30 protein-coding genes (1 of these 30 cut by a window edge) are annotated in these 42,825 nt (G+C 71.4%); 13 read left to right on the forward strand and 17 right to left on the reverse strand.

Annotated features, from left to right (window positions below; genetic code table 11):
• Positions 1-1,959: the 3' portion of a hypothetical protein gene (locus ACFYS8_RS17685; RefSeq protein WP_387642051.1), read on the forward strand. The gene continues 252 nt to the left of window position 1, outside the view; the window shows 1,959 of its 2,211 coding nt (coding positions 253-2,211); its start codon lies off the left edge, out of view; the stop codon is at positions 1,957-1,959.
• On the forward strand, positions 1,956-2,663 hold the full coding sequence (locus tag ACFYS8_RS17690; RefSeq protein ID WP_387642053.1) for a helix-turn-helix domain-containing protein: 708 nt from the start codon (positions 1,956-1,958) through the stop codon (positions 2,661-2,663). Before ACFYS8_RS17685 ends, ACFYS8_RS17690 begins: the two co-directional genes overlap by 4 nt.
• A 176-nt stretch (positions 2,664-2,839) precedes the next feature.
• Here the strand turns inward: ACFYS8_RS17690 and ACFYS8_RS17695 are convergent, their stop codons facing one another.
• Genes ACFYS8_RS17695 through ACFYS8_RS17715 form a run of 5 tightly spaced genes read right to left on the reverse strand, consistent with a single transcriptional unit; the run spans position 2,840 to position 8,490 of the window.
• Entirely contained in the window at positions 2,840-4,729 is a 1,890-nt protein-coding gene (locus ACFYS8_RS17695) for a TniQ family protein (protein WP_387642055.1), read from the reverse strand.
• Positions 4,726-5,295: a hypothetical protein gene (locus ACFYS8_RS17700; protein WP_387642057.1), complete on the reverse strand. Its 570-nt coding sequence runs from the start codon at positions 5,293-5,295 to the stop codon at positions 4,726-4,728. The genes ACFYS8_RS17695 and ACFYS8_RS17700 overlap by 4 nt, the downstream gene beginning before the upstream one ends.
• Positions 5,292-5,966: a TniB family NTP-binding protein gene (locus ACFYS8_RS17705; protein WP_387642059.1), complete on the reverse strand. Its 675-nt coding sequence runs from the start codon at positions 5,964-5,966 to the stop codon at positions 5,292-5,294. The genes ACFYS8_RS17700 and ACFYS8_RS17705 overlap by 4 nt, the downstream gene beginning before the upstream one ends.
• Positions 5,963-8,005, reverse strand: a complete 2,043-nt coding sequence (locus ACFYS8_RS17710; RefSeq protein ID WP_387642062.1) for a transposase — start codon at positions 8,003-8,005, stop codon at positions 5,963-5,965. The genes ACFYS8_RS17705 and ACFYS8_RS17710 overlap by 4 nt, the downstream gene beginning before the upstream one ends.
• Entirely contained in the window at positions 8,005-8,490 is a 486-nt protein-coding gene (locus ACFYS8_RS17715) for a hypothetical protein (RefSeq protein WP_387642065.1), read from the reverse strand. Before ACFYS8_RS17715 ends, ACFYS8_RS17710 begins: the two co-directional genes overlap by 1 nt.
• 548 nt (positions 8,491-9,038) lie before the next feature.
• On the opposite strand from ACFYS8_RS17715, the gene ACFYS8_RS17720 reads away from it, so the two are divergent.
• The 4 genes from ACFYS8_RS17720 to ACFYS8_RS17735 all read left to right on the forward strand — a co-directional run bounded on the left by ACFYS8_RS17720 (position 9,039) and on the right by ACFYS8_RS17735 (position 13,335).
• Complete coding sequence (locus ACFYS8_RS17720) at positions 9,039-9,296, forward strand: hypothetical protein (protein WP_387642068.1); 258 nt, start codon at positions 9,039-9,041, stop codon at positions 9,294-9,296.
• A gap of 125 nt (positions 9,297-9,421) precedes the next feature.
• The gene (locus tag ACFYS8_RS17725) at positions 9,422-11,773 is read left to right on the forward strand and encodes a Helicase associated domain protein (protein WP_387642070.1); all 2,352 of its coding nucleotides are present in this window, start codon (positions 9,422-9,424) and stop codon (positions 11,771-11,773) included.
• A gap of 153 nt (positions 11,774-11,926) precedes the next feature.
• Positions 11,927-12,367, forward strand: a complete 441-nt coding sequence (locus ACFYS8_RS17730; RefSeq protein ID WP_387642072.1) for a hypothetical protein — start codon at positions 11,927-11,929, stop codon at positions 12,365-12,367.
• Positions 12,368-12,384: 17 nt separating this feature from the next.
• Positions 12,385-13,335 carry a hypothetical protein gene (locus ACFYS8_RS17735; RefSeq protein WP_387642075.1) on the forward strand — a complete coding sequence of 317 codons (951 nt, stop codon included), beginning with the start codon at positions 12,385-12,387 and terminating at the stop codon, positions 13,333-13,335.
• A gap of 1,239 nt (positions 13,336-14,574) precedes the next feature.
• On the opposite strand, the gene ACFYS8_RS17740 is transcribed toward ACFYS8_RS17735, so the two are convergent.
• Together ACFYS8_RS17740 and ACFYS8_RS17745 are read right to left on the reverse strand one after the other, a co-directional pair.
• Complete coding sequence (locus ACFYS8_RS17740; RefSeq protein WP_387642077.1) at positions 14,575-15,009, reverse strand: hypothetical protein; 435 nt, start codon at positions 15,007-15,009, stop codon at positions 14,575-14,577.
• Positions 15,010-16,155: 1,146 nt separating this feature from the next.
• On the reverse strand, positions 16,156-16,401 hold the full coding sequence (locus tag ACFYS8_RS17745) for a hypothetical protein (RefSeq protein ID WP_387642079.1): 246 nt from the start codon (positions 16,399-16,401) through the stop codon (positions 16,156-16,158).
• A 752-nt stretch (positions 16,402-17,153) separates the two neighbouring features.
• Here ACFYS8_RS17745 and ACFYS8_RS17750 point away from each other — a divergent pair.
• Together ACFYS8_RS17750 and ACFYS8_RS17755 are read left to right on the forward strand one after the other, a co-directional pair.
• Entirely contained in the window at positions 17,154-18,086 is a 933-nt protein-coding gene (locus ACFYS8_RS17750; protein WP_387642082.1) for a helix-turn-helix domain-containing protein, read from the forward strand.
• A 255-nt stretch (positions 18,087-18,341) separates the two neighbouring features.
• Positions 18,342-18,794, forward strand: coding sequence for a spore-associated protein A (locus ACFYS8_RS17755; protein WP_387642084.1), 453 nt, complete (start codon positions 18,342-18,344; stop codon positions 18,792-18,794).
• 1,188 nt (positions 18,795-19,982) lie between these two features.
• Here ACFYS8_RS17755 and ACFYS8_RS17760 read toward each other — a convergent pair.
• Positions 19,983-20,138 carry a hypothetical protein gene (locus ACFYS8_RS17760; RefSeq protein WP_363483589.1) on the reverse strand — a complete coding sequence of 52 codons (156 nt, stop codon included), beginning with the start codon at positions 20,136-20,138 and terminating at the stop codon, positions 19,983-19,985.
• Positions 20,139-21,564: 1,426 nt separating this feature from the next.
• On the opposite strand from ACFYS8_RS17760, the gene ACFYS8_RS17765 reads away from it, so the two are divergent.
• Positions 21,565-22,746, forward strand: coding sequence for a hypothetical protein (locus tag ACFYS8_RS17765; protein ID WP_387642192.1), 1,182 nt, complete (start codon positions 21,565-21,567; stop codon positions 22,744-22,746).
• 198 nt (positions 22,747-22,944) lie between these two features.
• On the opposite strand, the gene ACFYS8_RS17770 is transcribed toward ACFYS8_RS17765, so the two are convergent.
• Entirely contained in the window at positions 22,945-23,517 is a 573-nt protein-coding gene (locus tag ACFYS8_RS17770; protein WP_387642087.1) for a hypothetical protein, read from the reverse strand.
• Positions 23,518-23,683: 166 nt separating this feature from the next.
• Between ACFYS8_RS17770 and ACFYS8_RS17775 the strand changes: the two genes are divergently transcribed.
• From ACFYS8_RS17775 to istB, 4 genes are all read left to right on the forward strand, one after another.
• Entirely contained in the window at positions 23,684-24,391 is a 708-nt protein-coding gene (locus tag ACFYS8_RS17775; RefSeq protein ID WP_387642090.1) for a DUF402 domain-containing protein, read from the forward strand.
• Between the two features lie 355 nt (positions 24,392-24,746).
• Positions 24,747-25,067 carry a hypothetical protein gene (locus ACFYS8_RS17780; RefSeq protein ID WP_387642093.1) on the forward strand — a complete coding sequence of 107 codons (321 nt, stop codon included), beginning with the start codon at positions 24,747-24,749 and terminating at the stop codon, positions 25,065-25,067.
• A gap of 288 nt (positions 25,068-25,355) precedes the next feature.
• Positions 25,356-26,192: a hypothetical protein gene (locus ACFYS8_RS17785; RefSeq protein ID WP_387642095.1), complete on the forward strand. Its 837-nt coding sequence runs from the start codon at positions 25,356-25,358 to the stop codon at positions 26,190-26,192.
• A gap of 5 nt (positions 26,193-26,197) precedes the next feature.
• Positions 26,198-26,995 carry an IS21-like element helper ATPase IstB gene (istB, locus tag ACFYS8_RS17790; protein ID WP_387642195.1) on the forward strand — a complete coding sequence of 266 codons (798 nt, stop codon included), beginning with the start codon at positions 26,198-26,200 and terminating at the stop codon, positions 26,993-26,995.
• Positions 26,996-27,007: 12 nt separating this feature from the next.
• On the opposite strand, the gene ACFYS8_RS17795 is transcribed toward istB, so the two are convergent.
• The 8 genes from ACFYS8_RS17795 to ACFYS8_RS17830 all read right to left on the reverse strand — a co-directional run bounded on the left by ACFYS8_RS17795 (position 27,008) and on the right by ACFYS8_RS17830 (position 40,419).
• Positions 27,008-27,577, reverse strand: a complete 570-nt coding sequence (locus tag ACFYS8_RS17795; protein WP_387642097.1) for a hypothetical protein — start codon at positions 27,575-27,577, stop codon at positions 27,008-27,010.
• Between the two features lie 174 nt (positions 27,578-27,751).
• Entirely contained in the window at positions 27,752-28,003 is a 252-nt protein-coding gene (locus ACFYS8_RS17800; RefSeq protein ID WP_387642099.1) for a hypothetical protein, read from the reverse strand.
• 793 nt (positions 28,004-28,796) lie between these two features.
• Positions 28,797-29,048, reverse strand: coding sequence for a hypothetical protein (locus ACFYS8_RS17805; RefSeq protein ID WP_387642102.1), 252 nt, complete (start codon positions 29,046-29,048; stop codon positions 28,797-28,799).
• A gap of 89 nt (positions 29,049-29,137) precedes the next feature.
• On the reverse strand, positions 29,138-34,957 hold the full coding sequence (locus ACFYS8_RS17810; RefSeq protein ID WP_387642104.1) for a ricin-type beta-trefoil lectin domain protein: 5,820 nt from the start codon (positions 34,955-34,957) through the stop codon (positions 29,138-29,140).
• 431 nt (positions 34,958-35,388) lie between these two features.
• Positions 35,389-36,330, reverse strand: a complete 942-nt coding sequence (locus tag ACFYS8_RS17815; RefSeq protein WP_387642107.1) for a TniQ family protein — start codon at positions 36,328-36,330, stop codon at positions 35,389-35,391.
• Positions 36,327-37,361 (reverse strand): AAA family ATPase, encoded by a 1,035-nt coding sequence (locus ACFYS8_RS17820; protein WP_387642109.1) that lies wholly within the window; start codon positions 37,359-37,361, stop codon positions 36,327-36,329. Before ACFYS8_RS17820 ends, ACFYS8_RS17815 begins: the two co-directional genes overlap by 4 nt.
• Positions 37,355-39,691: a Mu transposase C-terminal domain-containing protein gene (locus tag ACFYS8_RS17825; protein WP_387642111.1), complete on the reverse strand. Its 2,337-nt coding sequence runs from the start codon at positions 39,689-39,691 to the stop codon at positions 37,355-37,357. The genes ACFYS8_RS17820 and ACFYS8_RS17825 overlap by 7 nt, the downstream gene beginning before the upstream one ends.
• The gene (locus ACFYS8_RS17830) at positions 39,688-40,419 is read right to left on the reverse strand and encodes a TnsA-like heteromeric transposase endonuclease subunit (protein ID WP_387642114.1); all 732 of its coding nucleotides are present in this window, start codon (positions 40,417-40,419) and stop codon (positions 39,688-39,690) included. Before ACFYS8_RS17830 ends, ACFYS8_RS17825 begins: the two co-directional genes overlap by 4 nt.
• Positions 40,420-42,825: the final 2,406 nt, after the last annotated feature.

Genomic DNA, 42,825 nt, shown 5'->3' on the forward strand with positions numbered 1-42,825 from the left:
CGCGCCGCCAAGGCCGACGACCAGGCCCCCGCCGCTGTGCCCGCCCCGGCGCCCGTGGCCGCGCCGGTCGCCGAGCCCGCCGTCGCGGTCGCCCCGGCGCTGACCCGCCCGGACCCCGTCGTCGAGCAGCCGGCCCCGGCCGCCCCGGTGACCGAGGCGCCGACCGAGGTCGAGGACCAGGCCGTCGTCGAACAGCCCGGCCCGGCCGCGCCCGCCGCCGCTCCGGTCGTTCCGACGGCTCCGGTCGCTCCGGTCGCTTCCGGGCCGCGCGAGCTGCCCACCCTCCCGGAGGGCCCGGCCAGTGCCCGGTTCGAGGCCGTCACCACGGGCCTGGTCTCCAAGCGCCCCAACTTCACGCAGCAGGCCCGCGCCACGGTGTTCCTGGACGCAGCGGCCGGGATGCTCGCGGTCCGCGACCAGATCGTCCGAGTCGACCTCGGTGCCCGCACCCCGGGCGAGATCCTGGACGCCGTCCTGGCGACCGCGCCGGGTACGGAGCGGATCTACATCACGGCCGGTGCTCCGTGGCACGACGGCGCCGAGCGGTACTCCACGCTCAAGGACGCGGTCGCGGCCTGGCTCAACACCCCGTCCGAGCGGTGGACCACCGCCGTGGGTTCGGGCCGGGACAAGCTGGCGGGGCACTTCGTCCACCAGCGCCAGCCGGTGGGCCGCTACGCCCCCGCTAGCGCGCCGGACAGCGGCAGCACGGAGATCCGGAGCATGGGGGAGTGGTTCGATGCGGACGGCGCCGATGTCGTGACCTGCCGTCAGGCGTTCACGCTGCTGTGGCAGGCACTGCGCCGGCACTGGGACGACGCGGTGCTGATGGGCTCCCCCAGCCAGACGGGCCGGGACCTGTGGTCGCGCACCATCCCCACCACCGGGAAGTGGGCGGGCGGCTACCCGGTGCTGTCCGAGGAGCTGCGAGGTCTGCTGCACGCGACCGGCGGGCAGGGCCGCACCGAGCTGTTCCTGCCGCCGCGGGTGCCGGAGCAGCTGCCCGCGCTGGTGGAGTACGACCGCACCTTCGCCTACGCCAAGCACCTGTGGAAGAGCCCGGTCGGTGTGCCGCGCCGGATCACCGCCGCCGCGTTCGCCGCGATGACCGAGGCCGAGCAGGTCAAGGCCCTGATGTCCTGCTCGCACTGGAACGTGCGCGTGACCGTCCCGCAGGGGTGGAACCACGTCGGCCTGCTGCCCGCCCCGGTCACCGGTGACCGCGCCTGGGTCTACCCGGCCACACCCGGCACCACGTTCACCACCTGGGCGGGCGGCGCCGAGGTCCACCTGGCGCTGTCCAACCACCTGATGCCCTGGAAGGTCGAGATCCTCGGCGGCCTGCTGTGGGAGGACGGAAAGCCGCTCGACGAGTGGGGCAAGCGCCTCAAGGCGGCCTGGGCGGACCTGACCAACCTCTCGAAGCTGCACGGCGACGAGCGCCAGCGCACCGCCGCGTACCTCGCCTCCCGTGCGGTCCGCTCGGTGCTGCTGTTCGGCCTCGGCGGCTTCGCGCAGCGCCCGCGCCTGGTCTCCGGCACCACCCCGATCGGCGAGGCGCTCCCGGCCGGTGTGGAGATCCTCGGCCAGGACGACCAGGTCATCACGTGGCAGCGGCAGGCCGGCTTCTCCCGCGACCCCTACGCCCACCCCGAGTGGGCCGCCTACGTGTGGTCGGGGGCCCGGGCGGCGCTGCTGGACATGAAGTACCGCCAGGGCAAGGAGGTCATCGGCTACGCCGGTGCCCTGCACGCCAAGCCCGGCACGGTCGTGTACTTCGGCACGGACGGCATCGCCCTGACCGAGCGCCAGCCCTGGCCCTACCGGGGCGAGCCCGGCGACTACCTCCTCAAGGGCCACCTGACCGGCCCGGTCGAGCACCCGACCAGCCAAGAGCAGTACCTCAAGCTGCGCGGCCTGGGCCGCGCCGAACTCGCGCAGAAGGGGACTGACCAGTGAGCCCGGCCGACCCGAACAACCCGAACGAGGCCGCCCGCCTGACCCAAGAACTGCTGGACGCGGGCTACAGCAAGCGGAAGGTCGCCAGGATGCTCGGTCGCGACACCTCGCTGGTGTCGCAGTTCTTCACCAAGGGCAAGGGCGCGAGCATGGTCGGCGCGCTGCGCCAGCTGGTCCGCGCGGTCCGGGGCGGCGAGCGCGACGAGGAGGCGCTGTCCGGGATCGCCGAGGCGAACACCAAGCGGCGCACCACCAAGACGGGGCAGAAGGCCCGTACGCGGCAGAAGGACACAGTCGGTGAGGCGGGCGGGTCGATGGCCGGCCGGGCCGGGAAGCAGGCCATCAAGTCCGGTGCCTCCCACCTCGCGCCCGTGGTGCACGAGACCGGCCAGGCCGGAGGCCGCCTCGCCTTCACGGTCCGGATGAAGGCCAACCAGTACGTCTACAGCGCGGGCTCGGAGAAGGACTCCGGCGGTGTCCGGCGCGGCTTCATCCCCCGCGCGGACGGCACCGAGGAGCGCACCTACGGCTCCGCCAGCACCGGCGGCTTCGATGCCGCCGAGTGGTCCCAGCGGGTCGCGGACCACCACGGCGACGTGACCGAGGCGATGCGGGAGTGGCTGGTGGAGACCGGCCGAGCGGTCGAGGACGCCGACATCGCCTACCTCGAGGTACGAGGTTGGATCCCCGAGGACCAGCAGTAGTCCGGTCGGCTGTGACTGAGCGCTTCAGTTGGCGGATGAGCGGTTGAGCTGGCGGGTTGAGTGTTGGCGTTGTGCCTGGTCAGCGGGCCGTGATGCTCGAATGTCCGTTCTGCGGGAAAACGGCTCTGGGTATCGCCGCTGGTCAGTGGCTTTGCTCAACCCGCCAACTGAAGCGCTCAGTCGCTGGCGCCCGGTGAGTGGTTGAGCGGAGAGATTCCGGTGTCGATGTCTCTGGTGAGCTGGGCGGCGTAGTCGTCAAGGAGTGGCTTGAGCCGGCGGTAGTGGGGGTGTTGGTCGGTGTGTTGGAGTTTGCGCATGGTGGCGCGGCGGTCTCGCGTCCACTTCTCGTGGGCTTCGGGGGCGGCGGCGATGTGTGGTGGGCAGGGCGAGAAGTAGTACTCGCCTTGGGTGGCCTGGGCCCAGATGTAGGCGGAGACGGCGAGGCGTTTGCGGTCGTCGGTGATGGCCCGGCTTCCGGGTTGTTTCTGTAGTTGGCTCATCATGCGGTGCCAGTCTGAAGGCGGGAGGGTCCACTGGGCGAGGTGTCGGCGGCGGCGCTCGTAGTCGATCTTCGGTGCGGTTTCGAGTTCGGCGGCGATGGCGTCGATGGCGAACTCGAAGGCGTGCAGGTTGTCCTGGGACCGGATCCATCTGCCGATGACCCCGCCGAAGCCGATGGCTCCTTGTGGGCCGATCCTGATGCCGAGGTACCGGGCCGCTTCGACGAGGGAGCCGCCGCGGGCGCGTCGGACGAGGTAGGTGGCCGCGGTGCGCCGCAGGAGGCGTTGGCTGGCGCCGGTGAAGTGGCCCAGGTGCCGGTCGGCCCATTCGTGGGGGATGAACGCCGGGACGTGCTTGGGACGGTAGGCGACCTGGCTGAGAGGAATCCGGTGACCGCTCGGACTGCGGCGGAAGGTGTGGACCAGGGTTTCTGCTGCGAGTTGGAACCGTTCGGAGCATCCGTCGCGGTAGATCTTGAACGCGCGGTCCCAGGTGTGGTGGCGCACAGGGGCGATGCCCGTGCGGGTCTGGTTTTCCTTCGGAGCGAGTCGGGACAGGGCGGCCCGCAGGGAGTCGGAGGTCACGATGGCGTCGGCGGCGTGGAGGAAGGCCGCGCAGGCCCGGGCGTCGGCGGGCGGGGCGTTGGAGCGCTGGGGGGGGGAGTCGGGGGAGTGATGCCGGGTGACGTGCTGGTCGGCCGCGGCCGTCGCCGGGCCGGGCAGGTGGGGCCGGGACCGGGGCCAGGTGATGATGACCAGCGCGGTGACCAACTGGAGTTCGGTGAAGTAGTAGCCTGCCTGTTCGGCGGGATGCTCGGGAGTGAGCATCCCGGCGATCCTTGTTTGAAGGGCGAGGAGTTCGGGGCCGGGGTGGTCTGCGGGGTGGAGGCGGGCGTGGTCGAGGCGGCCTTGGCAGAGGCCGTCGCGTGTGCGTGACGGCTTGTCCAGCTCGGGGTGTCGCTGCCGGCACTGGGCGGGATGCAGGCCAAGGATGCTTGGCCGGGTGATCAGGTTGCCGTGGGCCGAGGCGGCGACGGGCTGTTTGCATGTGGGGCAGAGGTGTTCGAGGAAGCGCTGGTGCCGTAGGCAGGCGAAGAACACCGGCAGTCGCCAGGCGCGCTGCCAGGGGCCGCCGTGCTGGTCCTGGGCGGGGGAGCCGTCGCCGGCCAGGCAGTCCGGGCAGTAGCGGGCGGTGGTGGAGAACAGCCAGTCCATTTGGGGTGTGTGGCGCCCGGGGCTCAGGCCGTTGAGGACGAGGCCGATGGGCGGGTAGCGGCAGGCCCAGTTGGCCAGGGTGAGTTGGGCGGTCTCGGCTGTGGTGAGCCGGGTGGCGGTGGCGAAGTCGGCGGCCATCGTCGGGGGCAGCACGGTTGACCGGACGGCCATGGCCAGGGTCTGGCCGTTATCCTTGAGTTCTCCCAGTCCGGTGCGGCGTGCGATGTGGTCGGGCGAGACGCCCAATCGGTGGGCCAGCCGGAGGACGTAGCCGTTGAGGCACTCGTCCGGCAGGGGGTCCAGACTGCGGGGGAGCGGAGTCCGTCGAATGTCCGGGTCGTCCCGGGTCATGAGGCGCTTTCTGCCGCTGGGCCGTGGTCGTCGAAGACGGTGTTGCGGCCGCGGCGAGTGCCGCGGGCTGTGCGGTTGGTGGGGACGTCCGGGATCTCGCCGGCTGCCGGGTCGCGGTGCGGTGCGTGGCTCAGGTCGATGGACAGGTCTTCGAGGAGGCCTTCGGTCAGCCGCTCCTGGCCGGTGTCGATGGCCTCGCGGCAGCCGTCCTCGATCAGTCGCTCCAGCAGGCCGACGACGCCGTTGGTGCGCTGGAACAGGTACTTGGGCATGGTGCCTGCGGTGAGCATGTCCTCGGGTGCGTCGAGCAGCCGCAGGCCGGCCTGGACGCCGCGCAGGTGCTGGAGCCACGCTGCGATCTGCGGCGCGGTGTCGTAGCGGAAGCGGTCGAGCTCGACGAGGTCGAAGCGCCGTTCGGTCTGGGTGGCCTCCAAGGCGTGGATCTTGGCGTGCCGGGAGGCGGGCAGGTGCCACTGGCCGGTGGCGGGGTCGTGGCGGCCCTCGCGCAGCAGTCCGGAGCCGGGGATGTCGACGCCGATCAGGACCAGGGTGACGTGCATGCTCATGAAGGCCCGGATAGGTCGAGGGTGTCCTGGTCGTCGGCGCGGTGCATGCGCAGTCGGGTGATGTCGTCCAGGATCAGGACCTTCGTGCCGTGGTCGCGCAGGGACGCGGCGACCTGGTGGATCAGTTCGGGCAGGTCCATGCGTGCGCTGACGGGGGTGTTGTAGAAGTTCAGGATGGCCTTGCAGGTGCTCTTGGGTTTCGCGGTCACCGGGGTCTGGACGTAGGCGACCGGGGCGTGCAGGTCCCGGCAGCCGGGGGCGGCGTCGGGGTTGAGGTGTTGGTGCAGGGCGAGCCAGCGGTCCTCGAACGCGGCGGCGACTTCGCAGACGCTTTCGGTCTTTCCCTGGTAGCCGCCGCCGGAGACCATCACGCCGGCGCGGGTGGCGGGCTTGAGCTTGAGGGCGTTGCTCTCGATGCGGCCGTTGAGGAGACGCTCGACCGAGCGGCTCATCGGGGTGGTCAGCAGGGGAAGGTTCGCGTGGGTCGCGGCGCGGTGCAGGTCGTGGAGTGTCTTCTTCTTCGGGCTCAGCAGCCGCCAGGCGGCCAGGTCCATGGCGGGTGCCGGGACGAAGGACCGGCGGGTCAGGCGCCAGTGCTGCCAGCCGGCGAGGGTTTCGCGGGCCGGAGAGGGGCCGGGCAGTACGAACGGTGCCGTGTCGCCGGAGGTCATCGCGGCGCTTCCTCTGCCGACTCGTGGTCGTCCGTGTCGTCGGCGGGAGGCAGTGCGAACAGGCTGTGCCGGCGGAGATTTTCGCCGAGCAGGCCCGGCGGAGCGGGGAGCTCGGGGACCGCGGCTTCCCGACGGCGGCGGCGCTCGCCGTCGATCGCCCGCCGGTTCTGTTGGACGAGTTCGACAGGGCTGGGCGCGATCGGTGTGGACCGGAAGGTGGCCGGGCCCGCGCGATCGCGGTCGGCGGCCCGGGCCCGGAACGCCTCCCGGGCCCGCTTGGTCCGTTCGGCCTTCGTCAGTCGGCTCGGCCACGCGCTCACCGGGGTGTGGGCGGAGATCAGGTCGAGCAGCACCGGGAGGAGTTCGCTGTCCTCGCGCGGTTTGAGGCCGGCGCGGGCCGCCTCGCGCAGGACCTGCTGGACCCGCGCGTCGCCGAAGGCGGGGACGTCCCCGCCGCAGGGCAGTCCGTTCCATGGCAGGGCGTGCCAGTGCCCGGCGCGTTCGAGATACACCTGGCGGCAGTCGCGCGGGTCCCGGTTGACCGCCCACTTGCCGCGGTGGCGGCCGCTTCGCGGGGACGGTGAGGTGCCGAGATCGGCGAGAGCCGGGTGGCCTGCGCCATACCAAAGTCCGCCGACCTTGACCCCGCGTCGGACGTGGACCTTCATGTAGTGGGCCGGGAGGAGGTGGTGGTAGAGGTCCGGGTCGGGGATCTGCAGGGCGATGCCGTCCCGGGCGGCCGCGGTGGCGAACAGCGTGTTCGGGCTGTGCCGCCCGCCCGGATCCCAGGCGGGCGCGTACTGGTCGAGGCGCCGGTTCTGCCAGACCTTCACGATCCAGGTAGCCAACAGGTGCTCCATCTCGTCCACGGTCCAGACGGCGTCGCCTTCCGGGTCGGCGCCACGGTCCGCGACATCGCGCCCGCGGTAGCCCAGCAGCAGTTCCAGCAGCAGCGACTGGATCCCGCAGAAGGCCCGCTCGCAGGAGGCCTTGTCCTGCGGCCGCATTGTGCGGGCGGGCAGGACCACCACTCCGAGGGTGCGGGCGACCTGGACCAGGTGGTGGTTCTTGTAGACGCTTCCGTGGTCGCTGGTCACCGTCTCCGGCGCGAAGAACGGGCGCCCGGCGACCGGGTGGCCGGCGAACTCGGCGACCAGGGCTGCGGGAACCCCCGGGTAGTGCCAGGCCATGTCGGGTGTCCAGTCCGGGCGCATCGGCAGCGGGAGCATCACGTCCCGCAGCAGCATCGCCACCTCGATCGAGGAGTCCGAGCCCGGGGTGAGCCGGAACGCGACCAGGGAGTGCGTGAAGGCGTCCAGCCCGGGGGTGAGGTCCGCGGTGATCGGCTCACCGAAGACGCCGTCGAGCAGCTTCACCGGGAACGGGGTGGTGTCCAGCACCACCACCTGTCCGGGCCGCGTGATCGTCACCGTGGACGCGCCGGTCTCCACCGCGGCCGCCGACCGCAGATAGCGCTGGCGGCCCCCCTCGGGGCCGAACCACTCTTTCCAGACCTTCGCCAGCGTCGTGTAGTGCGGGATCGACTTTTCCGCCGCCTCGCCGTGCTGCTCCCGGACGAACTGGTGGATCATCCGCTCCTTGGTCTTCATCCCGACCCGGGATCGGTGCAGGCACTCCGCGTGGACCGCGTGGATCGCCTCCGCGATCTGCGGGCTGATCGACCGGTGCCCGCGCAGCACCGGAGTTAGACGCCCGTCCGCCAAGCCCATGATCCCGTGCTCGCGCCAGCCAGCTGACCAACGCTCCATCGTCCGCTCACTGACATGGCCGAGTCCCAACTGGCCTGCGTCATCAGGATGCAGAGCCACCAGCTCGGCCACCTTCGCCGACCGGCGCTGAGTCAGCGTCGTTAGCTCCGGATCGAACTCCGGCCGAGGCTCTCCTTCCTGTGCCCAGTGCTGGCTGCCACTGCGAAAGCCAGTCTCGGTCTCCAGCAGGTGGGCCACCCGCAAGAGCAGCCGCTGCTGGTCCTCGTGGGTCAGGTCCTCGAACCGTCTCTGCTGTGGTGGGCTGCCCATCACACCGTCCCAGCCGGATAGATCCAGGTCCTGTCCCCGAGTGGCTGGGCCAGGTCGACCGCCAGCCGCCGCTGCCAGAGCAGCCGAACCGCGTGCGTTCGCGCGACCGCCGGAACCTTCGTCTGGTCCACGAGCTCACCAAACTGCCAGGGTCGCCGATGCACGGCGGAGAGCAACTGCTGTTCCAGCCCGAGCGGATCGGTCATCGGCCGTCGTCGTACCGAGAGAGCGTCGAGCCCGGCGAGGACCCCACGCCGCCAGCCGGTCACCACGGCATAGCGCCAGCCCGCCGCGGCCGCCGCCTGGTGGGCCGCGGCGAAGCGAACCTCGTCCTCCTCCCCGATCAGCCCCGCCGGACGCACATCCAGCAGCCACCATGACCCTGCGGCCAGCACGAGGAAGTCCGGGATGTGCGCGCCCTTTCCTTCGGACCAGGCGAACCGCAATCGGAACGGCTGGGCCAGTACCTCGTCGAACCCGCCCACGAAGTCCAGGGCAAGCAGCCAGCCACCGTTCGGCCAGGCTCTCGAAGCCGTGCTGCCGGCCGGTGGAGACCAGGAACTCCAACCCTGGGCGGTGTCGCTGGCCGGTCCGCCACGTGAAGCGTCGTACCGGCACCGAGGCCATCGCCGGGACCTCAGCCAGGGATTTCACCGGGCTGACGACCTCACCGGCCCCCACCTTCCACGTCGTGGTCCACGCTCTCGACCACCCGGGTCCGAGGGTCAGGCGCTCGATCGCGCGTGCGGGGATCTCGTACGGAACCAGAAGATCATCCAGCGAGCAGCTGTGCGACCAGACCGGCCCTGTCTCAGCGCTCCCGCTATGTACGCCGTCCACGGCACTCAGGACACAACACGTCATGGAGTGCGGGGGAGAAATTACTCAAACCAGGTTCATCGGTCCAACTCCGGCGATACCCTGCCCAGCCGATCAACTCGCCGAGTGAAGCGCTCAGCTGCAACTTTCATGAAATCCTGCATATCTCACCAAATGTGCCTACCCTGAGGAAAGTCAATCGAAAGGGGCCATCATGACGGAGCCCACCGGCACACCCCGTGCCCTTCGAATCAGCTTCGAGTTCGAGGTGCCGCAGGGTCTGAAGAAGAACATCCACGGCGCCAAGATTCAGAAGGCACTCGACACCATCTCGGACCGAGTCATCGGACTCGCCGAAGGCCTGTTCCCGTGGGCCAGCACCGTCACGGTCCGCAAGCAGTGGGTCTACAACTGGACAGACGAGACCGAGACCCACGAACTGCCGGCCAGCGACGCCAACACGCCTGAGTAGCCGCGCGGGTGGGCACCCCTCAGCGGGGCGCCCACTTCGTACTGATTCCCGATCAGGCCTAGCCGCGGAGCCGCCCACCTGGGCGACTGCCCCGCGCCACCGGTAGAAACAGGAGACGTACCGCTGTGGAGACCACCACCGCCGCCGAGCAGGACGTGCCGGCCGCTCTGCGCGCCCGGGCCGTGCCGCCGCTTCCGGCGCAGCCGTCAGGCACCACAGTGAATCCGTTGCCGTTGCACTGGTTCCAGAAGGACGCGGTGGCGGCCGCGGTGCGCGAGGTGAAGGACGGCGGCCGCGCCACCGTCGTGGCCGCGACCGGCTCCGGCAAGACCCTCATCGCGGCCGGCTGCGCCCGGCGCCTGGCGGCGCGCGGCACCGTTCTGGTTCTGGTGCCGACGATCGAGCTGCTGGAGCAGACGGCCGAGGCATGGTCGCTGCGGGGCGGGCGCCGCGGGCTGGCCGTGGCGGCGTGCTCGCGTGACGAGGCGCTGGAGAGCGCGGAAGCTGGCGGCCGGATCCACGCCGAGGTGACCACCCAGGCGGCCCGGCTCACCGACCTGGTCAACGGCGCCCCCGACAACCAGCCGGTCACCGTCTATGCCACGTACGCGAGCCTGGAGCGGATCGTCCAGGCTCACCAGCTGTACGGCCTGCCGGCCTGGGACCTGGTGGTCATCGACGAGGCGCACCGCACCGCTGGTGCGGAGGGGAAGGCGTGGGCGGCGGTCCACGACGACGCACAGGTTCAGGCGAAGCGCCGGTTGTACTTCACCGCGACGCCGAGGATTGCCGACGACCGGCGCGCGAAGGACGGCCTGGCCGACCTCACCGACACCGACGGCCAGGCGCTGCCCGCGTTGTGCTCGATGGACGACGAGACGATCTACGGCAAGACCTGCTTCACCTGGACCCTCGGACAGGGCATCGAACACGGCTACCTCGCCGACTACCGCGTCCTCGTGCCCGTCGTCACCGACGAAGACCTGCGCGAGCTCCTCAACCTCCCCGCCGTCGCCGACCTGCGCTCCCAGCGCAGCAACGAGGAGCTCCTGCGCCTCGCGTTGCAGATCGCGGTGCTGCGCGCGGTCGCCGACCTCGAACTCAGGAGGGTCATCACGTTCCACTCCCGGGTGTCGGCGGCCCGGGAGTTCGCGAACTCCCTGCTGGAGGCCTCGGAGCTGCTGGAGGACGCGGAGCGCCCGGAGCGGATCTGGGCGAAGGCCGTGGCCGGTACCGACCGGCTCAAGGACCGCCGGGCCGCGTTCGCCGAGTTCAAGGCCCACACCGGCGAGGACGGCGAGGAGTGCGGCATCCTCTGCAACAGCCGGCTCCTGACAGAAGGAATCGACGTCGCCGCCGTGGACGCGATCGTCTTCGCCGACCCCAAGAGCTCAGTCATCGACATCGTCCAGGCCGTCGGCCGCGCGCTGCGCCAGTCCTACCGGCAGGGCAAGGTCAGCTGGGTCGTCATCCCGGTCTACCTCCCGACGCCGGAGGTCGGCGACGACACCGCCACCGCGGACCCGGCCGAGGTCCACGACGCCGGCGAGGCGGTGAAGGCGGAGGCCGACGCCGAGATCGAGGCCAGCTCGTTCCGCACCATCTGGCGGGTCCTGCGCGCCCTCGCCGCGCACGACGCCCGGGTAGTCGGCCGCATCACCGAACTGCGCGCCCACCGCTCCCAGGGCACCGCGCACACCTCCACCACCACGGCCGCCGAGGCCGGGGCCACCGAGGCCGGGGCGGCCGAGCAGCAGCCGGCGGTGCCGGTGGAGTCGCCGATTGAGTGGCTGCGGATCAACGCGAAGCAGCACGCCGCCCGGATCCTGCAGACGGTGAAGCTGCGGGCGTTCAACCCGCGCGCGGTCGAGTGGCAGCGGATGCACGCCGTCGCCACCGCGTTCCACATCGAGCACGGCCACCTCGACCCCACCGACCGCGAGAAGCACACCGAGCTGGTCTCCTGGCTCGCCCGCCAGCGCCACCTGGGCGGCCAGCAGCTCCTGGACCCGGCCCGCGTCAGCGAGTTGGACGCGCTCGGCATGATCTGGTCGAAGAACGCCAACGCCTGGGAACGCGGCGCCGCGTACGCCGCCGCCTTCCACCGCCGGCACGGCCACCTCGCCATCCCCGCCACCACGAAGCTGGACGACTACGCGGTGGGCGCGTGGATGCGCCGCCAGCGCAAGGCCGAGAACCTCACCGCCGACCAGCTGGCGAAGCTCGACGGCCTGGACGAGCTGTGGCGGCTGGAGCCGGACTGGAACCGCTCCTACCGCCGCCTGCTCGCCTACCTCGCCGCCGGCGGCAGCTTGGCCGGCCCCGCCAACCGCACCGGCCTCGGCGACGACCCCGCCTTCCGCCCCGGCACCTGGCTGCGCAAGCAGGACAAGGCCCGCACCGACGGCAAGCTGACCGACCAGCAGACCGCGCTCCTGGACGCGCTCACCCGGCACGCCGAGATCGTCACCGGCTGACCCGCGCCCCGCAAGACTTCAGTAGCACCACCGCCCCGGGCCGCCCCGCGCTCGCCCTGGAGTCCGCGCTGCACGGCAATGGCCGCACCCTGCTGACCAGCTCGCCACGGCCGCCGGCCACACCCCGAGCAGGCGTCAGCCGCCATCTCCCGGTTGGAGTACGACGTCCTCGACTGGGCCTTGGCCGTCGCCGAAAGCACGACCTGGCGCTGTCCCGACGAGCACAGCGACGACCTCGACAGCGGACGGATGGCCGGCTGCGACGTCGCGCAGGCCCGCCTTGCCGAGCGGGCCGAGCGGGCCCGTACCGAGGCCCGCGACGCCGGTCTCGCCGCTCCGCCGGAACCGCCGCCGCGGTCGACCACCTGTTTCTCGCACCCGACACCGGAAGGCACCGCGCGATGGCCGACACCACCAAGCCCGCCGCGCCCGAGACGAATTTCTTCGATTGCCCTACAGCTCCGTCCACCGCTGGATGAGGTCCTCGATCGGGGCGGTGCCGGCCGGCAGCTCCGATTCATCCATGTGGTTGCCCGCCGTGCGGGTGACGCGACGTCAGTGTCGTCACTTACCGTCATGGCGATAAAGCATTGAGTGATGGAGGTGTCGAGATGAAGGACGACGTTGTTCTCGTCGAGCTGCGCGATCGTTTGCCCGTCTTGGCGGGTGAGTACGGCCTGCACGTGATTCCAGCTCTACCGGAGGACCACCCAGGTCGTGCGGATGTGGACGGCGAAGCGGTGACAGCAGACGAATTCTGCGGCCTCGCACGTGCGGCCGGTGCCCGGGTTCTGTTCCATCGCACGACCACCTTCGACGCCGACGACTTCCTGGCCGATGTCTTCGAGGAGTACGACGACCCCGATTCCCCACTGGGGCGCGAGACCGGTGGGGAGGTGATCGAACGCTTGCGGCGCCGAGCCAGGCGTCGCGATGGACAGGTGGAGGAAGTGCAGCTCTGCGCCGTCCTGGACGGCATCGCCGTGTTCTGGTCCCGCCAGGCCTCCTGGGCCAAAGACCTGGCGGCCGACGCCGAAAAGGCGCAGGAGGAGCAGGACAACGCCGTCGAGCGGATTCGTACAGACCACGCGAAGGGCGAACAGGCAGAGGTTGCGCGGCTTTCGCGCCTGCTGCAGGACGAGCCGTCCTTCCGCGAGGCCAAGGACTCCCAGGCCCGACGCAGGGCAGCCGAGCGGCTGCTGCCACGCTCGGACGAACGCGACTACGAGGCGCACCGGATTCGGATGCGTGCGGTGCACGAGGCCATCAGCGCAATCGACGAGGCCGCGGAGGCCGTCTTCAGCGAGTACATGACCCAGCTGCCGGCACTTGCCGAGGAACTTGTCGCCAGTGGCGTCCTCGACGGAGCCCGCACGATCCCGGCCCGAAAGATCCACCTCAGGGAATTCCTCCGGAAGCGGTCCGGAGGCCACAACCCGCCGGTCGACCTGATGACCCTGATGATGGAGCTGCCGCAGCTGCGCAACGCCTCGGGTGCCGTGGTTCCCCATCCTGCCGCACAACAGCGTGACGAAACGCTCTTCGGCATGGAACAGGGCTGAGCCGGTCCTCTTCCCGCAGGCGGTTCGGGCAGCAGCCCGATCGGCTTGCGCCGGCCCGGCTGCCTTTGTTGAACCTGCCCGGGAAGGCCGGCCCCGGCGCCCGGTCGGGTGTTCGGCCGGCTCGGCGTGCGGTTGGTCCACTGTCCATGGGCGCCGACTACTTCTCCGGGTACTTCCTGGCACCGGGCGAAGTACCCGAACGGCAGGGCAGGGTCGCGGCACCAGGTGGAGCGGAAAGGATGACCACCTGGTGCCTCGTGCGGGCCGGGGGAGCGGCTCCCCGCCGCCGCGGGCCACCCGGCGGCCGGGCCGTCGCACTCCGCGTACTGCATGTACTTCCCGCACCTGCCCCACCCGGACTCGCCGCCGGCCGCGGTCGGCCGCCCCTGCGCCGCTTCTTGCCCGACGATTCCCGCAAGAACCTGCCCCAGGACAGCTTTGGGGAGCCGAAGTCCGCCGTCGTGCCGTCCCGGGAAGCGGTCGTCGCACAGGAGGAGGCCGATCGGGACGCTCCCGCGCGGCGCGCACAGATCGACGAATGGGCGAGGCAAGGCGTGCTGCGCCGGGGCCTGGTACTTGGTTGCGGCCGCTGTCCGATCTTCGAGTTCCATCCGCTCGCCGAAATCAGGTGGGCTGCGGCTGCCGGCCACTCAGCACCCGCGAACCCGGCCTCGGGCCCGGTCCGCACCGGTCGGGGAGGAGCTCGAACTCCTCCGAGACGGCAACCCCTTCGTCGAGATCGACTTCGCACTCGCGACCAACGCCGGACCGTGGCCCGGCGAGGCCGAGAAGGAAGACAAGCTCGACGGCACTCGCAAGGAGCGGAAGCGGGAGATCTGCGGGCTCCTCGAAGGCTGTTCGGCAGTCGGGGCCACTGGACTCGTCCCGCCAACCGCTCGACCGGCCCGGAATGCCGAACCGACCGGGATCGTCCGGGACGGACTGCGCGGACGTCGGCAGGCACACAAGGGCGTTCCCGAGATCCGGCTTCCGGCGGGTCTTCGGAATGACCCGCGACTGACACCGCCGGCGCAGGACGGTCGGGATCCGGTGGGTCGGGGCGCTGTTGCGGTGGCCGGCTCCCGTGCTCGGGCTGTGCGGCACCGGCCGGTTCGCCCTGGCGGGATGCGGGTGCCGGTGGACCTGCGCCGGTGGATCTGCTGCCGCTGGAAGGCCCTTGCGGAGGGTGGTGGCGGGGTGTGCCCCGGGGGGCCGGGGCACACCCGCGGGAGTCCGGCGTCAGCAGGCCACCACGGTGGAGACGGTGGCGGTCGAGGTGGGCCAGCCGGGCTGGGCCACCGAGAAGGTGGTGCTGACGGTGGCGCCGCACGGGGCGCTGGAGAAGACGCTGCCGACCTGGTTCGCGCCGGCCTGGACGATGAGGCCCGGGTGGACGGGGGCGAGGGGGGCGCTGCCGACGACCGTGCCGGAGACGGTGAAGCCGAGGAGCCGGGGCTGCCAGGACGGGTCGCCGGGCGTGGCCACCCCGTAGAAGCGGACCTGGTTGCCGGTCACCTCGACGCAGGCCTGGGTCAGCAGCGGGCCGGGTGCGCCAGGGGTGCCGCAGGTCACGACCGGGCCGACCGGGCCGCTCGGCGCGGCGGCGGCCCCCTGGGCGGTGGCCAGGGTGGTCAGGGCCGCCGCGGCGGCGACGGCGATGACGGTGGTCTTCATGGGTGTCTCTCCTCGGGGGCGGGGATGGGACGATGGGCGGAATGTGAAATGTCACATTCCTCTGATGAGCATGGCAGCCCCCCGCACCCCGGGGTGCGGCATCCGGGAAAGAAGGCGATCCTCCGCGGATATCGGCCACCGAATGACCGAAACGGCCTGTCGGCGATCGCACAAACCCCCGGCCCGGCTTCGCCGCGACCTACGGCTTCGACCCCGACCGCCCGGCGCAGTGGGCGGTCGAGGCCGTCGGTCCGGCCGAGCTGCGCCGGTTGCTGGAGGCCGTCGTCGACCGGCGGGTCCCGGCCGCAGTGCTCGCCGAAGAACGCGCCGGTGCGAGTGGCTCGCCCGGTTCGTCGCCGACCTGCTCACGGCCCTCGCACCGGCCGATTCCGCCACGCGCTCCGCTCCGGTGCGCCCGCCCCGGCACCGCGCACCGAATCCCCCTGGGGAGAAACCGCGCGCCCCGGGACCGGTCCGGGCGGTCCCAGGGAGCCCCGGCCGCACACCGTTCCGCCCCGGGGAGAAACTGCGACATTGTCGGCGGACCGCGCTCTTCCGCCTCCAGCACCCCGGGGAGAAACACCGGCCACGTCTGCCGCGCCCGCGTCGTCGGCACCCGGGGCCGAGCGCCGGCTGCGCGGGGACGGTGGCGGTGCCGAGGGGCCCGATGCTGCGCGGCCTGCCCCGAGGGATGGACGTCCACGTTCCGCTCGACGAGCGCGTCTTCGGCTGCAACTGGGCGCTTGTGGGGTGGACGGTGCAGCCGGACGTCCAGGTCGTTCTCGGCGAGGGCCGCCAGGTCGGCTGGGTCGAACGCGGCCTGGACGGCGGCGACGGATGGGTCGCCGTCCACGACGGCTACTTCCTCGCCGACCCCACGACCGTGCAGAACGGCCTGCTGGTGTTCCTGGTGGCGCATCGGCCTCGAACCCCTGAGCCGAGGTTCGGCCATTGCGTGATCATTCGGTTTAGTGAAATTCGATGGTCAACAGCCCGCCCTGTAATGCGAGGCATGGACCCGCCGGCTACATGTCCTCTGACAGGTGACATTGACCGATTGACACGTGATCTGACCGGTGGGTGGGGAGGCAGTGCTGGCCGGCTTGTGCCCGCCTGCTGTTGCGGCCGGTCCGTCGGGCCCGGGGGTCAGGGAGTGGTGCTGGGGGTGCTGTCGGCACCGAAGGTGATGGTCTCCGGCTGGGAATCGCCGTAGCAGCCCGCGTCGAAGCCGGCCCGGTCCAGACTCGCCTGCTTCGACGGCGACAGTTCGTTCCACTGTGCGGCGCAGGTCTCCGCCGACGGCCGGCCGCCGCGGTGGGTGATGTTCACGAAAGCGGCGGCGCCGGCGTTGACGGACTGGAACCGGTCCGCCACCACCGGCGCGGCTGACACGGAGGGTGACGACGAAGCCAGCGCGGGCATCGACGGAGCAGGCCGGGTGACCTCAGGCTGGGCGGATGAACACCCTGTCACCAGGCCAGACAGGCCGATGATGAATATGGATGCCGCGAGCTGTGCGATCTTCTGAATGATGGCAGACAGTAGCCGACACGAGCCACCCGGTGCGGAGCGGGGCCAGGCCTCGGCCGGGACCCACACCCCGCCCGCTGGTCGGTGCGACACGGCCGTTGCGAGTTGGTGGCCGAACTGCGCGGCCTGGCATCCAATTGCTGGCGGCGCGGCCTCCGGTGCTGGTGCGCGGAGTCGTAGTGGTGGCCGCCACCCGAGTGGGTGGCGGCCGGGGGTCCGGTGGGCGTGGGTGTACCAGCGGCTGGTGCGGGGCTGAAGGCGGTGGCGTACAGCACCGTCGCGTTGGCGGCGGCCAAGAGCAGCAGGACGGTCAGCGGGGCGCCGGCATCCACTGGCTGGGGCGTGAAGAGGCCTCCGCGCTGCGGGTGGGCGAAGGCCCGGAGCGTCGAAGCCGTCATCGCGTCCGCCCCGGCGGCAACCGCCCCACCCTGCCCCCTGCCCCGACGCCAACCCGCATGATCACACCCACAGATCCGGCCGAAGAGCCGGCTTTCAGCCAGAGGGGACTCCTTGGCGCACGTCATCGGACGACCTTGCTGTCTTTCCCCCGTGCTTTTGCGCGCCTGGTCATCATGGACATTCCAATAGCTCGTCTTTTCGCACAGGAGGACGGCATGCGAATGGATCAGGGATTCTCGGAGACCGACGGGGAGTGGCAGACGGTCCACGCACTCCCGGAAACCCGCCTGCGGGGGCAGGTGCTCGGGTACCGCGGCTACCGGCTGAACCTGCGCCGACTCAGGCGCCGCCTGGAAGTGCCAACGGACGTGCTCACGGTGACCTTCGGTTTCGAGGGCTCCCTGCGGCTCACGGACGCCGTCCTGGGAGGGCCCGTTGTCCCGCTCTCCTCGATGGTGGCAGGCCTGCGCCGGACGGCGACGGTCGCCGAGCACAGCGGCTCACTGTCCGGTGTGGCGGTCTCGCTGACTCCACAGGCCGCGTACGGTGTCTTCGGTCCCGCTGTCGCGGAGTTGGGAGACCAGTGGGTCGACATCAGGCAGCTGCTCCGCCGTCAGGAACGCCACCTGGCCGAGCAGTTGGCGGACGCCGACGGCTGGGACGCGCGCCACGCCCTGCTCGACGCGTTCTTCGTCGCACGGCTGTCGGCCGGTCACCAATGGGCGCCCTCGGTGACCACGGCGTGGCACGAGATCCGCCGGACCGCCGGGGCAGTGCCCGTCCAGCAACTGGCCGAGCTGACGGGGTGGAGCCGACGGCGGCTGGAACTGCGCTTCCGGGAACAGCTCGGCATGCCGCCGAAGCAGGTCGCGCAGATCCTGCGGCTCCAGCGGACCCTGGCGGCGTTCGATGCCTCGCCCGGAAGCAGCGGGGCCCAGGTCGCGGCGGAGTGCGGTTTCTACGACCAGGCGCACCTCGACCGGGCCTTCCGGGCCATGGTCGGCCATACCCCCGGCGACTTCTTCCGCCACCGCGGCCGCCCGACGCGGGCCGAACCGACCGACCGGCTCACGGGCCAGGTCACCAGCGCGGTACTGGCGGCCGGATCGGCCCGAAACACACACGGGGCCGGTACACCCCAGCGGTAAGGGCGGCCACTTCATGCTGTCCACGCAGATCGCTTCCACCCCCCTTCGGCACCAACCGCCGCTCGGCGGCCCACAGCGCTCGCCGCTGCCGCGCCGAACCAGCTCAACGGGCCTGCCCGCCAAGGACGTTCGCATTTGTACAAGACGCCGCCCCCTCAGGCGAACGAGGCTGAGACGGCCCTACCACAGCAGCCGGCGAGGGCTTCCCGCCGATGCGACCAGGCACAGCGATGCCACGGACAAGGGAGAAACGGCATGACCACACGCACTGCTCGGCCGAAGAGCAAGACCCGTTCCGGCAAGACCCTGGCGACGAAGGCCGCTCTCGGAGCGGCGGCGCTGTCCGTCCTGGGGACCATTCCGGCCGCCGCAGCTCCGCGGCAGATCCTCGCGGCGCCCTACAACGGGGCCTGCGGCTCCGGCTACTCGGTGGTCAACTCGGCCCCCGTCGGCAACGGCACGCTCTACCTGACCTACAACTCCTCCAACGGCATGAACTGCGCGGTGACCACGCGCTACAACGACGGCACCAAGCCGTGGATGGTCGTCAAGATCTCACAGGCGGGCGATCCCGGCTGGGCGGACGTCGACGCGGGGTACTACGGCGGATACGCCGGCCCGGTGTACGTCTACGGGAAGGGCCACTGCATCGACTGGTACGGCGCGATAGACAGCGCCTCCATGATCGTCCTGGGAACCAACTGCTGACGACCGCCCTGATCGAAGCCCCCGCCACCGCCCTGCCCCTCCGGATCAGCGCCGGCCCCCGGCAGCGCTGCCAGTAGGCGAGCCGCCTGCCGATCCCGCCCGTTCCGTGCGACCTGGATACGGGCCGGGCGACAGACCGGTGCGCGCCGCCCGGCCTGCCACCCGGCCCCGACCAGGCCGTCCGGCGTTCGCGCCCGCGGCGGGCTGTTCATCGCCGCCGCCGGCCGTCCGACGGCCAGGCCGTCGAGTACGGCGGGCCCGCTCCTGACGATGGGCGGTGGCAGGGCGGGCACGGCCGGCTCGGGGCGGGCCGCTCACCGACGCCCGGCCTCTCCTCGCATCCGCCTGTCGGCGACCGCGGTGGTTCCGTTTCCAGCTGCGCTGTCCCGCTCTCCGGCCGGGCGGCGGGCGACGACGACCAGGCCGCCGAGCCCAAGGTCCGCGGCGCCCTGAAGTCCACCACAACGGCGGGAAGCGGACCCGCCAGGTGTTCGACCGCCAGGCCCGTAGACAGCCCGGGCACAAGCGCAGCCAGCGAGAAGAGGCCGGCGGCGGCGAGCCGACCTGTCGACTGCCCGTTGAGGGGTGGGGCCACTTTTCACCGTTCGCCCGGGGCCGACGGAAGCCGCTCAAGACACCCGGTGCGGCCGGGGCGACAGGCCGGCCCTCGGCGTGTCCAAAGGCTGTCTCGTAACTCCGTGGGCCGGGCAGCGTCGGTCTGGATGCGCAGGTACTGTCGGCGGAGCGTCGTGAGCTCATCGAGGTGTTCACCGGGCTGCGCCCGGCTCAGTTCCGGCGCCTGGCCGTCCTGGTCGACACCACCGGGCAGGAACGGCGGCTGTGCGGGTGGACGAAGCTTGTAGAGAGCCTGCCCGGGACACGAGAGGGCGGGGCCGATCCGGCCCCGCCCCACGTCAGCCTCGCTTCTCCGGCGGGCGGCCCGGCCGGAGAACCTCGTACGCGTCGCGTTCGGCCGCGGCCCCGAGCGCGTGTCGGACGACGTCAGAACGTCAGTGGGTCGCGACGTGAGATGTCAGTGATCGGCGACATGAGGCACGAGAAGTGACGGTCACAAGGACCAGCCGTGCGGCAACACGCTCCTCAGGTCTACCTGGCGCTCGCCCATGCGGGGACAGTCCCCCAGGGGGTGCTCAAAAGGGCCATCGCCGAGGGTCGAGAGGCGCAGGCTCAGTGCCAGTCGCAGGAGGCCGTGCAGCCGGACCGGCCGGGCGGGGCGTCGTTCGCGGTCGCCCCCCAGAGCATCAGGGCGAGCACGATCACCGCCAGCACCACGGCCATCACCGTCCCCGGTACGTCGCGTCCGCCGTTCGGTCCGTCGGCCACCGTGACCACCTCCCCGCCGTCCTTCCATGAGAGGGGCTGTGGGGTCTGCGGTCAAGGGGCGGTCAGGCGGAGACGGCGCTCGGCCTCCCCTTCGCGTCCGCCTTGCCGGACGACACCCGGTTCAGCGAAACGACATGAAGTATCAGCGGCGCGGGTCACCGGTGCGTCACCAGGCCTGCCGCCGAGCGCGGTTGAGTCGCAGGCCGTGCCGCAGCCGAGCGCGCGGTGCGGCCCGTCGCCAGCCACTGACAGTTCGCTGCCGTCCGACACCCGCGGCCGGGCGGCGACGGCCAGGCCGCCGAGCACCGGGGCCCGGCGGCGGTGCGGCCGACCCCGCCCCGCATCTTGTGGAGCGCCTTGTGGGGCACCTCTCCGGCTCCCTCGCGGGGTGTCTTGTGGGCACCCAGCCCTGCGGCCTGACCTGGTATCACCGCAGCTCAAGGCACCTGACCGGGGCTCGGAAAACTCCGGCAACCCCTTCTCCTCTGTCTTTTGGTCTTGGCCGGTTGGTCGGTTCGGGGTTCGCGCCCGCGGCGGGCTGTTGTCCGCCGCCGCTGGCCGCCCCGACGGCCAGGCCGTCGAGCACCCGAGCCCGGTCGGGCGGGGCTGCCACCGGCGCGTGCCGCCCCCTGCCGCCCCGGCCGGGACGGAACCCGGTCCCGACGGCCGGAGGACCGCGCAGCCGGGCGCTGACGGGCCCGCTGTGGCTGTCTGACGGCCCACCTGACGTCTCGCCTGCCAGGCGGCCTGACGCCCTGTCGGGCCCGGCTGTTTCGTGATCGCAGGTTCGCGGCGCGGGGGTGCCCGGTCCCGTCCTGCCGACCGTCGGGTCATTCCTGCGGGCCAACGGGGCCGCCGGGTATGAAATGGGGCGATAGCTGTTGGTTCGCGGCGCTCAGGCCCGGCTCTCTGCCCGCCCGGGGCGTACCCGCGCTGCGGCCCTTGCGCTGCGCGGCGCCGGGCAGGCCTCGGCCGTCCGTCCAGGGTCGGGCCGCGGCCGGCTCTGATCGGCCGCCCGTGTTCCCAGGGCCCCGCCCCGTCCGGTGGCCGTCCCGGGACGCGCCCCGTTCCCGGGCTGTCGCACTCCTCGCACTGCTCGCATCGCTCGTACTGCTCGCACCTGTCCGTCCGGGTCGCGTGCCGGCCGTGCCGTGTTCCGGGGTGGAGTCGGTGACAGCTCTTTGCATCTTTGGGCGCCCGTCGTGGTTCCGGGCGGCGGCGTGGTCGGCCGGTCCGGCCGGGCGGGTGAAGACCTTCCCTGCCGGGCGACACGGCTGCTCCGTTCGTCCTACAACCTGTCAGGGGGCGTTCCTAGCGTCCTCGGCATGACGAACCACCTGTGCATCACCACGCCGACCGTGCCCATCTCCACGCCGCTCTCCGTCGGCCGGGCCCGCAGCAGAGTCACCGTGGGGCGGTGGACGGCATGAGCCTGGCCTCCGGCCTCGGCTGCCCCCGCACACCGCTGCGCCGTTTCCTGGACCGGGAGATGTCGGCGGGCCCGAAGCCGCTGCGGGAGGACTTCCGCGCCCGGTACGCGGCCCGGCCCGTCCTGATGCCGCCCGAAGGGGTGGGGACCGAAGCCGGCACGGTCGGGACCGCGATCGACCAGCGCCTGCGCCTGGCGCTCACCGCCGCCGCCCCCGTCGACCTGGCCACCCGCCTGGGCATCGACACCGGCCGGGAGATGGGCGGCCCCCTGGCCGGCGAGCGCATGGGCGCCGTCGGCGAGCAGCTCCTGCAGCGCCTGGCCGCCACCGTCCGCGCCCTGGACCTGGACAACCGGGACCTGCCGATGAACCGCTCCTGGGAAGAGGAACAGGACCTCGCACGGCTCCTGCTCGCCGCGGCCTGGTACCAGGTCGCCGCCCGCAACCCCTTCGGCTTCACCTGCACCCCGCTGTTCCTCGCCGCCGTCGAAACCCCCGAGACCTTCACCCTCGACCGCCTCCTGGACCTGCCCCACCGCGACCTGGTCGACGACGTCACCGCCCAGCTCCACCTCGCCGCCACCGGCCCCTTCCGGACGCTGCGCGCCACCACCGACCCCGCCCACTGCAAGGGCGGCGTGATGTTCGCCGGCATCGACATCACCGCCGACGCCGACCTCCTGGCCAAGGGCACGCTGATCGAGATCAAGAGCACCCGCCACCCCCGCCGCTTCGAGAAGGCCACAGCCTGGCAGATCCTCGGCTACCTCCTCCTCGACACCCCCGACCACCACCGCATCGACACCGTCGGCCTCTACCTCACCCGCACCGCCACCCTCGCCACCTGGCCCGTCGAGGACTACCTCGACCTCCTCGGCGCCCGCTGCCGCGACCTCCCCCAACTACGTACTGCCTTCGCCAAGTTGCTCACCAACTGCACCGCCGACCAGGAGCCCTTCGAACTCGACGAGCAACATCGCATCCAGCGCCTGCTGGAACGCCCGGCCACCCCCGTCCCGGCGGGCCACTGCCCGGTCTGCGCACAGACGGTGCCGCCGCCCGCAGCCCCGGGCCGCCCCCGCCGCTACTGCACCGACTGGTGCGGCCGCCGCGCCCCGGGACTGCGGCAGCGCGGATGGCTCCCGAGCAGCCTGCCGGACCTGGCCGTCGCCGCGTGAGTCCTCACCACAGGCCGAAGAACAGCTGAAGGCTGCCCGCGCGGCGAACGCCGTGCTGCGCCCGCGCTGGGCGTGCCGGGGCGTGCCCGGGGTCCGCCGGGCGGAGCGCCATGCCTGTCGGTCTCTGCCGCCGTTCGGCTGGGCTCGGGGAGCAGGCGGAACAGGTTTCGACGGTATGGACCATCGGGGTGGGCTCGGTCAGGTGTCGGCGCCGAGGGCGGTCCGGGCAGCTTGCTGGAATGCCTTGCCCGGCTGCCGCTTGGCGGCCACGGCCTCCATGTAGCGCTCATCGAAGTCCGGAAGATCGCCCCGGCCCGTGGCCTGAGCCGCTTCGTGCCATGCGACCGCCGCACGGTCCAACGCGAGCATGGAGCGGCGGAGTTCCTCGGCAGCCTGCGCCACCGGGGCCGGCCCCACCACTGTGACAGTGGCCACCGCTGCGCTGAACGGTGCCCATGCCGCGTGCGCCTCGGCGGCCTCCGCTTTCCATTGCTGCGCCGTCGAGGTGCCCGCCCGCAGCGCCGCCGCCACACGCCACCAGCGGGCCGACACCTGCTTCGACGCACTGATGCACGAGCTGTACGCCTCCCGCCGCGCCTCCTCCATCCGGCGCTGCCGGTCGAAGAGCTGCTGGCGCTCCTGCTGTCTGGCTTGGCCGACCAGGGCCATCCACCCGGCCGTAGAACCGCCGAGCATGCCCACGGCCGCACCGACCACTGCCGCTACCCCCGCATCCATGCCGGTATACGTGCCCCACACGGTCGCGCCCAACCAAGCCTTGGTGAAGGGCACCCGCGCCCGTCGCGGTTCCGGTCGGTCGGCCGTTGAACAGGCCGGCCGTCGCGTTCGGTCCGGCGGCGGGGCGGCCGTGGCGGTCTGGTGCGCTGTCATCCGTTCGAGTGGACTCATCGCGCCTGTGTGGGGGGATGCCCGGGTCGTGACGGACGCCCAGACAAGCACCCCCACCGGCCGCCCACCGTTCCGGCCCGGCGCTGCCGTGCTGCGCCGCGACGTCCACGGCGGGCGGGTGTGGACCGCCCGGCCGCACCGCGTGCTGGCCGACACCGGCCACGCGCTGACTCTGGCCTGCTGGCCGGGGATCGAGGGCCTCGCCCCGACAACCTGGACCGAAGCCTTGCGCACCGGCGACGACACCGTCCGCAAGCAGGGCCTGAACCACCTCGCCGCCGGCACCTGGACGCTCGGCCCCCACCGCTGGGAGCGCACCGCGGTCCTCTCGCACTGCCTGGCGGGGGAGTGGTTCTCGATCCACGCCTTCCAGGACGCCGCCACCGGCGAACCCCTGCGCCGGTACGTCAACTTCGAGATGCCCCACCGCCGCCGACCGGGCGGGATCGACACCATGGACCTCGCCCTCGACCTGGTCGCCACCCCCGACCTGGCCGGCCACCGCTTCAAGGACCGCGACGAGTACGCCCAACTGCGCCGCCTCGGCGTGGTCGACGACGTCCTCGACCGCCAGGTGCAGCAGGCCCAGGGTCGCGCGATCGCGATGCTCGACAACGAGGCGTGGCCGTTCGCCGCCGGCTGGCCCGCCTGGGCCCCGGATCCGTCCTGGCCGCTGCCTCTTCTGCCGGACGGCGCGGACCGGGCGGCCGAGCCGCTGGCGCCGTACCGGCTGTAGGCGGCGGACCCGAGTACGGCGCGAGCAGCGGGAGCGGCTCGCTGCCGCCCCGGCCGACGGTCTCCCCGGCTGTGTCCCGGCCGTCCGGGGCGTCGCACCGCTCGTACCCCTGGTACCTGCGTTGTGGGGCGGGAACACCGCAGCGGTCCACCGCGAGCTTGTCGCTCAGGCCGCCGACGATCCCACCGTATGCGTTCCGTCGCTGCGGGCCCTGCAACGGGCGGTGCGCAGGGATCTGTCGGTGGGGGAGCGGGCGGGTCTGCGGGGCGGGGAGGCGGCCCGCCGGGCGCATGACGTGTTCGGGAAGCGGCCGGTCTTGTGGAGGAACGCGTGCTGGGAGGGTGACCACAAGCACGTGCCGGTGCAGGTCGATGTCGAGGGTGAGTTGGTGTGTCCGTGGATCACCTGGTTCATCGACTGTGCCAAAAAGATGATCACTGGGGTTGCGGTGACGCCGCACGCCCCGTCCAGGGATGCGGTGCTGGCCGCGCTGCGCGCCTCGATCACCCGTACCGAACCGTTCGGCCCTGCGGGTGGCCTTCCTACCCTGGTGCGCGTGGACCGGGGCAAGGAGTTCCTGTGCGCCACAGTGACCTCGGCGCTCGGTGCGTTCGCCGTACCGGTCCATGACCTGCCGGCCTACAGCCCGCACTTGAGGGCACGGTCGAGGCGCTGAACGACGCGGTCGAGGAGATGTTCCTCGTCTCCCTGCCGCGCTACACCCACCGCTCCAAGCTCACGGGAGGCCGGAGCGCCGATCCGGACGCGCCGCCGCTGGCGTTCGCCGCGTTCGTCGCGTTGCTCCTGGACTGGGTGCGCTGGTGGAACACCGAGCACCACCCGTCCGGCCTGGGCGGCCTGACCCCCCTCGAGCTTCTACTGTCGGCCCGGCATCGACGGCGCCCACGAGAAGGGCGGCGTCGAGGGCCAGATCGGCTATTTTCGGCGCAACCACTTCGTTCCGGTGCCGGAGGTCGAGTCGCTGGCGGAGCTGAACGAGTTGGTCGAGCAGTGGGACCGGCACGACGGGCGGCGTCGGATCGGCTCTCGGGCGAGGACGGTCGACGAGTACTTCGAGGACGAGCGGCCGCGGTTGCTGCCGATGCCTGAGGACCCGTTCGAGACCGGGCGGGTGTTCACACCGCGGGTCGACCGCTACGGGCAGATCCCGGTTCGCACCAACCGATACTCGGTGCCGGTCCGCCTGATCGGCAAGCGGGTCCGGGTGCTGCTGCATGCCTCCCACCTGGTGGTCTACGACAGGAACGTCGAGGTCGCCCGGCACGAGCGGCTGATCGCCAAGGGTGCCTGCCGGCTGGAGCTGGACCACTACCTGGAGGCGCTGGTCCGCAAGCCCGGGGCCTTCCCCGACGCGACGGCGCTCGACCAGGCCCGCTCCGCGGGGAAGTTCACCCCGGTCCACGACGCCTGGTGGGCCGCGGCGGTCCGGGCCCACGGCGACGCCGAGGGCACCCGGGCGCTGATCGACGTGCTGCTGCTGGGCCGTCACCTCGCCCACGAGCACATCGTCGCCGGCCTGGCCACCGCGCTGCGGGCGGGGGCGCTGACCGCGGACGCGGTCGCCCTGGAGGCCCGTAAGGCCGCCCAGATCGAGGACGAGCCCGCCGTCGAAGTCCCAGCCCCGAGGCCGGTTGCCGGGACGGTGACGTTCCTGCACGAGTGGAAGCTCAACCACCTTCCGCAGGACACCAGGCCGCTGCCATCGGTCAGCCACTACGACCAGTTGCTCCGACACCGCCGCGCCGGCGGCGGTGACCTGCGAGAGGGAGAAGCCCCATGAGCTCCATGACCCTGCCCCGCCAGCGGAACCTGACCGAGCAGGCCGCGACCACGGCCATCGACACCGCCTGCCGGCTGCTGCGGCTGCCGTCGATCCGCAACGAGTTCGCCGACATCGCCGACCGCGCGGTCAAGGACCAGATGACCTACCGCGGTTTCCTCGCCGAGCTGCTGATGGCCGAGTGCGACGACCGGGGCCGACGCCGCTCGGAACGGCGGATCAAGGCCGCCGGGTTCCCCCGCGACAAGTCGCTGCGGGCCTTCGACTTCGACGCCAACCCCAACATCGACCCCGCCGTGATCAATACCCTCGCCAGCTGCGAGTGGATCAAGAAGAGCCAGCCGCTCTGCCTGATCGGCGACTCCGGCACCGGCAAGTCCCACATGCTCATCGCCCTGGGCACCGAAGCCGCCATGCAGGGCTACCGCGTCCGCTACACGCTGGCCACCAAGCTGGTGAACGAGCTGGTGGAGGCCGCCGACGAGAAGCAGCTGAACAAAACGATCGCCCGCTACGGCCGCGTCGACCTGCTCTGCATCGACGAACTCGGCTACATGGAACTCGATCGCCACGGCGCCGAACTGCTCTTCCAGGTCCTCACCGAACGCGAGGAGAAGAACAGCGTCGCCATCGCCTCCAACGAGTCCTTCGGCGGCTGGACCAAGACCTTCACCGACCCCCGCCTCTGCGCGGCCATCGTCGACCGTCTCACCTTCAACGGCACCATCATCGAAACCGGCACCGACTCCTACCGGCTCGCCTCGACTCGGGCGCGAACCGAAGCACCCGCCAAGGCTGGCTGACCTCCGCAGGCTTTACCTTGACGGTCCCGCACCCCATGGGTCGTCATCAATCTTTCCGGGGCTGTTCGCCGCAAGCATTTCGTCGATGCAGCTACGCAACCCGAAACCGGTGAGGTCGACCCAGGTGAGCCATGGCACCGGCCCGAGCAAGTCGTTGTACTGGTGAATACCGGGCTCGGTGAGGAGGGCGCGGAGTCCGTCCGGGGCGGGGTCGGCGACCAGGCACAGCCAGGCCAGGCCGGCGCCGATGCGGACCTCGTATGGTTGTCCCGGGTCCGACCAGAGGTCCCGGGCCCATCGGGGCGCGTGACCGTCCTGGTGCTCGCGGGCGAGTTGGGCGATCGCCAGGATCAGGCTCACCCGGACTACCGCGTCGGCTTCCTCCGCCAGCCTGAACCGCAGGGCCGAGGAGACGTTCGAGAAGTCTCCGGTTGCCGCCGCTAGAACGTAGGCGGCAGTGGAGCGGACCTCGGGGTCGGGGTCAGCGAGAAGCGGGAGCAGGAGTGGCAGGTCGTCGGTGACGGTCTGCCGGGCGGCCTGGATCGTCCAGTCCACCGGGCACATCGTGCTGCCGTCGATCATCAGTGGCTCCTCGGCTACTTGGAGCATGCCTTCACGCGATCCGTCCCCCATGTGCTGACACCGGCCGATCTCGGCGACCAGGCGCAGGGTCCGGGCACGAAGCCCGGGGTGCCCTGTCGCCACGATCCGGAGCAGGAACGGCACCGCCAGCGCTCCCACCGCGATCGTGCCGCCCTAGTGGTGGAGATTCGTCCAGAGGCGCCCCAATGCCTCGTCGGCGGCTTCGACGTCTGCGGAGCTGAGCGTGGTGAGAAGGCCGGGGATTTCCACTCCCGGGCCGTAGAAGTGCTCGTACCGCTGCCAGGGGACCTTGTCGTACCTGAACCCGTCCTTGGCCTCCTGCGGGATCGCGCCCACGGCTGCCCGCACATCACAGTCCGTGCCGACCCACCGTTCCGGCCAGTCGGCCCAACGGTCATCGTCCATGACGTGGCCTTCCAGTCCACCGACAGCACCCGACCCCGGGAGTCTAACGACCGATGATCAAGAGACGGACCGCTTCCGCCACACTCCGATGGCACCACGATGACGTCACTTCTCGTGAACATCTGCAGCACTAAAGATCGCCAACTGCTGACCAAACTGCTGACCAAACGCTGCTACTTCACGTGAACGAAGCCATACTGCCTGTCCGTCGCCGACTCCTACCGCCTCGCCTCGATCCGGGCACGGACCGAAGCACCCGCCAAGGCCGGCTGATCACTGCAGGTGCCCTACTTGCCTCGGTTCTCCGCCCTGCGGGCCGAGGTGAGCCTCGCGCAGCTGATGCAAAGCCACGACGGCCGTCGCCACCGGCGCCGGCCAGCGGCTTGTAGAACTCGGCGCGAGCCTCTACAGCTGACCTGCCTGGACACGAAGGGGCGCTGACCGCCGACGCGGTCGGTGCCCCTTCGTGGTTGTGGAGCGCCGAGCCTCTGCCCACCTGTACGAAGCGGGAGCCGGTCTGTCACCCGGATCGGCTCAAGCTCTACCCGCTCAAGGACTGCACCAGGGGATCTCCAAGTGCAACGTACGTGGACCCGCTATCGACCGGACAACCTACAAAGCCACCATCGGCATCAACATGCTCACAACCGACCCTTGACGCCCCAGAGACCGTCCTAACTGAACGGCGTTGGTAGAACGTCCGCCCCGCCGCCCAGGAGGCGGGGCGGGGCGGGGCAGGCCGGAACCCTGCGGCGGGGAGGGGGGTGGGAGAACGGCAGGGGAGCGAGGCTTCCTACCAGATCTGCTCTCCGCTCGAATTCCAGACCCGGGCGACGCCGTCGCCGCCCGGTTCGCTGATCGTCAATCGTCCGGGGGAATGCGAGATCACGGTGTCCATGACGCCCGGTGCCACCGGGAGTTCGACCGTGAGGTAGTCGGAGTGGTCGATTTCGACGACCATTCCGGACGGCTCGATGACGATTTCGAGGGATTCTCCCTCGTCGATGTCGACCCGGAATCTGAATGTCGGAGCGGGGAGGACCACGGGATCTCCTTTGCGGAGAAGAGTTGAATAAGGTTGGAAAAGGGGCCGGGCGGCGAAACTCTCCCGAATTTCGCCGCCCGGCCGGTCAGCTACCAGTTTTTCAGATAGTACCGCATCAGGTCGGCCCGCGGCCGGGCGTTCGGGTTGACGTTCACTCCGCGCTTCCTGGAGACCTTGTCAATCTTGCTGAAATAATTCTTGACCAGCCTTACGTTGCGCTTCGTGAATCCTGCCGCCTTCACCTTGGCCAACTGTTCCGGTGTGTGCATGAGGATGTTCTTGAGCCGCGCGGGGCCGCGCCTCGGATGGACGTCCGTGCCCCACAGGGGGCCGTCGAGATCGTTCATCTTCGAGTAGCCGCGACTCTTCGCCATCTTGACCACCTTGTTCTGCAGGCGAAGGACCTGGCGTGACGTGCTCGCTGCCCCCTTGGCCGCGCGGCTGGCCCGTACCGCCTTCACCGCGGTGATCGCGCCCTTGGCCGCGATACCAGCGCCGACCACCTGGGCCGCGGCGGTCAGTGCCATCTCACCAGCCTTGGCCCAGTTGCCGGTGGCGGCGTACGAGATGGAGGAGACCGCTGCGGCGGCGGCTCCGATCGGGCCGGGGATGTAGGAGGCGACTTCGGCGACCTTGGCGACGACGTTGAGGACCTTCTTGAAGGAGAAACCCCAGTTGCCGTCGAGATCGGTGCAGTTGATCGGGTCGCCGGTGCAGTAGTCGTACGGGCTGGCGTTGCCGCCCGGGGTTGGGTCGGTCTGGAGGAAGCGGCCGAGTGCCGGGCTGTAGAGGCGGGCACCCATGAGGATGTCGCCGTCGAGGGCTTCGGCGGAGCGTTGTTTGCCGCCGAGCCAGCCGTAGCGGACGTTTGCCTGGCCGTCCTGTGGGATGCCGAACTCGTCGAAGTCCAGCACCACGGGCTTGGTGAGCGCGGTGTCGGTGGTGACCACGACGCTGCCGAACAGGTTGGTCAGCTGGAGGGTGACGTCGCCGCTTTTGCTCGTGGTCGCCACCAGGTCGCTGTCCGGGCCGGACACGTTGCGGGTCAGGCTGCCCTGCGTGGTGTCCTCGACGGTCCAGCGGACCTCGTCGCTGTCGTCACCGTAGTGGTTCAGCTTCGACGAGGCGTTCGCCCACGAGCCGTCGGCCTGCTTCTTCGAGGCGGTAAAGGCGGTCAGCCGGTGCGCGGCGTCGACCTGCCACTCCTGCTTGGTGTCTCCCTTCTCCTGGGACGCGACCTTGTCGTTGGCCCAGTAGGTGTTGGTCGAGCCGCTGCCGGTGGTCACGGTGCGGCCGAAGGCGTCGTACGTGAAGCCCGCGTCGGTGAGGCGGTCGGCGCTGTCGTAGGTGTGGTTCTCAGCGGCCGGATTGGCGGTGCTGCACGCCCCGGTCTCGGTGGACGCGGAGGTGAGCTTCGCCAGGCGGTTGGAGTGCGCGTCGAAGGTGTACTGGCGTGTCACGCAGCCGGCGGCGACGGTGCTCTGCTCGGCCTTGGTGAGGCGGCCGAGACGGTCGTAGCTGTAGGAGCGGGTCGCGGTGGACGAGGTGTCCTTGGCGACGGCGCCCTGGGTGGACACGTCGACCGACTGCGACCAGACGGTCGCGCCGTCGGCAGCGCGGGTGTAGGTGCGGCCGGTGGCCTCGCCCACCGCGTTGAAGGTGTCCTTGCGGACGATCCCGCCGGGGTACGTCTGCTCGGTCAGCTGACCGTTGGGGCCGTACGTCGCGGTGAACTCGCCCGCCACGCTGTCGGTGACGGAGGTGACCATGCCGCGGGGTTCCTTGGCACGGTCGTAGCCGTAGGACGTCGACCCGGTGGGGTCGGTGACCTTGGTGGGCTTGCCGTACTTGTCGAACTCGGTGGTGGTGGTGCCGCCGTCGGCGTCCGTGTAGGAGATCAGCCGGCCGAGCGTGTCCAGGACGCGGGTGAGCGACTTGCCGCCGGAAGCAGTCTTGACGATGTCGCCGGTGGCCGGGTCGTACTCCGTGGTGACCTGCGGCAGGGCCAGACCCTCGTCCGAGGTGATCTGCGTGGAGACGATCCGGTCCGCACCGTCGTAGACCGTCACGGACTTGCGGGACTTGCCCGCGTTGGTCTCCGTGACTTCCTCGGGCTCGCCGAAGCGCGAGTACCTGGTGATCCTCTTGACGGGCAGGGTGGTTGGCATGCGTGTCGAGTCGCCGCCGGCGATCGCACCGCCGGGGCCGGTGGTGCAGGGGCTGCCCGCCCACTCGGGGCGGTTGCCGCACGCGGCGTCGTCCGGGTTCGCGCCGGCCGTGTAGAACACGGTCTTGACGGTGGTCGCGTCCGTGCCCGTCGAGCCGGGCTTGCGGGACTCCAGCGCACGACCGGAGGCGTCATACTTGATCGTCGCGGTGAGCGCCTGCCCGGCAGCGTCGGTGGTGACCGACGTCGGCGTCTTCAGAGTCCAGCCGGAGGTGCCGCCGATCGGTGTGTCGTAGCCGTTCTTGGTGACCCGCAGTTCGGTGTCCTGCGCGTAGCCGTCGATTCGGGCGCCGTCGGTGGCGGTGGTGACCAGGTGGTAGGCCGCTCCGTCGGGCTTTCCTTCGTCGTAGGTGCTGGTGTTGTGGTCGCGGACCAGGACCGGGGTGCCGGCGGCGAGTGACGGGTTGAGCGTGGTCTTGGTCAGGGTCAGGGTGTCGATGCCCGCCTGGTAGAACGGCGAGACGGCGGACGGGTTGGTGCCGGTGACGACCAGGTCGAGCTGGTGGTCGCCGCGGGCCAGCTGTACGGCGCTTCCGGCGGACCACGGGGAGGTGGTGACGACGTTGTTGTAGCCGTCGAAGCTGCCGGTGACGTCGGTGCCGTCGAGGACGAACTTGACGACGCCGTAGTCGGCGGCCTTGGTCATCTTTGCGGAGAGCAGGTACTTGCCCTCCTCCGGGACGGTGACCCGGAACGAGGCGCTGTCGCCGGCCTTCTTGCCGACCAGCATCACCTGTGCGTTGCCGGACCAGCCGCCTCCGCCGACCCAGCCGCCATCGTTCTGGGTGATGACCTGCGCGGTGGTGCCGAGGCGGGGCATGTTCTCGCCCTCGACGGTGACGCTTGCCGGGGCGGTGCCGCCCGCGATGTCCTCGGAGAGGGTGGCGCGGTACAGCGGCCCGAGGGTCTCGGTGACGTCGATGCCGTCGGTGCTGTAGGTGGTGCGGGAGTCGAGCAGGCGGGCCCGGTCCGCGGACGCGGCGGGCAGGCCGAGTTCGTCGGTGAACCGCGCGCTGTCCGGGTGGCTGCCCAGTGCGATCGACCGGTTGGTGGCGCTGAGCGTGCGCACGGCATGGCCGTAGCGGTCATACTCGCTGGTGTCGATGTCTCCCTTGTCGACGACCGACGGGGTGGCGGTGTTGACCTCGTTGCCGGAGGCGTTGAGGTAGTGCACCGTGGCGGGCTTGTAGCCGTCCTTGCCCGGGGCGGTGGCCGTCGCCGAGTGGGTGCCCGGCTCGTCCTCCGGTCCGAACACTGCGGTGGCGTCGGTGGGGGCGTCGGTCTGCGCCCACTGCGTGACGTCCGCGCCGGACAGGTCGTACGGGCCGCCCGCGCCGCGGGTCAGCGGCACGTTGTAGACGACCTTGGTGGCGATTTCGCCGTTGACCTGGGCCTGCGTGCCCGGCGCCAGGGTTCCGCGGCGGACCTTCAGGAGCCGTCCGGCGTCCGGGTCACCGGCCGCCGCGCCGTAGTCGAAGTCCCACGGCAGCTCGCCCGCGGGGGCGATCCGCTTGACCCGGCCGGTGGCGTCATACGAGTAGGCGGTCTTCAGCGGCTGGTCGAGGCGCGGGTCCCAGACCTGCACCATCCGGCCCTGTTCGTCGTACAGGTATCGGGTGACCTCGACGGCCTCCTGCTTGGATGTGGCCGGGTTCCACGACCATGCCTTGACGGAGCGGATCCGGTCGGTGAAGTCACCGAGTGTCCCGGCCACCGCGGTGGTCGAGGTTGCGTAGTCGAAGTCCATTGCCTCGCAGCCGCGCGGCAGCGGATCGGTGAGGCATCCGCCGGCGTCGTCCACACCGGGCTCCACCGTCGGGACGGCGCGCTTGGGAAGCGCACGGCCGTCGGTGATGTCGTAGACGTAGCGGGTGGTGGAGGCCGCCTCGGGGCCGGTCTCGCTCTGGACCAGGAATTGATTGGTGCCCCGGCCGCGGCCGAACACCGTGGTGGTGCCGTCGAGGTCGGTGAGCTTGTAGGTGGTACCGGTGTTGTCGGGCGTCCACTTCTGGTTGAGACCGCCGTGGCACCAGTGCTGGGTGACCTGGGTGCCCTGCCCGCCGGAGTCGGGGGCGTCGAGGCACTTGCCGGAGTTGGCGTTCATCAGACTGCCGTCCGGGCGGAGCTCCCACTTCTGGGCGCCGCTGCGGTTGCACTCCCACAACTGGAGCTTGACGTAGTCCGCGGTGGAACTGTTCGGAACGTCCAGGCACTTGCCGAGTGCCTGGAGCGAGCCGTCGTCGGCGAGAGTCCACTGCTGCGCGGTGGACGGGTTGCAGTCCCAGGTCTGTACGGCGGTGCCGTTGGCCGTGTTGGAGCCGTTGACGTCCAGGCAGCGTCCGGTGGTCGGGGTGGTGATCCGCCCCGCGACGGCCGGCTGCGCGGTGAGCGTGAGGGACTCGGCGCCGGGCTCGGGGAAGAAGGTTCCGTCGGTGCCCTTGGCGAAGGTGAGCGAGGAGTCGTCGGTGAGCTTGATCTCCGCCAGATCGGACTCGGGGAAGACCAGCGAGCGGTAGTCGGAGCCGGCTCCCGCGTCCGGGCCGCCGGACCACTGCGGGCCGAACGGCGCGACGATCTCCTTCAGCGACAGGTCGTCGAAGAACACCTCCTTGCCGGCCGCCGAGAACCCGTTGTAGAGGCGGAAGAACGCCTCTGTCGCGCCCTGTGGGACGAACATGTCGACAGTCAGCTGTTGCCAGCCGTCGGTGAAGGCGGCCTTCTGCGAGGTCACCTGGGCGTAGCCCGCGGAGGTGCGGGTGAAGCCGGCCAGGCGCAGACCTCGGTCGGTGTAGTTGGGGCTGAGGCCTGTGGCACCGGGGACGTAGATCCAGCCGGTGAGCCGGTAGGTCTTGCCCGGCTGCATGCCCATGGCCATGGAGTTGTCGCCGCCGACGGCGGCGTAGGAGTCCTGGCCGGTCGCGACGATCCGCAGTGAGTCGGTGCTGTTGTCGTGACCGCGCGCGGTGGAGCGTTCGACGGTGTTCTGGCCGGCGGTGAAGCCGTCGGTGCCGTAGCCGATCTGCCGCTGATTGGCCGTCAGGCGCTCGCCCTGCGGCTGCCAGCCGCGCGCGAGGTCGCGCGAGGAGGAGGTCCGTTTCACCGAGGCGCCGAACTCGTCGGCGTCGGTGACGTCGACGGAGTAGTCGCCAGTGAGCAGGTTGACCGAGCCGGGGCCGATGCCGGTGCCGGCCGCGCCGTCGGCGTTGCGGTCGACAGTGATGGTGTTCCAGGCGGTGGCGTAGCCGTTACCGGAGCCGTCCTGCGGGAACAGCAGGGCACGGATCTGGACGACGCCGCCGACGTTGCCGAGGGTGTCGACCACCGTCCAGTTGGCGTGCGGGCCGAGATCGGCCAGCAGCGGCTTGGGGTCGGTGACGGGGGTGTTGTCGGCCTTGGTCAGGTTGGCGAGCGGCACGTTGTACTCAGTTGCGCCGGGACCTCGCCGGTACTGGTAGACCACCCGCTTGTACTGGGTCTGGGCGTCGACCTGGAGCTTGACGCGCTTGGCGGACTGGCTGCCGTCGACCGGGGAGACGAGTCCGGCCTGGCCGACCGAGAAGGAGTGGACGGTCGGGTCGGACAGGTTGCCCGCCCGGTCCTTCGACTGGACCTTCAGGGTGTGGTGGCCGTCAGTGGTGGGGGTGATGGTGGCGTTCGCCGCGCCAGTGGCATCGACGGTCACCGCGGCGGCGCCGTCGAGGCTGTAGACGAAGGCGGTCTGGTCGGTGACGCCGGTGGCCGGGGTGAAGGTGAAGGTGCCGGCCTGTCCCGCCCCGCCGTGCCACAGGTCGTCGGACGGGTAGAACGCGGAGCTGACGAACGGGGCGCCGGTGTGGCGGGTCGGTGATCGGCTGAGGAGCCTTGTTTCCGGGCTGGGGGTTGATGGGTTGGTTGAGAAGAACCGGGCCGTGGCGGGGTCGTGTTCGGGGCGGGGCCGGTTCTGAAGGATGCCGCCGGCTGGCTGCCTTGGCTGGTTGACCTGGGGGTTTTGGTGGTTGATCGAGAACTTGTGGATGCCATGAGAAGTGGTGGGGATTCCCGCAGTCTGAATGAGAGCCCTGTGTGCACCTGGGTGGGCTCGGGGGTGGCTGGGTGCCCGGTCGGCCTGGGGGTTTATCGGGTGTGGTGTCGGGTCCAGGTGGTGAGGAGGTCTGCGGGTAGTGGGGTGAGGCGGGGCAGGCCGAGCGTGTTGGCGGTGTGGTCGAGGAATGCGCGTACGGCTGGGTGGGGGCGGCCGTGGCGGGGTGCGGGGAACAGTCCAGTGGTGGCCAGGGTCCGGGCGAGGGTGACGGTTTCGGGGTAGGTGACGGCGTCACGGGCCAGGAGTGTCCAGGAGCCGGTCACGGGCTGCACGCCGGGGTTGGTGGCCTGGAGGAGGCGTCGGCGGTGCTGCCAGCGGGCGGTGAGGGTGGCGTGGGTGCAGTGGTCGTGCCAGCGGGTGGTGACCGCGGTGGCCCAGGTCCACGCGTCCGCGGTGTCCGCGCGGCGTTGTAGGCGCTGGTGGCTCGCGTGGGCGCGGGTGAGTTCGGGGAGCGCGGCGGTATCGAGGCTGTGGTGGGGGCCGGCGGCCCAGTGGTGGTGGTGCGGACACAGCCGTGTGTGGTCGGGCAGGTAGGCCAGGGCCCGGCCGGTGGTGCCGTGGGTGCGGCGCAGGGTACAGGTGGGGCAGGACCGCGCGGGTGCCTCGTGGGCTTCGAGCCTTTGCCAGGTGGCGTGGCCGCCTGTGTGGCCGGGGCGGGCGGGGACTGGGGGGAGGGCGTTCAGGCGGGGCAGGGCGCGGGTGAGGTGGTGGTGGGGGACGCGGGTGAACGCGGCGAGGTGGTGCTGCGCCGTGTGGTCGAGGTGGATCTCGGATCCTCCTGGCGTGTGGCCGGGGCGGCCGGTGGTGGTGATGTTCAGTCCGTCCAGGAGGTAGGGCGGGGGGAGGTGGTGGGCTTGGGCGAGGCGGGTGAGCCAGGAGGCGGTGCTCTCCGCCGGCAGGGGCCGGATGTCCTGGGTGGTGGGCGCGGGGGTGGGCAGCGCGGGGTGCGCTGCCCGGCCCGGGTGGGTGCTCATCTCGGGCCGGGCGGTCGGCGTCGGGCCTGGTGGGTGGGGCGGTGGTGTTCTTCGGCGAGGTGGTCGAGGGTGATCGCGTCGAGGGAGGTCTTGGTGATCTTCTCGGTGCCGTCGACGATGGCGGTGATCGCGGCTTCGCGGATGAGGCGGGAGAGGCTGCCGATGCGGCCTGCGGTGCGCTCGTGCAGGTAGGGGGCCAGGCGGCGCAGGGAGCCGGGGCGGTGGGCGGTGAGGTCGAGGGCGTTCTCGAACGCGGCCACGGTGGAACGGAACGGTGTGTGGTGGCCGTGGCGGGCGGGCAGGGGGTCGCAGTCGACCAGTGAGGCGCGCCCGGCGAGCTGGGCGCCGCGCACACCGGAGAACAGCGGGGTGTCGGTGACGTCGACGCCGGCGTACACGAACGTCGCGGGAAGCCGTTCGGAGAGGTCTTTGAGGAAGTCGGCGGCCTCGGCGCCGCCTGTGGTGCGGGGGTTGAGGCGGTGGATCTCGTCCACCAGGACCAGGCTCACCCCCAGGCTGGTGTACATGCTGCAGACAGTCGCGGTGAGCAGGGCCTGGGTCATGCGCGGGCCGACCGGCAGTCCTACGAAACGGGCGAACTCGGCGGCCAGGCTCTTGGCGCTCGCTCCGGGCGGCACCAGGATGTACGCGACCGGCGCCCGCCCGGGGACGGGAGTGTGGGACAGGGACCGCTGGTGCAGCTCGTAGGTGCGCCCGACTTCCTGGAGGGCGGTGCTCTTGCCGGTGGTGGGCGGCCCGGTGACGATCAGTCCGGGGCGGGCGGTGCCGTCCTGGTGGCGCCCGAGCAGTGTGAGGGTGCGCACGCTGGTGGTGATCTTGTCGAGGGCCGGGGTGCGTACGACGACGAACCGGGAGTGGTAGGCCAGCCGCTGGGCGGCGCTGCGCCGGGGCCCCTCGGGTGAGGGCGGTGCGGGTCGCCGGCGGTCGACGAAGCGCCGCCATTCCTCCCAGGTGGTGGGCGTTGCGCTCCCGGCCTGGGCCGCGGGCTGACGGGCGGTCGGGGTCACCACTGCTGCGCCTCCTCGGCGGCGTCGAACAGCCCGAAGCCGGCGTCCCCCGCATCCGCGCCGTCCAGGTCGTCCGCGTCGTCCCAGCCGGGACCGGCGTCGTCGAGGCCGTCCTCGTCGTCCTCACCGCCCGGGGCCGGACTTCCCGGGGGCGGCACCGGTGTGGGCCACGGTGCGGTGGCGTCGAACAGCGCCGCGGGGGCCTCGTCTTCCCCGGCCGCCGTCCCGGCCCGTGCGGCGCCGGCCGGCCGTGGCCGCGGAACGGCGTGCCCGCGATCGTTCGGCTGCTGCCCGGGGCCGGCGTTTCCTGCAGCGGTTGTCCGCTTCCGCGGCCTCGTTTCACCGCGCCTCGTTGCCTGCCCGCCCGGGTCATCCACGGTGTCGGGCCCGGTAGGCCTGTCGGTGTGGAGGGGGAGGGCGGCGGGTGCGTGGCGGGTGATCAGGGCGTGTTCGCGGGGGTGGGCGGTGCCGGTGCGTGCGCGGCGCAGGAGGTCGTCGAGGGCCTGGGCGAGGTCGGCTTCGTGCCGGTCGCGGTCCCCGCGCCGGGCGACGGTGTCCTTGAGGTGCTGCCACAGCTGGTCGCCGAAGGGCTGGTGGACGTGGTCGGCGTGGATCCACGGGATGGGCGTGAAGCCGCCGTCACCGAGGCGGACCCAGATCCGGCGGGCGTCGTGGGGGTTGTGGTGGACCTCCCACCGGCCCTGCTGCGCCGTGACACTGGAGGGCTGGCCGCGGTAGTCGTTGAGCGCGGGGTGGTCGTAGGTGCGGTGGTTCAGGCGGATGCCGCGCTCGGTGATCGGTTTCCAGACCACGGGCAGCAGTTCGATGTAGTCGTCGCCGCTCAGGGGGAGCGGCACGTGCCCGGTGGCGCCGAGCATGGCGCCCCACATCTCGTTCGGGGTCAGGGCGGTGGCGGGCATCGAGGGGTGGCGCAGTCCCTCGGTGGGGCGGTTCTGCCACTCGGTGGTGATCCACTGGTCGAGCATGTCCTGCAGTTGGGCGACGCTCCACACGGCTTCGCGCTGGCTGTCGGATCCGCGGCGCAGGACGTTGGAGCCGGTGTGGCCGGCGACGTGCTGGCAGAACAGGGTGTTGACGGACCCGAAGGCGCGCTCGACGTGGCCCTTGGCGGTGGGGCGCCGGGGCGGGGTGGGCTGCACGCTGATGCCCAGGCTCTCGCAGGCGGCCAGGAATGCCGCGGACAGGAAGATCCGGCCGCGGTCGACGACCACGGTCTCCGGCACCACCACTGGGCGGCCCGCGGCGGCCTCCAGGCGGGAGTCCGCGTCCAGGAGGTCCTCGTACGGCACGGGCGCGCGCGACAACGCCAGGGCGTCGGGCCAGGCGGTGCGCAGTGGGTGCGGGACGGCCATCTCGGCGAGCAGCAGCGCCGCGTCGACGGCCTTGGTGCTTGCCGGGCGCAGGACGGCGGCCAGGATGGAGCGGGTGGCGACGTCCAGCGCGATGGTCAGCTCCGGGCGGCCGGTGGTGCCGTCGGCGAAGACGGCCATGACGTCCAGGCGGGTGGAGTCGAGCATGACCTGCTCGCCCGGCCGCAGCGCCGCCGCCGGCGTGAACGGCCGCCCCGGTGAGGCGGTGGCGGTGCGTGCGGGCCGGCCGGGCAGTTCGGCGGGGTCGGCCAGCGCCTTCACCAGCCGGTAGAACGTCGCCTGCGCCGGAAGCTTCACCGCCCCCACTCCGTACCGCTCGTCCAGCATCTGGCGGGTGAGCTGCATCAACCCCTTCACCGTGCCCTTGGAACGGCCGCGCTGGCGCCGCAGCGCCTCCAGCACCGCGGCGACGACCTTCTCGTCGGCGCGCCCAGTGCGGCTGACCGGCTTGGTGGTGCGGTGGTCGACCAGCCCCCACAGCCCCTGGCGCCGGTAGTTCAACCGCATCCGCTGCACCGTGCTGACAGCGACGCGTTCCCACCCCAGCGCGGTGAGCTCGTCGGCCTTGGCCTGCTCCCGCTCGGCGAGCGTGCGCGAGAGCGGGTCGTACTGCGGCCGCGGCACCCCTGCCGCGCCCTCCCCGCCGACGAGCCCGAACTCCACTTCCTGGATGTGCCGCTGCCAGGCCAGCGCCTTCTCCTGCTCGCGTACCGGCACCGTCTGGAACAGCCCCCACTGCGGCACCCCCGCCTGCGGCCGCGCGCTGGTCACCGCGAAGTCCTGCGCCGCCACCAGGTGCCCGGCCAGCACGGTGGCGACCTCGCCCCGCTCGCCAGCCAGCCGCACCAGCTGCCCCTCCACTCCGACCACCTGCCAGGCCCGCCCGTCGAAGACGATGTGCGCGCCCACCGCCAGCACCCGCTGGCCCGACCCGCCGCTCACGCCGCCACCCCCCGGCCCACCACGGTCCCGGCGTCCAACGGCCGATCCGCCAACTCCGCGGACAGAGCACCGGACCACAGCAGATGGAAGACCATCGGCCCCGCCCGCAACGGCACACCCACCGCCGCGACCCCCTCCGCCAACGCCCTCGGCCGCGCGAACGCCGCCAGCACCGCCTCACGCAGTACCCCGTCAGCCCCGAACCGGGGATGCCGGTACCCGGCCAGCCACCGTACATTCGCCGCCACCACCGGCGACGGCGGATCCAACCGCCGATACACCCACCCCACCCCCTCACACACCCGCGCCAGCACCCGCGCAGCCCGCTGCGCCGCCGGCCCACCCGCACCCGGAACGGCAGGACAGTCGGCCAGCAGCGCCCCGCCGTCCGCGTACCGGGCGAACAGCTGCGGCACCCAGGAACGCACCGTGCCATCGTCCTCACGCCACAACAGCCGCACCGGCCGCCCCGCCAGACCCGTCACCGAACGCTCGCGGTCCAGCAGCATCAACTGCATCCGCATCGCCATCGACCCGTGCGCCACCAGCCGCCCCGTCGTCGAGGACCACCACCACCCCGGACCCCAGCTGCGCCCCGGCACCACCGGGAACGCCGCAACCGGACCCAACTCCTCGAAACGCACCTGCCCGGCCGCCCGCCCCAGGCGCTGCTGGACCACCTCGCCAGCGACCGTGACGAAGCACGCCTCCACCCTCGCCGCATCCACCAAACCCACCCCTCACCGCACAGACCTGCCGCCAGGCAGTCAAGTCCGTTGAGAATCCGGCAGATAGAAGAACGGACACCGTTCACTCCAACGAGTGCTGCACGTCCAGGCTCTACCTGGCGAGGGGCTGCGGGGTGTGACCTGTTGGTGTTGTGGGCGCGAAATAGCCCAACACACCGTGTTGTCTGGACCTTTGGTTGGACCTGTTGGGGGAGCGCGGCGGACGGCAGGCCGTGGCTGTGTGTAGCTGTTGGTGAGGTGCGGGAGGCTGGTCGAACGCTTGGGGGCCGGTGAGGTGTTGCTGGACCTTTACTCGGGGTGAATTCCGCCAGATATTCCGTTGGGTTATTTGTCGGATTGGTTGTTGGTAGCATTCTTAATTCGGGTTGGAATTGCGGCGGTGGGGGTGGTGGCGGGAGGTCGGTGTTCGGTTTCGTCCGGGGTGGAGTCGCCGGGCCCCCGTGTCGTCCGGGCCTGCTGCGCCCTGCTCGGTCGCCACTGTCCAGGGCCGGGGCCGTTGCCCCCGGTGGCCGTGCCCGCCTTGCTGCGCCGCCGTCCGGGCCGTCTGTTGTCCCGCTGCGCCGCTGCGCCCTTCGCCGGACGGCTGGGTGGCCGTCAGGCCGCCCCGGGGGTGGCTCTGGTGGTGGTCCGGGAGGCTGTCCCGGCGCTGTTCTGGTGGTGGGTGGGGGTTGTCGCGCTTGCTGTCGCGTTGCCTGTCGCGTCGGGGTGCTGTCGTGTGTTGTGACGTGGGCGGATACCCCTGTTCCCCTGTGTGTGGTGGGGGCGCGACAGGTGGGTGCGACAGGTGGCGGGGCGGGGCCGCGGCTGCTGCTCGGGTGGTGGCCGCCGCCGGTGCCGACGACCGCCAGGAGCCGGCGGTCCTGGCCGCCGTCCGGTGCCGCCGACGCCGCCCCGGGACCGCCGCCGGGCACGGCGGGGATGGTGGCCGCCGGGAAGGCCGGCCTTCTCCTGGTGGTGGTGCTGGGCGGCGGGGTGGCCGGTGGCCTGGTGGCGGGTGGGGGGTGCAACGCGGGGGTGCAACGCGGTGGTGCGGCGGGCCGCGACGCGGGGCCGTGTTGCGGGCCTGAACAGGTGTTATGTGGCCGTGAGCGGTAGCGGGTGGGCGTGTTGCACTTCGTGTTGCACTGGGCAGCGCCGGTTGGCCGGCCTCGACGGCCCGCCCGCGTCGCCCGGTGCCGCGCTCCGGTGCCGGGCCCTGGCCGTCGTTCTGGTCGGCCGCCAGGCCGTCCCGCTGCGCCGGTCTCGGCCGTCCGGCTGCTGTGCCCGTGCTCGCGCTGGCCGCCCGGTGCCGCGCCCCGTTGCGCTCCGCCCCGGTGGCGCCCTGGCCGCCGTCCTGGCCGCCGTCCTGGTCCGGTGTTCGGTTTGGTGTCGCCACTTCGGGAATTGCCTGGGTGACGTTGGGCGGGATTTCCTGGGCGGTCTGGAAGGGCAGTCGCCGTGTCGGCATGGAGGGCCGTAGGCCCATTTCCGGCGCGCCTGAATGCGATTCCTCGCCGCTGCGCCCAGAAAGGGTTTCTGGTTTCCGCCTGAAAAGGAGTGGAAGGTAATTCGGATTCCCGCCGGAAGCGCGGCCGGATAGAGCCGGGATGGACGGTTGCCGCGAGGTTGCCCGTTCACGTCTCACGCCCGTCTTGGAACCGGCAGGATAGAGCTGCACGGAAGCCAGGGAAACGCCGCCGGATTCGCTTCGGATTCCAGTCCGGAGTCTGCGGTTGAGGGCCCGTCAGCCACCGCCGTCCGGGGCGTTGGTGAGGGCCCGCCACCGGGTCGGGGAGGCCCGAGCCGGACCGGAGGCCCACCGGCGCCTCCCGAGGGCCGCAGGCCCCGCCCCGCCTGGTTGATGGGCCGTCAGCCCAGCAACCAGGCGGCGGACCGGCCATCGGCCGGGGCCGGGGGAGGGCCCCCGGGGGTGGGGGTGTGGCTGATACCGGAAGTCCGCGACACATCGTCAACGCCGAGGGCCGCAGGCCCCGGCCGGCACCCCGCCCTCCCGGAGGGAGGGGCCACTACCCGAATTCCGCGTCACATCGTCAACGCTCACCCCCGGGCGCAGCCCGGAAAAGCCCTGCCAGCCAATCGGCCCGTAGGGCCGTCAAAACACCAGCCCAACAAGACCGGAAAGCTGACCGATTGACGGGCCGTAGGCCCGGAGAAAAGCCGCCCGATAGGCGGAGCGCAGCGACGCCAAACGCCCACCACAACGGTGCGCACCAAGCCCGCGAATTCGCCACCGGCGAATTCCCCCAACCACCCACCCACCCACCGAGGCGCAGCCGAGGCCAACGCCACGCACGGTGACGGCGCAGCCGTCACCCCCGCACCTGACGCCGCGTCAGCGGCGTTGCTCCCGCGCCAGCGGGAGCTCAAGCCGCAGGCTTCCGCCCC

The sequence above is a fragment of the Kitasatospora sp. NPDC004615 genome, assembly GCF_042873545.1.
Classification (GTDB): Bacteria; Actinomycetota; Actinomycetes; order Streptomycetales; family Streptomycetaceae; genus Kitasatospora.

What these genes read in the sequence shown, in the direction of transcription:
- ACFYS8_RS17695 (WP_387642055.1), bottom strand. Translation starts at nt 4,729, where the DNA reads ATGACCCGGGACGACCCGGACATTCGACGGACTCCGCTCCCCCGCAGT.
- ACFYS8_RS17700 (WP_387642057.1), bottom strand. Translation starts at nt 5,295, where the DNA reads ATGAGCATGCACGTCACCCTGGTCCTGATCGGCGTCGACATCCCCGGC.
- ACFYS8_RS17705 (WP_387642059.1), bottom strand. Translation starts at nt 5,966, where the DNA reads ATGACCTCCGGCGACACGGCACCGTTCGTACTGCCCGGCCCCTCTCCG.
- ACFYS8_RS17710 (WP_387642062.1), bottom strand. Translation starts at nt 8,005, where the DNA reads ATGGGCAGCCCACCACAGCAGAGACGGTTCGAGGACCTGACCCACGAG.
- ACFYS8_RS17720 (WP_387642068.1), top strand. Translation starts at nt 9,039, where the DNA reads ATGACGGAGCCCACCGGCACACCCCGTGCCCTTCGAATCAGCTTCGAG.
- ACFYS8_RS17735 (WP_387642075.1), top strand. Translation starts at nt 12,385, where the DNA reads ATGAAGGACGACGTTGTTCTCGTCGAGCTGCGCGATCGTTTGCCCGTC.
- ACFYS8_RS17740 (WP_387642077.1), bottom strand. Translation starts at nt 15,009, where the DNA reads ATGAAGACCACCGTCATCGCCGTCGCCGCCGCGGCGGCCCTGACCACC.
- ACFYS8_RS17750 (WP_387642082.1), top strand. Translation starts at nt 17,154, where the DNA reads ATGCGAATGGATCAGGGATTCTCGGAGACCGACGGGGAGTGGCAGACG.
- ACFYS8_RS17755 (WP_387642084.1), top strand. Translation starts at nt 18,342, where the DNA reads ATGACCACACGCACTGCTCGGCCGAAGAGCAAGACCCGTTCCGGCAAG.
- ACFYS8_RS17765 (WP_387642192.1), top strand. Translation starts at nt 21,565, where the DNA reads ATGAGCCTGGCCTCCGGCCTCGGCTGCCCCCGCACACCGCTGCGCCGT.
- istB (WP_387642195.1), top strand. Translation starts at nt 26,198, where the DNA reads ATGACCCTGCCCCGCCAGCGGAACCTGACCGAGCAGGCCGCGACCACG.
- ACFYS8_RS17795 (WP_387642097.1), bottom strand. Translation starts at nt 27,577, where the DNA reads ATGATCGACGGCAGCACGATGTGCCCGGTGGACTGGACGATCCAGGCC.
- ACFYS8_RS17800 (WP_387642099.1), bottom strand. Translation starts at nt 28,003, where the DNA reads ATGGACGATGACCGTTGGGCCGACTGGCCGGAACGGTGGGTCGGCACG.
- ACFYS8_RS17815 (WP_387642107.1), bottom strand. Translation starts at nt 36,330, where the DNA reads ATGAGCACCCACCCGGGCCGGGCAGCGCACCCCGCGCTGCCCACCCCC.